The sequence below is a fragment of the Inhella sp. genome (assembly GCF_041912635.1).
Taxonomy (GTDB): domain Bacteria; phylum Pseudomonadota; class Gammaproteobacteria; order Burkholderiales; family Burkholderiaceae_C; genus Inhella.
Genome location: NZ_JAYRMO010000007.1, coordinates 54981 through 111060, shown reverse-complemented (window position 1 = coordinate 111060; position 56080 = coordinate 54981). Strand labels below are relative to the sequence as shown.

The 56080-nt window shown below is 69.1% G+C and carries 47 protein-coding genes and 1 pseudogene (2 of these 48 only partly in view); 36 read left to right on the top strand and 12 right to left on the bottom strand.

Annotated features, from left to right (window positions below; all coding sequences use genetic code 11):
• The 6 genes in view from ACE3QP_RS06000 to acpS are tightly spaced (at most 10 nt apart) and all read left to right on the top strand, a layout consistent with a single transcriptional unit that may run on beyond the window.
• On the top strand, window positions 1–188 hold the 3' portion of the coding sequence (locus ACE3QP_RS06000; protein ID WP_374434396.1) for a DUF4845 domain-containing protein. 169 nt of this gene lie to the left of the window's left edge; the window shows 188 of its 357 coding nt (coding positions 170–357); its start codon lies beyond the left edge, outside the window; the stop codon is at window positions 186–188.
• A gap of 10 nt (window positions 189–198) precedes the next feature.
• Complete coding sequence (gene rnc / locus ACE3QP_RS05995) at window positions 199–873, top strand: ribonuclease III (protein ID WP_374434394.1); 675 nt, start codon at window positions 199–201, stop codon at window positions 871–873.
• Complete coding sequence (era, locus tag ACE3QP_RS05990; protein WP_374434392.1) at window positions 870–1829, top strand: GTPase Era; 960 nt, start codon at window positions 870–872, stop codon at window positions 1827–1829. The genes rnc and era overlap by 4 nt, the downstream gene beginning before the upstream one ends.
• A gap of 7 nt (window positions 1830–1836) precedes the next feature.
• Window positions 1837–2631 (top strand): DNA repair protein RecO, encoded by a 795-nt coding sequence (recO, locus tag ACE3QP_RS05985; RefSeq protein WP_374434390.1) that lies wholly within the window; start codon window positions 1837–1839, stop codon window positions 2629–2631.
• Between the two features lie 8 nt (window positions 2632–2639).
• A complete protein-coding gene (locus tag ACE3QP_RS05980) occupies window positions 2640–3410 on the top strand; it encodes a pyridoxine 5'-phosphate synthase (protein ID WP_374434388.1) in 771 nt (256 codons plus the stop codon).
• Window positions 3407–3802 carry a holo-ACP synthase gene (acpS, locus tag ACE3QP_RS05975; RefSeq protein WP_374434387.1) on the top strand — a complete coding sequence of 132 codons (396 nt, stop codon included), beginning with the start codon at window positions 3407–3409 and terminating at the stop codon, window positions 3800–3802. Before ACE3QP_RS05980 ends, acpS begins: the two co-directional genes overlap by 4 nt.
• A gap of 53 nt (window positions 3803–3855) precedes the next feature.
• On the opposite strand, the gene ACE3QP_RS05970 is transcribed toward acpS, so the two are convergent.
• The gene (locus ACE3QP_RS05970; protein ID WP_374434385.1) at window positions 3856–6831 is read right to left on the bottom strand and encodes an Rne/Rng family ribonuclease; all 2976 of its coding nucleotides are present in this window, start codon (window positions 6829–6831) and stop codon (window positions 3856–3858) included.
• Between the two features lie 615 nt (window positions 6832–7446).
• Between ACE3QP_RS05970 and ACE3QP_RS05965 the strand changes: the two genes are divergently transcribed.
• The 6 genes from ACE3QP_RS05965 (at window position 7447) to ACE3QP_RS05940 (ending at window position 13578) form a co-directional block, all read left to right on the top strand.
• Window positions 7447–8403: an RluA family pseudouridine synthase gene (locus tag ACE3QP_RS05965; RefSeq protein WP_374434383.1), complete on the top strand. Its 957-nt coding sequence runs from the start codon at window positions 7447–7449 to the stop codon at window positions 8401–8403.
• The gene (locus ACE3QP_RS05960; protein WP_374434381.1) at window positions 8400–9056 is read left to right on the top strand and encodes an HAD-IA family hydrolase; all 657 of its coding nucleotides are present in this window, start codon (window positions 8400–8402) and stop codon (window positions 9054–9056) included. Before ACE3QP_RS05965 ends, ACE3QP_RS05960 begins: the two co-directional genes overlap by 4 nt.
• Entirely contained in the window at window positions 9049–9459 is a 411-nt protein-coding gene (locus tag ACE3QP_RS05955) for a Rieske (2Fe-2S) protein (RefSeq protein WP_374434379.1), read from the top strand. Before ACE3QP_RS05960 ends, ACE3QP_RS05955 begins: the two co-directional genes overlap by 8 nt.
• Window positions 9456–10472, top strand: coding sequence for a S49 family peptidase (locus tag ACE3QP_RS05950; protein WP_374434377.1), 1017 nt, complete (start codon window positions 9456–9458; stop codon window positions 10470–10472). Before ACE3QP_RS05955 ends, ACE3QP_RS05950 begins: the two co-directional genes overlap by 4 nt.
• Window positions 10469–12097: a gamma-glutamyltransferase family protein gene (locus ACE3QP_RS05945; protein ID WP_374434375.1), complete on the top strand. Its 1629-nt coding sequence runs from the start codon at window positions 10469–10471 to the stop codon at window positions 12095–12097. Before ACE3QP_RS05950 ends, ACE3QP_RS05945 begins: the two co-directional genes overlap by 4 nt.
• Window positions 12098–12276: 179 nt before the next feature.
• Window positions 12277–13578, top strand: a complete 1302-nt coding sequence (locus ACE3QP_RS05940; protein WP_374434374.1) for an MFS transporter — start codon at window positions 12277–12279, stop codon at window positions 13576–13578.
• A 111-nt stretch (window positions 13579–13689) separates the two neighbouring features.
• Here the strand turns inward: ACE3QP_RS05940 and ACE3QP_RS05935 are convergent.
• Both ACE3QP_RS05935 and ugpQ read right to left on the bottom strand, forming a co-directional pair.
• Window positions 13690–14310, bottom strand: a pseudogene (locus tag ACE3QP_RS05935) (OmpW family protein); the annotation flags it as partial.
• A gap of 160 nt (window positions 14311–14470) precedes the next feature.
• Complete coding sequence (gene ugpQ / locus ACE3QP_RS05930; protein ID WP_374434372.1) at window positions 14471–15196, bottom strand: glycerophosphodiester phosphodiesterase; 726 nt, start codon at window positions 15194–15196, stop codon at window positions 14471–14473.
• 139 nt (window positions 15197–15335) lie between these two features.
• Here ugpQ and ACE3QP_RS05925 point away from each other — a divergent pair, with 139 nt between their 5' ends.
• Window positions 15336–19220, top strand: a complete 3885-nt coding sequence (locus ACE3QP_RS05925) for a DUF3683 domain-containing protein (RefSeq protein WP_374434370.1) — start codon at window positions 15336–15338, stop codon at window positions 19218–19220.
• On the opposite strand, the gene ACE3QP_RS05920 is transcribed toward ACE3QP_RS05925, so the two are convergent.
• A complete protein-coding gene (locus ACE3QP_RS05920) occupies window positions 19217–19996 on the bottom strand; it encodes a substrate-binding periplasmic protein (RefSeq protein WP_374434368.1) in 780 nt (259 codons plus the stop codon). The genes ACE3QP_RS05925 and ACE3QP_RS05920 overlap by 4 nt on opposite strands.
• A gap of 57 nt (window positions 19997–20053) precedes the next feature.
• Here ACE3QP_RS05920 and ACE3QP_RS05915 point away from each other — a divergent pair, with 57 nt between their 5' ends.
• The gene (locus tag ACE3QP_RS05915; RefSeq protein WP_374434366.1) at window positions 20054–20485 is read left to right on the top strand and encodes an HIT family protein; all 432 of its coding nucleotides are present in this window, start codon (window positions 20054–20056) and stop codon (window positions 20483–20485) included.
• On the opposite strand, the gene ACE3QP_RS05910 is transcribed toward ACE3QP_RS05915, so the two are convergent.
• On the bottom strand, window positions 20474–21301 hold the full coding sequence (locus tag ACE3QP_RS05910; RefSeq protein ID WP_374434365.1) for a substrate-binding periplasmic protein: 828 nt from the start codon (window positions 21299–21301) through the stop codon (window positions 20474–20476). The genes ACE3QP_RS05915 and ACE3QP_RS05910 overlap by 12 nt on opposite strands.
• Window positions 21302–21524: 223 nt before the next feature.
• On the opposite strand from ACE3QP_RS05910, the gene ACE3QP_RS05905 reads away from it, so the two are divergent.
• The 9 genes from ACE3QP_RS05905 to ACE3QP_RS05865 all read left to right on the top strand — a co-directional run bounded on the left by ACE3QP_RS05905 (window position 21525) and on the right by ACE3QP_RS05865 (window position 30723).
• The gene (locus tag ACE3QP_RS05905) at window positions 21525–22961 is read left to right on the top strand and encodes a circularly permuted type 2 ATP-grasp protein (protein ID WP_374434363.1); all 1437 of its coding nucleotides are present in this window, start codon (window positions 21525–21527) and stop codon (window positions 22959–22961) included.
• Window positions 22955–23923: an alpha-E domain-containing protein gene (locus ACE3QP_RS05900; RefSeq protein WP_198111735.1), complete on the top strand. Its 969-nt coding sequence runs from the start codon at window positions 22955–22957 to the stop codon at window positions 23921–23923. The genes ACE3QP_RS05905 and ACE3QP_RS05900 overlap by 7 nt, the downstream gene beginning before the upstream one ends.
• A gap of 2 nt (window positions 23924–23925) precedes the next feature.
• Window positions 23926–24723 (top strand): transglutaminase domain-containing protein, encoded by a 798-nt coding sequence (locus tag ACE3QP_RS05895; protein WP_374434361.1) that lies wholly within the window; start codon window positions 23926–23928, stop codon window positions 24721–24723.
• Complete coding sequence (locus ACE3QP_RS05890; RefSeq protein WP_374434359.1) at window positions 24720–25463, top strand: peptidase; 744 nt, start codon at window positions 24720–24722, stop codon at window positions 25461–25463. The genes ACE3QP_RS05895 and ACE3QP_RS05890 overlap by 4 nt, the downstream gene beginning before the upstream one ends.
• The gene (locus ACE3QP_RS05885) at window positions 25463–26455 is read left to right on the top strand and encodes a 2-hydroxyacid dehydrogenase (RefSeq protein ID WP_374434357.1); all 993 of its coding nucleotides are present in this window, start codon (window positions 25463–25465) and stop codon (window positions 26453–26455) included. The genes ACE3QP_RS05890 and ACE3QP_RS05885 overlap by 1 nt, the downstream gene beginning before the upstream one ends.
• A 376-nt stretch (window positions 26456–26831) precedes the next feature.
• Window positions 26832–28616: a S8 family peptidase gene (locus tag ACE3QP_RS05880; protein WP_374434355.1), complete on the top strand. Its 1785-nt coding sequence runs from the start codon at window positions 26832–26834 to the stop codon at window positions 28614–28616.
• A 93-nt stretch (window positions 28617–28709) separates the two neighbouring features.
• Window positions 28710–29087, top strand: coding sequence for a gamma-butyrobetaine hydroxylase-like domain-containing protein (locus ACE3QP_RS05875; protein ID WP_198111729.1), 378 nt, complete (start codon window positions 28710–28712; stop codon window positions 29085–29087).
• On the top strand, window positions 29084–29821 hold the full coding sequence (ubiE, locus tag ACE3QP_RS05870) for a bifunctional demethylmenaquinone methyltransferase/2-methoxy-6-polyprenyl-1,4-benzoquinol methylase UbiE (RefSeq protein ID WP_374434353.1): 738 nt from the start codon (window positions 29084–29086) through the stop codon (window positions 29819–29821). Before ACE3QP_RS05875 ends, ubiE begins: the two co-directional genes overlap by 4 nt.
• Window positions 29815–30723, top strand: coding sequence for an EpsD family peptidyl-prolyl cis-trans isomerase (locus ACE3QP_RS05865; protein ID WP_374434351.1), 909 nt, complete (start codon window positions 29815–29817; stop codon window positions 30721–30723). Before ubiE ends, ACE3QP_RS05865 begins: the two co-directional genes overlap by 7 nt.
• A 12-nt stretch (window positions 30724–30735) precedes the next feature.
• Here the strand turns inward: ACE3QP_RS05865 and wecB are convergent, their stop codons facing one another.
• Window positions 30736–31842 (bottom strand): non-hydrolyzing UDP-N-acetylglucosamine 2-epimerase, encoded by a 1107-nt coding sequence (wecB, locus tag ACE3QP_RS05860; protein WP_374434349.1) that lies wholly within the window; start codon window positions 31840–31842, stop codon window positions 30736–30738.
• Window positions 31843–31931: 89 nt separating this feature from the next.
• Here wecB and ACE3QP_RS05855 point away from each other — a divergent pair, with 89 nt between their 5' ends.
• On the top strand, window positions 31932–32939 hold the full coding sequence (locus ACE3QP_RS05855) for an NAD-dependent epimerase (protein ID WP_374434346.1): 1008 nt from the start codon (window positions 31932–31934) through the stop codon (window positions 32937–32939).
• Here ACE3QP_RS05855 and rfbC read toward each other — a convergent pair whose 3' ends face one another.
• From rfbC to ACE3QP_RS05830, 5 genes are read right to left on the bottom strand one after another with little or no spacing between them, the layout of a single operon-like run.
• Window positions 32940–33488, bottom strand: coding sequence for a dTDP-4-dehydrorhamnose 3,5-epimerase (rfbC, locus tag ACE3QP_RS05850; protein WP_374434345.1), 549 nt, complete (start codon window positions 33486–33488; stop codon window positions 32940–32942). It lies immediately after the preceding gene.
• Complete coding sequence (gene rfbA / locus ACE3QP_RS05845; protein ID WP_374434343.1) at window positions 33475–34359, bottom strand: glucose-1-phosphate thymidylyltransferase RfbA; 885 nt, start codon at window positions 34357–34359, stop codon at window positions 33475–33477. The genes rfbC and rfbA overlap by 14 nt, the downstream gene beginning before the upstream one ends.
• Complete coding sequence (gene rfbD, locus ACE3QP_RS05840; RefSeq protein WP_374434342.1) at window positions 34356–35231, bottom strand: dTDP-4-dehydrorhamnose reductase; 876 nt, start codon at window positions 35229–35231, stop codon at window positions 34356–34358. The genes rfbA and rfbD overlap by 4 nt, the downstream gene beginning before the upstream one ends.
• The gene (gene rfbB, locus ACE3QP_RS05835) at window positions 35228–36283 is read right to left on the bottom strand and encodes a dTDP-glucose 4,6-dehydratase (protein ID WP_374434339.1); all 1056 of its coding nucleotides are present in this window, start codon (window positions 36281–36283) and stop codon (window positions 35228–35230) included. Before rfbB ends, rfbD begins: the two co-directional genes overlap by 4 nt.
• A gap of 4 nt (window positions 36284–36287) precedes the next feature.
• Window positions 36288–37718: a mannose-1-phosphate guanylyltransferase/mannose-6-phosphate isomerase gene (locus ACE3QP_RS05830; protein ID WP_374434338.1), complete on the bottom strand. Its 1431-nt coding sequence runs from the start codon at window positions 37716–37718 to the stop codon at window positions 36288–36290.
• 114 nt (window positions 37719–37832) lie between these two features.
• Between ACE3QP_RS05830 and ACE3QP_RS05825 the strand changes: the two genes are divergently transcribed.
• The 8 genes from ACE3QP_RS05825 (at window position 37833) to ACE3QP_RS05790 (ending at window position 49128) form a co-directional block, all read left to right on the top strand.
• On the top strand, window positions 37833–38315 hold the full coding sequence (locus ACE3QP_RS05825; RefSeq protein ID WP_198111720.1) for a hypothetical protein: 483 nt from the start codon (window positions 37833–37835) through the stop codon (window positions 38313–38315).
• Entirely contained in the window at window positions 38315–39877 is a 1563-nt protein-coding gene (gene ubiB / locus ACE3QP_RS05820; RefSeq protein WP_374434335.1) for a ubiquinone biosynthesis regulatory protein kinase UbiB, read from the top strand. Before ACE3QP_RS05825 ends, ubiB begins: the two co-directional genes overlap by 1 nt.
• A gap of 27 nt (window positions 39878–39904) precedes the next feature.
• On the top strand, window positions 39905–43723 hold the full coding sequence (locus ACE3QP_RS05815) for a two-component regulator propeller domain-containing protein (protein WP_374434333.1): 3819 nt from the start codon (window positions 39905–39907) through the stop codon (window positions 43721–43723).
• Window positions 43724–43858: 135 nt separating this feature from the next.
• Complete coding sequence (locus ACE3QP_RS05810; protein WP_374434331.1) at window positions 43859–45322, top strand: sodium:solute symporter family protein; 1464 nt, start codon at window positions 43859–43861, stop codon at window positions 45320–45322.
• Between the two features lie 92 nt (window positions 45323–45414).
• Entirely contained in the window at window positions 45415–45690 is a 276-nt protein-coding gene (locus ACE3QP_RS05805; RefSeq protein WP_374434329.1) for an FmdB family zinc ribbon protein, read from the top strand.
• A gap of 16 nt (window positions 45691–45706) precedes the next feature.
• Window positions 45707–46390 (top strand): DUF502 domain-containing protein, encoded by a 684-nt coding sequence (locus tag ACE3QP_RS05800; protein WP_374434473.1) that lies wholly within the window; start codon window positions 45707–45709, stop codon window positions 46388–46390.
• 89 nt (window positions 46391–46479) lie between these two features.
• A complete protein-coding gene (gene aspS / locus ACE3QP_RS05795; protein ID WP_374434327.1) occupies window positions 46480–48273 on the top strand; it encodes an aspartate--tRNA ligase in 1794 nt (597 codons plus the stop codon).
• A 63-nt stretch (window positions 48274–48336) separates the two neighbouring features.
• On the top strand, window positions 48337–49128 hold the full coding sequence (locus ACE3QP_RS05790) for a CsgG/HfaB family protein (RefSeq protein ID WP_374434325.1): 792 nt from the start codon (window positions 48337–48339) through the stop codon (window positions 49126–49128).
• On the opposite strand, the gene ACE3QP_RS05785 is transcribed toward ACE3QP_RS05790, so the two are convergent.
• A complete protein-coding gene (locus ACE3QP_RS05785) occupies window positions 49129–49581 on the bottom strand; it encodes an Lrp/AsnC family transcriptional regulator (RefSeq protein WP_198111714.1) in 453 nt (150 codons plus the stop codon).
• Window positions 49582–49715: 134 nt separating this feature from the next.
• On the opposite strand from ACE3QP_RS05785, the gene ACE3QP_RS05780 reads away from it, so the two are divergent.
• The 4 genes in view from ACE3QP_RS05780 to ACE3QP_RS05765 are tightly spaced (at most 36 nt apart) and all read left to right on the top strand, a layout consistent with a single transcriptional unit that may run on beyond the window.
• Entirely contained in the window at window positions 49716–50624 is a 909-nt protein-coding gene (locus tag ACE3QP_RS05780; RefSeq protein ID WP_374434323.1) for an EamA family transporter, read from the top strand.
• A 6-nt stretch (window positions 50625–50630) separates the two neighbouring features.
• Window positions 50631–51068: a dihydroneopterin triphosphate diphosphatase gene (gene nudB, locus ACE3QP_RS05775; RefSeq protein ID WP_374434321.1), complete on the top strand. Its 438-nt coding sequence runs from the start codon at window positions 50631–50633 to the stop codon at window positions 51066–51068.
• A gap of 36 nt (window positions 51069–51104) precedes the next feature.
• Window positions 51105–55190, top strand: coding sequence for an ATP-binding protein (locus ACE3QP_RS05770; protein ID WP_374434320.1), 4086 nt, complete (start codon window positions 51105–51107; stop codon window positions 55188–55190).
• Window positions 55187–56080, top strand: the 5' portion of a protein-coding gene (locus ACE3QP_RS05765) for a diguanylate cyclase (protein WP_374434318.1). 42 nt of this gene lie beyond the right edge of the window; only the first 894 of its 936 coding nucleotides appear in the window; the start codon lies at window positions 55187–55189; its stop codon lies beyond the right edge, outside the window. The genes ACE3QP_RS05770 and ACE3QP_RS05765 overlap by 4 nt, the downstream gene beginning before the upstream one ends.

Here is a 56080-nt window from a genome sequence, read left to right as displayed (position 1 = left end):
CCGTCGGTGCCGCACGGGCGGCGTTCGGGCGCATCAAGGAAGTCGAGTACTCCATCAAGCTCGACCCGCAAGACCTTGAGATCACCAAAGAAAACGACAAGGTGCGCATCAAGTTCGCCTACGACCGCGAAATCGAGCTGGGCGGGCCGGTGTACCTGGTGATCAAGTACCAGGGGCAGTCGGAGTGAGGATTCCGTGATGGATCTGCAGGAGGCGCTGGGTTACCGCTTCCGTGACCCGCGCCTGCTGCAACGTGCGCTGACGCACCGCAGCCACAGCGCCCACCACAACGAGCGCCTGGAGTTCCTGGGCGATGCGGTCTTGAATCTCGTCGTCAGCCAGTTGCTCTACGCCCGCGAAGCCGCGGCGGCCGAGGGCGCGCTGTCGCGCATGCGGGCGCATCTGGTGCGCGAGGAGAGCCTGCATGCACTCGCCCTGCAATTGGGCCTGGGCGCTTGCATGCGACTGAGCGAGGGCGAGGCCAAGGCGGGTGGTGCGCGCCGGCCTTCCATCCTGGCCGATGCGCTGGAGGCGGTGATCGGCGCGGTGCATCTCGATGGGGGCTTCGACGCCGCAGAGCAGTTGGTGACGCGCCTGTTCGCCCCCTTGTTGCTGGAAGACGCCAGCGCAGCACGCTGGGCCAAGGATGCCAAGACGGCGCTGCAGGAATGGCTGCAAGGGCGCCGCCACCCCGTTCCCAATTACCGCATCGTGGCCGCGCGCGGCCAAGCCCATGCCCAGACCTTTGAGGTCGAATGCGCCGTCGCTTCGCTGGCGGTGAGCGCAGTGGGCTTGGGCAGTTCGCGCCGCGCCGCCGAACAACAGGCCGCAGCGGCCTTGTTGGCGCGCCTGCAGGAGGGCGCAAGCTCATGACCGAAACCACCACTACGCCGGGCGCTCAGCGCTGCGGACTCATCGCCATCGTCGGTCGACCCAATGTTGGCAAGTCCACCCTGCTCAATGCACTGGTGGGCCAGAAAGTCTCGATCACCTCGAAGAAGGCCCAGACCACGCGCCATCGCATCACCGGCGTACGCACAGTGGCCGAGAACCAGTTCGTGTTCGTCGACACGCCGGGCTTTCAGACCCGGCATGGCAATGCGCTGAACCGCAACCTCAACCGCACCGTCACCGGCGCGCTGGCCGATGTGGATTTGGTGCTATTGGTCGTCGAGGCCGGGCGCTTCGGGCTGGACGACGCCAAGGTGCTGGCCCTGTGCCCCAAAGACAAACCGGTGGTGCTGGTGGCGAACAAGCTGGATGCCGTGCACCGCCGCCAGGAACTGCTGCCCTGGCTGAAGGACATGCAGGAACGCCATCCCTTTACCGAATACGTGCCGCTGAGCGCCAAGAAGGCAGCCGATGTCGAGCGCCTGTTCAGCATCTTGGCGCCGCACCTGCCGCAGCAGGACTGGTTCTTCGAGGAGGACGCGCTGACCGACCGCAGCGAGCGCTTCCTGGCCTCGGAGCTGATCCGCGAAAAGCTGTTCCGCCTGACCGGCGACGAACTGCCCTACAGCTGCACCGTAGTGATCGACAAGTGGGAGGAAGAAGATGCCCCCCCGTCCAGTGCGGCGCCGGCCAAGGGCAAGCCTGTGGTACCCAAGCCACCGCTGCGGCGCATCGCCGCCAGCATCGTCGTGGAGCGCGAGGCCCACAAGGGCATGGTGATCGGCGAGGGCGGTGAGCGGCTCAAGCGCATCGGCAGCGAAGCGCGCCAGGAGCTGGAGCGTCTGACCGAGGCGCGCGTGTTCCTGGAGCTGTTCGTCAAGGTCCGCTCCGGCTGGGCCGACAGCGAAGAGCATCTGCGCTCCTACGGCTACGAATGAGGGTCCGGTGGCCGCCTCGCTGGGGGCGGGCGTGGCCGTGAGCCGGACGGGCGCCTTCAGCGCCTATGTGCTGCACAGCTACGACTGGAGCGACTCCAGCCTGGTGCTGGACCTGTTCACGCGTGAGCAGGGCCGCTTGGCCGTCGTGGCCAAGGGGGCCAAGCGCCCGACCTCGCAATTGCGCGCCGTGCTCTTGCCTCTGCAGCGCCTGCAGGTGCAGTTCACGCGCGGCAAGGGCCAGGAGCCCGTGGAGGTGCAGACCCTGCGCAGCGCCGAGTGGCTGGGTGGTCACCCGCTGCCGCAGGGCCCGGCCCTGCTGGCCGGCTACTACCTGAATGAACTGCTGATGCGTCTGCTGCCGCGATCGCAGCCGCATCCGGGACTGTTCGAACCCTATGCCGCCGCGGTGGCCGGTCTGGCCCTGAACCCCGAATCCACCGATACCTGGTTGCGCGCCTTCGAGCTGATGCTGCTGCAGGAGCTGGGCTGGCTGCCCGATCTGGCGCAGGACAGCCTGCAGCAAGGCGCGCTGCGCGCCGGTCGCGCCTACGGCTTGTCGCCGGAGCTCGGCCTGGTGAGCGCTGCCGACGGGCTCGGGGCGGCTGCCTGGCAGGCTTTGGCTGCGGCCCTGCCGGAGGGCGTGCCGGGACTGGTGCGTTGCCTGGCCGGCCTGGCGGAACGTGCGGCGCTGAAGCCGGTGCTGCGTGGGGTGCTGCAATACCATCTCGGCCACCAGCCCTTGCGCAGCCGTCAGGTGCTGCACCAGGCACACGATCTCCTGCCCCCCAGCTCACGTCGATGAACCCTTTGATGGCCCCGTTCGCGGCCGATGCGCGTTGCGCCTTGTCGGTCAATGTCAACAAGGTGGCGCTGCTGCGCAATACCCGGCACCTGGGCATCCCCAGCGTGCTGCGCGCGGCCGAGCTCTGCCTGCTGGCGGGCGCCCAAGGCATCACTGTGCATCCGCGCCCGGACGAGCGGCATATCCGCGCCAGCGACGTGCATGAACTGGCCCAGCTGATGAAGCAATGGCCGCAGGCCGAGTTCAACATCGAAGGCAACCCGACCCACAACCTGATGGAGCTGGTGCGCACGCTGCGGCCGCATCAGGCCACCTTCGTGCCCGACAGCGTCGAGCAGTTCACCTCTGACCATGGCTGGAACCTGCCGCAAGACGGCGCGCGCCTGGCGCCGCTGATTGCCGAGTGCCGCCAGCTCGGCGTCCGGGTCAGCCTGTTCATGGATCCACTGCCCGAGGCCATGGCCCATGCGGCTGCCCTGGGCGCCGATCGGGTCGAGCTCTACACCGAACCCTATGCGGCAGCGCATGGCGGCGCCACGCAGGCCGAGCAATTGGCGCGCTACGCGGCTGCGGCCCAGGCCGCGCTTGCGGCCGGGTTGGGCGTGAATGCCGGGCATGACCTGAACCGCGCCAATCTGACCGATTTCCTGCGGGCCGTGCCCGGCGTGCAGGAGGTGTCGATCGGCCACGCCTTGATTGCCGACGCGCTGGAGCTGGGCTACGCCGAGACGGTGCGCGACTACTTGCGCTGCATCCAGAACGCCTACCGCCCGCAGTGATCGTCGGCATCGGCACCGATCTGTGCGACATCACCCGCATCGCCGGGGTGCTGGCGCGGCAGGGGGAGCGCTTTGCTGAACGGGTGTTGGGGCCGGAGGAGCTGATCCTCTTCCGAGCGCGCCGGGCACGCTCCGAGGCACGCGGTGTGGCCTTTCTGGCCACGCGCTTTGCCGTCAAGGAAGCCTTCTCGAAGGCGATCGGCCTGGGCATGCATCAGCCCATGAGCTGGCGCGCCTGCCAAACCCTGCCCGGGTCGGGTGGCGCCCCGCAGATCGTGCTCAGCGGCGCGCTGAAAACCTGGTTCGAGGCGCGCGGCTGGCAGGCCCTGGTCAGCCTGAGCGACGAGCGCGAGATGGCCAGCGCCACGGTGCTGGTGCAGCGCCTGCCCTGAGCCCCAAAGAAAAACCGCCCCGGAGGGCGGTTCTTCGCAGGCGCTGATCTGAATCAGGCGTCGAAGGGCAGACGCACCTGGTTCAGATCCTTGCGGGTCTCGACCAGCACCAGCGGCCCCTGATCCAGCATGGGAACCGGCGGGCGTTCGCGTGGCACTTGCACCGGCTTGGGCTCGGCCGCCATGGCGGCCTGCACGGCGGCCACCTTGCCGGCGTCCGAGTGCACCCACTTCAGGCCGGCGGCGTCGGCCAGTTGCTGCAGTTCACCCAGCGGCAACTCGAAGCGTGCGGCGGGGGCCACAGGGGTCGGTGCGGCGGCAGGTGCGACGGCGGGGGCTTCGGCCGGCTGTTCGATCGGTGCGGCGATTGCGGGCGCCGTCACGCGGACGGGTTCAGCGACTTCGAGCGCTGCCGGGGCGGATTCAACCGGCGCGGCGGTCTCTGCGCCGAGTTCGAGCTGCTGCGGGCTGCCGGATTCCGCGCCAGCGTCGGCTGCAGAGGCGTCGCGATCACGGCGCGGGCCGCGACGGCGGCGACGGCGACCTTCCTCCGGCTCGTGCCCTTCGGCCAGGTCATCGTTCGGAGTCTCGGCATCGGCTTCGACGGTGCCGAGCGCGGCATCCGGTGCCAGTGGCACGGTCTCGGCAAAGCCGTCGCCGGTGGCCTCTGTCGTTTGGCCTTCCTCGCCCTCGGCACGGCGGCGGCGGCGGCGACGGCCTTGGCGTTCCTCGTTCAGGGAATTGGAGGTGGGTTCGCCGTGCAGGGGCTCGATGCGTTCATCGGCGTCCGGCGCCTTGCTGTCGACGAAGGCCGGCGGCGCTTCGTGCAGTTCCTGCGGCGTGGGCGGCAGCGGTGCGCTGGCGGCCAGTTGCTGGGCGGCTTCAGCGTTCTGGGCTTCGCTGTGCTCGCGGCGCTCGCCACGGTCACGGCGGCGGCGCTTGCCGTCCTCGTTGCGGGGGCTGCCGTCGCGGTTTTCGCGCGGAGCCTGGGCCTCGCGGTTTTCGCGCGGCTCGCGGGCCTCACGCGGCTCCCGGTGGTCGCGGCCCTCACGGGCGATCGCGTCGGACTTGGGCGGACGGTTGTCGTTGCGGGTTTCGTCCGCGCTGCGCTCCACGCGCTTGCGCTCGCCGCCACGCTCGGAGCGCTCGCCGCGCTCCGCCTTGTCACCCCGCTCGCCGCGATCACCACGGCGATTGCGGTCGCGGCCGCCACGGTCGCCACGCTCACCGCGCTCGGCCTTGGGTTTATCAGCGGCAGGAGCGGCCGGCGCCGGGGCGCTGACCGGTGGCACCAGGTCGGGGGCGCCGCCAAAGATTTTCTTGATCCAACCGAAGAAGCCGCCGCCCGCCGGGGCCGGCGCTGCAACCACCGGGGCCGGGGCGGGAGCCATCACCGGGGCCGGCGCTGGCACGGGTGCGGCGGGGGCCGGTTGATCCGGCAGCACGCCCTTGATCAGCGGCTGCTGGCGCGGCTTGGCCGTTTCGCGGCGCGTGATGCTCACGTCCTCGCTCGGCTCCTCGATCATGGTGTAGCTGGCCTTGAACGCATCCAGACGAGGGTCGTCGTGGCGCAGGCGCTCCAGCTTGTAGTTCGGTGTGTCGAGGTGCGGGTTGGGGATCAGCAGCACGTTCACGCGCTGCTTCAGTTCGATTTTGGTGATCTCGGCGCGCTTCTCGTTCAGCAGGAAGCTGGTCACCTCCACCGGCACCTGCACATGCACGGCGGCGGTGTTGTCCTTCATGGACTCTTCCTGGACCATGCGCAGGATCTGCAGCGCCGAGCTCTCGGTGTCGCGGATGTGACCGGTGCCGTTGCAGCGCGGGCAGGTGATGTGGCTGCCTTCGCTCAGCGCCGGACGCAGGCGCTGACGGCTCAGTTCCAGCAGGCCGAACTTGCTGATCGAGCTGAACTGCACGCGCGCGCGGTCATGGCGCAGGGCATCGCGCAGGCGGGTCTCCACCTCGCGGCGGTTCTTGCCCTCTTCCATGTCGATGAAGTCGACCACGATCAGGCCGCCCAGGTCACGCAGGCGGCACTGGCGGGCGATTTCGTCGGCGGCTTCGAGGTTGGTGCGGGTGGCCGTCTCTTCGATGTCCGAACCGCGCGTGGCACGCGCCGAGTTCACGTCCACCGACACCAGGGCCTCGGTGTGGTCGATCACGATGGCGCCGCCCGAGGGCAGGTTCACCGTGCGGCTGAAGGCCGTCTCGATCTGGTGCTCGATCTGGAAGCGGCTGAACAGCGGCGCGTCATCGCGGTAGCGCTTCACACGATTGGCCGTGTCCGGCATCACGTGGGCCATGAACTGCTTGGCCTGTTCGTAGATGTCGTCGGTGTCGATCAGGATCTCGCCCACGTCCGCGTGGAAGTAGTCGCGGATGGCGCGGATCACCAGGCTGCTCTCCTGGTAGATCAGGTAGGCGCCCTTGCCGCCCTTGGCCGCGTCGTCGATCGCGGTCCAGAGCTTGAGCAGGTAGTTCAGGTCCCACTGGAGCTCGGCGGCCGAGCGGCCGATGCCGGCCGTGCGGGCGATCAGGCTCATGCCCTTGGGGTAGTCCAGGCTCTCGAGGTTCTCCTTGAGCTCCTCGCGGTCCTCGCCCTCGATGCGGCGGCTGACGCCACCGCCGCGCGGGTTGTTGGGCATCAGCACCACGTAACGACCCGCCAGGCTGATGAAGGTGGTCAGCGCCGCGCCCTTGTTGCCGCGCTCTTCCTTTTCCACCTGGACCAGCAGTTCCTGGCCTTCCTTGATGACGTCGTTGATGCGCGCATCGCGCACCGCCACGCCTTCCTTGAAGTAGCTGCGGGCGATTTCTTTGAAGGGCAGGAAGCCGTGGCGGTCCTCGCCGTAATCGACGAAGCAGGCTTCGAGCGAGGGCTCGACGCGCGTGACGACGGCCTTGTAGATGTTGCCCTTGCGCTGTTCGCGACCTTCAATTTCGGTTTCGAAGTCGATCAGCTTCTGGCCGTCGACGACGGCCAGGCGACGCTCTTCGGGCTGCGTCGCATTGATGAGCATGCGTTTCATCGGTTGTTCACTCTCCACGGGTCAGGCGCTGCCGGTTCGGGCAGCAACGACGCGCGTGCGGTGGAAAGAACCGAGAGGAAGGAATCGCCCTGGGCGACGCGATCAGCTGCTTGGGAAAAAGAAGCTTCGCGAGGCGTTGGCACGGGCACGGCCTCCGCCCCCGGCGAGCGCTGCGTGCCCAGCCCCTGCGGACCAGCGGCAACGCCCGGCCCGCGCGCGCTGAAGCGGGGCGCGGCGGTCGGGGCGGCGGCTGAAGGCCGGGGAGGGGGAGGCGGGGAGCATTCGCGGTGGAGTTGGAGAAACGCGCGAGGCGCGCCTGCCATGGGGGCGGCAGGCACACCGGAAACCTTGTTCGGGTGTCGACGGGTGCCAAATCGGGTTCGGCACGGCGGCAACGGGTTCAATCACACTGCACTGCCAGACAGGTCTTCTGCCGCCGGCGCCACCTTGGGGCGCGGGCCTGCCACAAAACCGGGCCTGGTGCATCACGGGTGTCATCAGCGCGGCGCATAAAATCTTGCGAATCAACGACTTACGACGCAAATGACGGGCCGCATTATAGAAGCCAAAGCCAGACGGTCAGTTGCGCAAAGCCCGAAACCCGCGCAAACCCCAATGCCCGCCGCCAAAGTGCGCTTGCAAACGGTGGATGAGGGCTCGGTCGGGCAGCGCCTGGACAACTACCTGCTGCGCGAGCTCAAGGGCGTGCCCAAGACGCACATTTACCGCGTGATCCGGGCCGGCGAGGTGCGCGTCAACAAGGGCCGCGCGCAGGCCGACACCCGGCTGGAGCTGGGCGATGTGGTGCGCATCCCGCCGGTGCGGGTGGCGGAGCGGCCGGCAGAGGCCCTGGCCGAGCTGGCCCCGCCGCGCGAATTTCCGCTGGTGTTCGAGGACGAGCACCTGCTCGTCATCGACAAACCCGCCGGCGTGGCCGTGCACGGCGGCTCGGGCGTGAGCTTCGGCGTCATCGAGCAGCTGCGCCGCGCCCGCCCGCAGGCCAAGTTTCTGGAGCTGGTACATCGCCTGGACAAGGAAACCAGCGGCGTGCTGGTGCTGGCCAAGAAGCGCTCGGCTCTGACCCATCTGCAGGACCAGTTCCGCGGCCGCGAAACCGGCAAGACCTATGCCGCCCTGGTCTGGGGCGATTGGCCCGAGAAGCTCAAGGTCATCGACGTCGCCCTACACAAGTACCTGGATGCCGACGGCGAGCGTCGTGTGCGCCAGGTCACCAGCAGCCACGATCCGGCCGCCGAGCAGGCCAAGCGCTCCATCACGCTGGTGAAGGTGGTGAAGCGTCTGGGCTGGGCGACCCTGCTGGACGTGACCATCAAGACCGGCCGTACGCACCAGATCCGCGTCCACTTGGCCGAGGCCGGCCATGCCATCGTGGGCGACCCGAAGTACGGCGATTTCGCGAAGAACAGGGACATGGCCCGCGGACCGCAGCGCTTTGAGCGCATGTTCCTGCACGCCCGTCGCCTGCAGTTTGCCCACCCCCAAACCGCCGCGCAGCTGGTGTGCGAGGCGCCCCTGCCGACCGAGTGCCGGCATTTGATCGAGACCGCATGAACCCCCGTTTTGAGCTGCTGGCCTTTGACTGGGACGGCACCCTGTTCGACTCCACCGCCTGCATCGTCAAGAGCATCCAGGCCGCAGCGCGCGAGTTCGGCCTGCCCGAGGTGCCGACTGAGCGCGCGCGCCATGTCATTGGCTTGGGCCTTGAGCCGGCGCTGCAGATCGCCGTGCCCGAGCTGCCGCGCGAACAGTACCGCGAGCTGGCGAACGCCTACCGCCGCCACTACTTCGCCAGCGTGCATGAAGTGACCCTGTTCGAGGGCGTGCCCGAGCTGCTGCACGAACTGGCCGGTCGGGGCCACCGCCTCGCCGTGGCCACGGGCAAGAGCCGTCGCGGCCTGGACGAGGCCCTGCGCCAGGTGGGTCTGCAAGATTTGTTCGAGGCCACGCGCACGGCGGACGAGACCGCCAGCAAGCCCAACCCGCAGATGCTGCACGAGCTGATGGACGAGCTGGGAGTGCCAGCCCACGCCACCTTGATGATTGGCGACACCACGCACGACCTGCAACTGGCCGCCAATGCCGGCACGGCGGCGCTGGCCGTGGGTTTTGGCGCCCACGGGCACGAGGAACTGCAGAGCCTGCGCCCGCTTGGCCTGGTGCATGACGTGCCGGCGCTGGCGCATTGGCTGCGCACCCATGGTTGAGCCGCTGCGCGTCTGCCCGAGCGACGCGCTGGAAGAGCGCGGCCTGGGCGTGCAGTGGGAGCTGCGCTACTGCGGCATGGACGAACGCGCATTCGCGCTGCGCATCGACGGCGAGGTGGTGGCCTACCTAAACCGCTGTGCCCATGTGCCCACCGAGTTGGACTGGCAACCCAACGAATTCCTGGATGCCGAAAAGCGCTACATCCTCTGCGCCGTGCATGGTGCCGTCTACTCGCCCAAGACCGGCGCCTGCCTGATGGGCCGCTGCGGCCGCGCCGGCCTGATCCCGGTGAGCGTGGCCGAGTTCGATGGATTCGTGCATTGGTATCCTTCCGACACCCTTCAGCCGCCCCTTGAGCCGGCGGCCCCAGCCCCCGGAGAGCCCACGGCTCCTGCCCCATGAATCCGAACGATCCGCCGGTCCTGCCGGACCCCACCCCGGAGCCGGCCGAGATGCTGCGCCCCAGCGCCGCGCCCGCGCCCGCCGCGGCCGCACCCAGCCACGAAGCGCTGGCCCTGCAGCTGGCGCGCGACTACCTGGACGAGAAGCGGCGCGAGCGCCGCTGGCGCGTTGGCCTGCGTCTGGCTTGGCTGCTGCTGGGAACCCTGCTGCTGTGGCAGCTGTGGGCGCAGCAGAACCCGGCGGCCGTGTCCGGCACGCCGCACACCGCGCTGGTGGAAGTGCACGGCGAGATCGCGCCTGGGACCGAGGCCAGTGCCGAGGTGCTGGTGTCGGCCCTGAAGAACGCCTTCGCCGACCAGGGCGCGCGCGCCGTGGTGCTGCGCATCAACTCGCCCGGTGGCAGCCCGGTGCAGGCCGGCATCGTCTACGACGAGATCCGTCGCCTCAAGGCCCTGCATGGCAAGCCGGTCTATGCGGTGGTGGAAGATATCTGTGCGTCCGGCGCCTACTACATCGCCGCCGCGGCCGATCAGATCTTTGTCGACAAGGCTTCGATGGTCGGCTCGATCGGCGTGCTGATCGATGACTTCGGCTTCAGCGGCCTGATGGGCAAGCTGGGCATCGAGCGCCGCCTGATCACCGCGGGCGCGCACAAGGGCCTGCTCGACCCCTTCTCGCCCCTGCCCGAGAAGGAGCGCGCGCTGGCCCAGGCCATGATCGACGAGGTGCACGAGCAGTTCATCGCCGTGGTGCGCGAGGGCCGTGGCAAGCGTCTCAAGGAAGACGGTGAGACCTTCTCCGGCCTGGTCTGGAATGGCAGCCGGGCGGTCGAGATGGGTCTGGCCGATGCCTTCGGCAATCTCGATCATGTGGCGCGCGAGGTGGTCGGTGCTGAAGAGGTGATCGACTACACCCCGCATGACAACGTGGCCGAACGCCTGGCCAAGCGCTTTGGGGCGGCGATGGGCGAGGGCGCCGTGAAGGCCCTGCGCCACAGCCCAAAGCTGCAATGAACTTCGACTGGGCCGCCGGCTACCCGAGCCAGCGCAGCCCGGTGTTCGGGCATCGCGTGGTGGCCACCAGCCACCCACTGGCCGCCCAGGCTGGCTTGCAGATGATGCTGCGCGGCGGCAATGCGGTGGATGCCGCGATCGCCACCGCGGCCTGCATGACCCTGGTGGAGCCCTGCAGCAATGGGCTGGGTTCCGATGCCTTCGCGCTGATCTGGGCCGGTGGCCAGTTGCATGGCCTGAATGCCAGTGGCCCGGCGCCGGCGGGCTGGACGCCCGAGCACTTCCGCGTCCACGCGAACATGCCGCAGCGCGGCTGGGACGCGGTGACGGTGCCCGGCGCCGTGGCCGGCTGGGCCGCGCTGCACCAGCGCTTTGGCTCACTGCCCTTTGCTGATCTGCTGCAGCCGGCCATCGAGATCGCCGAGCAGGGCTACGCCGTGCCCGTGGGCGTGGCCGACAAATGGGCGCGCGCGGCCCAGGTGCCGGAGCTGGCCGGTGGCGGCGGTTTCGCTGAAGCCTTCCTGCCCCACGGCCGTGCGCCGCGGGTGGGGGAGCGCTTTGCTTTCCCCGCCGCCGCACGCAGCCTGCGGCTGATTGCCGAGACCCGCGGCGAGGCCTTCTACCGCGGCGAGATTGCCGCGGCGCTGGAGCGCTTTGCGCGCGCCGGCGGTGGGCAGTTGCGCGCGGCGGATCTGGCGGCCTACCAGCCCGAGTGGGTGGCGCCGATCGCTACCGACTTCCAGGGCCACCGCGTGCATGAGATCCCGCCCAACGGCCAGGGTATCGCCGCGCTGATGGCCCTGGGCATGGCGCGCCATCTGGACCTGGGCCGCTACCCGGTGGACGACTGGCGCACGCAGCACCTGCTGATCGAGGCGATGAAGTTGGCCTTTGCCGACGTCTACCGCTACGTGGCCGAACCCGCCGCCATGCCCTTCGGCAGCGCTGCGCTGCTGGATGCTGACTACCTGCGCCACCGTGCGGCGCTGATCGACCCGGCACGCGCGCAGAACTTTGGCGCCGGCAACCCGGTCAGGGGCGGCACCATCTACCTGACGACGGCCGATGCCCAGGGCATGCAGGTCAGCTTCATCCAGAGCAATTACATGGGCTTCGGCTCCGGCCTGGTGCTGCCGGGCTATGGCGTGAGCCTGCAGAACCGCGGTGCCTGCTTCACGCTGGAGCGTGGGCATGCCAACGAAGTGGGGCCGGGGAAGCGGCCCTTCCACACCATCATTCCGGGCTTCCTGACAAAGGACGGTGCGGCGCAGATGGGCTTCGGCGTGATGGGCGGCAATATGCAGCCGCAAGGCCATCTGCAGACCTTGGTGCGGATACTGGTGTATGGCCAGAACCCGCAGGCTGCCTGCGATGCGCCGCGCTGGCGCTTCAACCAGGGCCTGCACCTGAATGCCGAGCCGCATTGGCCGGCCGCCACGCTGCAAGGCCTGCAGGACGCCGGCCATCAGATCGGCGACATTCACGACAGCTACCAGGACTTCGGCGCCGGTCAATTCATCTGGCGAATGGATGGGCCGGAGGGTGGCCCGTCGGGTGATCCGGCCGTGACGGGCTATGTGGCCGCCAGTGATCCGCGCCGGGACGGCGCGGCCGTGGCGTTCTGATTCGGCCTTCCAAATGACGATGGTCACGCTGGGGGCGAATCGCTACCATCTGGGCCTTCCACTCGCCACCCTTCCAGCCCATGACCAAGCTGCTTGACGCCACCTGAGGGTCTGCTCCCTCATTCCCCGGCTGCATCCTTGCGGCTGTTGCGTCTTGCCTGCTTTGCTGGAGTTTCCCGATGTTGAACGCATGCCTCGCCTGGCTGCGCCAGCGCTTTGCGCTTCCTCCTGAGGACCTGCTGCGCGACCGTGTCTATCGGCGCCTCTGGACCTCGATCCTGATTTCCTCCATCGGTGGCCAGATCACTTTGCTGGCCCTGCCGCTGACGGCAGCGGTGCTGCTGCACGCCAGCCCCACACAGATGGGCTTGCTGACGGCGATGGAGATCGCGCCCTTCGTGCTGTTCTCGCTGCCGAGCGGCGTGTGGCTGGACCGCGTGCGCAAGCTGCCTGTGTACGTGGTGGGCGAGCTCAGCATGGGCTTGGCGCTGCTGACGGTGCCGATCGCCCACTGGATGGGCTGGCTGGGCATGGGCTGGCTGTATGGCGTGGCCTTTCTGCTCGGCTGCTGCTACACGATCGCCGGCAGCGCCGCGCAGATCGTGCTGACCCAGGTGGTGCCGCGCGAGCGCTTAGTGGAGGCCCATGCCAAGAACGCGCTGGCCAGCAGCGGCCCGGAAGTCGTCGGCCCCGCGGTGGCGGGCCTGTTGATCAAGCTGGTGGGCGCGCCACTGGCGCTGGCGGTGGATGCCTTGATGCTGGCGCTCTCGGCCGCCATCCTGAAGGGCATCCATGTGGTCGAGCACCTGAGCGAGCGCAGCGGGGCCGGTTTTCGGGAGGAGCTCGCCGTGGGTCTGCGCTTCGTGCGCAGCCAGCCGCTGCTGCCGGTGCTGGCCGCCACGGTGGGCGGCTGGCAGCTCTGCCACAACGCCGCGCTGGTGGTGCAGATCCTGTTTGCCACGCGCGAACTGGGCATGAGCAGCTCGGCCGTCGGCCTGAGCTATGTGGGCCTGGGCGTGGGCACGGTGCTGGCTTCGGTGTTCGGGCATCGCATCAGCGAGCGCCTGGGACCCGGCCCTTGCCTGGTCACAGGCATCGCCATCTCGGCCCTGGGTTGGGGCGTGCTGGCGCTGGCGCCGCTGGGGCCCTGGGGTGTGGCGGCTTTTGCCGCCATGCTGAGCCTGTTCGGCGTCGGGGCGGTGCTGATCTTCATCAACTTCCTGTCCCTGCGTCAGGCCGTGACGCCGCAGCCCCTGCTGGGCCGCATGACGAGCACGATGCGCTGGCTGATCCTGCTGCCCGCCGGCCCCGGCGCTTTGCTGGGTGGCTGGCTGGGCGAGCACTTCGGCCTGCGCTCGGCCTTGGGCTTTGCCTGCGGCGCCGGCCTGCTGCTGGCGGCGGTGGCCTGGCGCAGCGCCACCATCAGCGGCGTGCGCGCCCTGCCCAAGATCGACCACGACGCCGCCGCTGCAGCTGCTTAAGGCTCGGTCAGGGAGGGAAGAGATCAAGTGCCGCCGTGGAACCGGCTTTGCCGGGCCACTGGCGGCGCCCCCTGGGGGGAGGCGGCCTCTTGGGCCGCTTCGGGGGGGGTAAAACTTCTTGCCGATGCCGATGCTGAAGAGAACCGGGTCGACCTTGAACTCGCCGACCTTGGTGCCCTTGGACTTCACGTCGGTGCCGATCTGCACCTTCTTCGCGTCGACGTTGAAGACCCAGCCCTCGCCCATCGGCACGTCAAAGCCGGCGCCGTAGGCGAAGCCCACGCTGGTCTTCTTGATCGAGGGATCCAGGGCCGCAGCCACGGCGGGGTTGAACTTGACCGACGAGAAGTGCGTCAGGTTCAGGCCGGCGCCCACATAGGGGCGGAAGCCCATGCCAGTGAAGTGGTACTGCAGCGAGAAGGTGGGCGGCAGGTGCTTGAGTGTGCCGATCTGGGTGCTGCCCGAGCGGATGTCGTGCTTCTGCGGATAGGTCAGCACCAGCTCGGCCGCCAGGTTGGGCGTGAAGAAGTAGCTGATGTCGACCTCGGGGAAGGTCTTGTTGTTGACCGACAGGGCCAGCGGGGTGCTGTCCTTGTTGGCCGAATCCAGATGCAGGGCGCGGACGCGCACCAGCCAATCGCCTTGCGCCTGAGCCTGCGCCGGCACGGCAACGAGCAGGGTGGTGGCGGCCACGGTGGCCAGGGCAAAGAGGGCGACGTGCTTGCGGGACATGGTCAGTGACTCCGGGTGGGTTGGGAATGGAGCCATTGCACCGGTCGCGCCGCGGTCGTCGTTTGATCAGGGTCAACCCTGAGGGCGCGTTTTGTGCGGCGCAGCACGCGCTTTGCGTTGGATCAGATCGCGCGAGCCGCCTGTTGCCAAGCGGCCACGCTCAGGGGGCAAGCAAGTCCAATTGGTCGGTGATCAGCCCATCGATGCCGGCGGCCCGCAGGCGCTGCACCTCGGCCGCCTCGTTCACCGTGTAGCTGAGCGCCTTCAGGCCCTGGGCATGCAGGGCGGCGATGGCGGCGGCATCCAGGCTGGCGTGGTGGCACACCACCGCGCAGGCGTGCAGGGCCAGGGCCTGCCGCGGGGCATCGTCCTGCCAGTGCTCCAGCAGCAGGGCCAGCGGCCAGCCGGCATCCGCCGCGTGGGCGGCGCGCAAGGCTTCGGGCTCAAAGGAGCTCAGCAGGGGCTGGCAGGGCGCTTGCCAATGGGCGCGCAGCCAGCGCGCCACACCCGCGCCCACGCGCTCGGCCTGGCCGGGGCTGGGTTTGAGCTCCAGGTTCAGGGCCAGATCCCCGGCCGCAGCCTGTTCGGCCAGGACGGCCAGGCTGGCGGGTGGCTCGCCGGCGAAGGCGGGGGCGAGCCAGCTGCCCGCATCCAAGCGCTGCAGGGCGGCCCACTCCAGCGCGCAGGCCAGGCCCGCGCCATTCGTGGTGCGCTCCAGCGTGTCGTCGTGCAGCAGGAAGGGCACGCCATCGGCGCTGAGTTGCACATCGCATTCGAAACCGCGAAAGCCGGCCGCCCGACCCACGCGGAAGGCGGCTAGCGTGTTCTCGGGGGCTTGTTTGCCGGCGCCGCGGTGTGCGATCCAAAAGGGGTAAGGCCAGGCCATGGTTTTCTCCGTTCAGCTTTCGTCAGGGAAGCAGGCTGGGCGGCTACGCCTAGGCTCAATGCCTGTAGGGCGAAGGCAGCTGAGCTAGTATCCCCAACCCCCTGACGCTGCCTCCCGCAGCGCCCCGAGGTCCCCGCCCATGAATGCAGCGTTGCCGCTGACCGCCCCGGTCGCCGCCCCCGAGATCGACGAGCAGGCCCCCGCACGCCTGCGCGAGATTCCCTACAACTACACCTCGTTCTCCGACCGCGAGATCGTGCTGCGCCTGCTGGGCCCGCGCGCCTGGGCCCTGGCCGAACAGTTGCGCGGCCAGCGCAACACCGGCCGATCCGCGCGCATGCTCTACGAGGTGCTGGGCGACATCTGGGTGGTGCAGCGCAACCCCTACCTGGAAGACGACCTGCTGGCCAATCCGCGCCGGCGCGACGCCCTGGTGGAGGCCCTGTACCACCGCCTGCGCGAGGTGGATCGCCGCCGCGACCCCAGCAAGGACCCCGAGCGTGACGCCCTGGTGGGCGAGCTGCTCGACCTCGCCGGCCAGGCGGTGCAGCGCTTTGCCGCACGCTTCCGCGAGGTCTGGGACCTGCGCAAGCGCGCCGCCAAGGCCCTGGGAAAGCACACCGCCAAGGACAACATCAAGTTCGACGGCCTCTCGCGCGTCAGCCACGTGACCGACGCGACCGACTGGCGCGTCGAATACCCCTTCGTGGTGCTGACGCCCGATACCGAGGCCGAGATGGCCGGCCTGGTGGCCGGCTGCATCGAGCTGGGTCTGACCATCATTCCGCGCGGCGGCGGCACCGGCTACACCGGCGGCGCCGTGCCCCTGGTGTGGAAGAGCGCGGTCATCAACACCGAGAAGCTCGAAGCGCTGCGTGGCGTGGAGATGCTGCAGTTGCCGGGCCTGGACCGCGAGGTGGCCACCATCTACAGCGAGGCCGGCGTGGTGACGCAGCGCGTGGCCGACTTGGCCGAGCAGCATGGCTTCGTGTTTGCGGTGGACCCCACCAGCGCCGAGGCCAGTTGCATCGGCGGCAACATCGCCATGAATGCCGGAGGCAAGAAGGCGGTGCTGTGGGGCACGGCGCTGGACAACCTGGCCTCCTGGAAGATGGTGACGCCCGACGCCAAGTGGCTGGAGGTGGTGCGCCTGAATCACAACCTGGGCAAGATCCATGACGTCGAGACGGCCAGCTTCGAGCTGCGCTACTTCGATGCCAGCGGCAAGACGCTGGAGAAGACCGAGCGCCTGGACATTCCGGGTCGCGTGTTCCGCAAGGAAGGCCTGGGCAAGGACGTCACCGACAAATTCCTCGCCGGCCTGCCCGGCATCCAGAAGGAAGGCTGCGACGGCCTGATCACCAGCGCGCGCTGGGTGGTGCACCGCATGCCCAAGGCGGTGCGCACGGTCTGCCTGGAGTTCTTCGGCAATCCCAAGGATGCCGTGCCCTCGATTGTCGAGATCAAGGACTATCTGTTCGCCTCCACCAAGGAAGGCAAGGCCATCCTGGCCGGCCTGGAGCACCTGGATGACCGCTACCTGAAGGCGGTGGGCTATGCCACCAAGAGCAAGCGCGGCGGCTTCCCGAAGATGGTGCTGATCGGCGACATCGTGGGTGACGACGAAGCGGAAGTCGCGCGCGCCACCTCCGAGGTGGTGCGCATTGCCAACGCCCGCAGCGGCGAAGGCTTCGTGGCCGTGAGCGCCGACGCGCGCAAGAAGTTCTGGCTGGATCGCAAGCGCACCGCGGCGATTGCCAAGCACACCAACGCCTTCAAGATCAACGAGGACGTGGTGATTCCGCTCGAGCGCATGGGCGAGTACACGCTTGGCATCGAGCGCATCAACATCGAGCTCAGCCTGCGCAACAAGCTGGAGCTGGTGGACCGTCTGCAGGCCTTCTTCCAGCAACCGCGTCTGCCGCTGGGCCGCAGCGACGACGCCAGCGAGATCGGCAGCAGCGAGCTGCTGGAAGACCGCGTGGTGCAGGCCCTGGCGCTCATCAACCAGGTGGGCGAGCAGTGGCAGCGCTGGCACGATGAACTCGATCTGCCGCGCGCTGGCGAAGGTTCATTCTTTGAGCAGCTCCAGTCGGCGCAGTTGCGCGCCAGCTGGAAGCGCGAACTGCTGAAGCCTCTGCAGGCCCTGTTCAGCGGCGCGGCCTACGCGCCCATCATCGAAGGCATTCGCGCCATTCACCAGGAGGTACTGCGCGGCCGCGTCTGGGTGGCGCTGCACATGCACGCCGGCGACGGCAATGTGCACACCAACATCCCGGTCAACTCCGACAACTACGCGATGCTGCAGACCGCCCATGAGGCGGTGGGCCGCATCATGAAGCTGGCACGCTCGCTCGGTGGCGTCATCAGCGGCGAGCATGGCATCGGCATCACCAAGCTGGAGTTTCTGACCGACGCCGAGCTGGCCGGCTTTGCCGACTACAAGCGCCGCATCGACCCCGAAGGCCGCTTCAACCGCGGCAAGCTGCTGCGTCTGGGGCAGGACAAGGAAATCCCCTTCGCTGACCTGACCAATGCCTACACGCCGTCCTTCGGCCTGATGGGGCATGAGTCGCTGATCATGCAGCGCTCCGACATCGGCGCCATCAGCGACTCGATCAAGGACTGCCTGCGCTGCGGCAAGTGCAAGCCGGTCTGCGCTACGCATGTGCCGCGCGCCAACCTGCTCTACAGCCCGCGCAACAAGATCCTCGCCACCTCGCTGCTGATCGAGGCCTTCCTGTACGAGGAGCAGACCCGGCGCGGCATCAGCGTGCAGCACTGGGAAGAGTTCGAGGACGTGGCCGACCACTGCACGGTCTGCCACAAATGCGCCAGCCCCTGCCCGGTCAAGATCGACTTCGGCGATGTGTCCATGAACATGCGCAATCTGCTGCGCAAGATGGGTCAGAAGAGCTTCCGCCCCGGCAATGCCGCGGCGATGTTCATGCTCAACGCCACCAACCCCGAAACCATCAAGCTGGCGCGCAGCGCCATGGTGGGCGTGGGCTTCAAGGCGCAGCGCCTGGCGCACGATGTGCTGAAGAAGTTCGCGAAGAAGCAGACCTCGGCACCGCCCAGCACCGTGGGCCCCGCACCGGTGCGCGAGCAGGTCATCCACTTCATCAACAAGAAGCTGCCCGGCGGCCTGCCCAAGAAAACCGCGCGGGCGCTCTTGGACATCGAGGACAAGGACTACGTCCCCATCATCCGCAATCCCGCCACCACGACGTCGGACACCGAGGCGGTGTTCTATTTCCCCGGTTGCGGCTCGGAGCGCCTGTTCAGCCAGGTGGGCCTGGCCACCCAGGCCATGCTTTGGCATGCTGGTGTGCAGACCGTGCTGCCGCCCGGCTACTTGTGCTGCGGCTACCCGCAGCGCGGCTCGGGCCAGTTCGAGAAGGCCGAGCAGATGATCACCGACAACCGGGTGCTGTTCCACCGCGTGGCCAACACCCTGAACTACCTGGACATCAAGACCGTGGTGGTGAGCTGCGGCACCTGCTTTGATCAGCTGCAGGGCTACCGCTTCGAGGACATCTTCCCCGGCTGCCGCATCGTCGACATCCACGAGTACCTGCTGGAGAAGGGCATCAAGCTCGAAGCCGGCGGCGCCTATCTGTACCACGACCCCTGCCACAGCCCGATGAAGCAGCAGGAGCCGATGAAGACCGTCAAGGCCTTGGTGGGCGAGCAGGTGCTGCAGAGCGCACGCTGCTGCGGCGAATCGGGCACGCTGGGTGTGACGCGCCCCGACATCAGCACGCAGATCCGCTTCCGCAAGGAAGAGGAACTGCGCAAGAACGCTGCGCAAATTGCGCCGCAGGGCGGTGACGTCAAGATCCTGACCAGCTGCCCGAGCTGCCTGCAGGGCCTCAGCCGCTATGGCAATGACCTGCAGAACGGCCTGCTGGAGGCCGACTACATCGTCGTCGAGATGGCCAACAAGATCCTCGGTGCGAGCTGGATGCCGGAGTACGTGGCCAAGGCGAATGCGGGCGGGATCGAGCGGGTGCTGGTCTAAGGTGGCCGATTGCCGTGGCGCGTCAGGATGCGCGCCAGGCTGCCATCGCGCGCCATCGCGGCCAGTGCCTCGTTGTAGCGCGCCACGAACTCTGGCGGCGTGCTGCGCTTGCTGAAGGCGGTGTAGGAGGGCTCGCTCTCCACCACCAAGGGTGCGGGCGCCAGGCGCTGATCCAGGGCCAGGCGGCGCAGTTCGTAGCCGGCGGTCAGCTCGTCCACCAGCATGCCGTCGATGCGCTCGCGGTCCAGCATCAGCCACAGGCTGCGCCGATTCACCACCGTGTGGATATGCGGCTGCAGGGCCGGATCCCGCTGCAGCTCGCTGAATTCGGGCCCGTAGACGACGCCGGGCAGCACCCCGAGCGTGACGCCACCCTGCAGCCACTCGCGCAGGTTGCGCGCCCTGAAGCCGGGCAGGTCGGCGCGGCGTACGAACAGGCGCTTGCGGGCCTGCAGCACCGGGGCGGAAAACCAGGCAAAGCGCTCGCGCTCGGGGCGGCGGAAGGCGCTGCCCATCATGTCCAGGCTGCCGGCTTCTAGCTCACGCAGGCCGCGGCCGAACGGCATCTCCTTGAATTCCAGCCGGCAGCCCAGACGGCGCATCAGCTCCTGATTGATTTCGATGTCGATGCCCTGGAGTTCGCCATCGGCGCCGCGCGCGCTGTAGGGCGCGTCGTCGCTCCAGCGCAGGCTCTTCACGCAGGCCGGCGCAGGCAGGCACAGGCCCAGGGCCGGCAGGAGCAGGAGCAGGCGCAGCAGCGGAGGCTTGCGGAACATGGCGGGTGGTGGAATGCGGGCTTGTTCGATGCTAGCCGCGGGCTGCCGCGCTCCACCATGAATTCCTGCCCGCTCTGCGCCACCGAGGGTGGCCTGCCCCTGTACCGCGACGAGCTGCTGCGCGTGGTGCGGGTGACCGACACCCCCGAGCACCCGGCCTTCTACCGAGTCATCCTGAACGCCCATGTGGCGGAGTTCAGCGCCCTACCGCGCGCCGAGCGGGTGCGGCTGATGGAGACCGTCGTGGCGGTGGAACGGATCCTGCTCGACACCCTGCGCCCGGCCAAGATCAACCTCGCCAGCCTGGGCAATGTGGTGCCGCATCTGCACTGGCATGTGATTGCCCGCTTCGCGGACGACGCCCAGTTCCCGGCGCCCATCTGGGCCGCTGCACAGCGCGAACGGCCCGCCGCGGCGCTGCAGGCCCTGCAGGCGCAATGGCCTGCGCTGGATGCGCAGGTGGCGCAGCTTGTGGCTTCAGTGCGCTGAGCCGACCGGGCGCTGCAGCGCGCCCCGTGCATCCAGCCCGTACGGGGCCAGCAGGGTGGCGTAGCGGCCACTGGCCTTCAGCGTTTGCAGCGCGCCGTTGAAGCGTTCGACAAACTCGGCCTCGGTGCTGTGCCGGCTCCAGGCGCTGCCGCCGCGCTCGACGGCCAGCGCCAGCTCGCTGGGCACGATCAGGTCCTGCAGACCGAGGGCACGCAGCTCGTGCACGCCGGTCAGTTCGTTGGCCAGCACGCCGTCAAGCCGGTGGCGCGCCAGCATCTGCCACAGGCTTTGCCGATAGGGCACTTGGATGATCTGGGCGCGATGCCTGCGGTCTTCCAGCAGGGCTACGAACTCGCTGCCATAGGCCACTCCGGTCTGGCCGCCAAGGCGCCAGCCGGCGGCCACCAGGCCGGCCAGGCGCAGGTGCTGGGTGGGGCCGGTGTCCGGGCGGCGCACGAACAGCACATTGCGCAGCTGCAGCAGCGGGCGCGAGAAGCGCGCATAGGCCTCGCGCTCGGGCCGTGCCAGCGTGGCGGGGATCACGTCCACCTCGCCCGCGCGCAGGGCGGCCAGGGCGCGGGCGAAGGGCAGCTCCTGCAAGCGCAGCTCGCAACCCAACAGGGCCAGGAGTTCGCGGTGCAGCTCGATTTCAATGCCCCCCACGCTGCCGTCGGGCAGACGCATGGTGTGAGGCGGGTCCTCACTCCAAGCCAGCGTCTTGACGCAGGCCGCCTCGGCGGGCACCGCCATGCCGAGCAAGCCGAGCAAGCCGAGCAGCAGGCTGGCAAGAGCCTGGGCAAGGGCGCGGCGGGACACGGCAGGCGGCATGGGCGATTTGAGTGTGGAGGGCCTGGCTGACGCCAAGCTGGCGCGCCGGGGGCGGGCTGGCACCCGCATGGTGCGGGCTGTGCGCAGGGTGGTGCAAGATGGGTTTCACCTTGCTCCGAAGTGGGGCGCAGGCCCAAGCACAAGCCCGACAGACTGGTAGTCTCGCTCGGCACGACCCTTGCACCGCCCTTGTGCATCCACCGGGAGTCCCATGCACGCACTCCAGCTACCGCCGCCCCAGCATTTCGACGAGATGCTGCTCGCCAGCGGCGCCATCCGTCCGCAGTACCAGGGCTTTGCCGACTGGCTGCAGGCGCAGACGCCGCAGCATCTGGCCGCCAAGCGCGCCGAGGCCGATCTGCTGTTCCATAAGGTCGGCATCACCTTCGCCGTGTACGGAGACGAGGCCGGCGCCGAGCGTCTGATCCCCTTTGACACCGTGCCCCGCATCGTCCCTGCCGACGAGTGGGTGACGCTGCAGCGTGGCCTGGCCCAGCGCGTCACGGCGCTGAACCGCTTCCTGCACGACATCTACCACGGCCACGACATCGTCAAGGCCGGGCTGGTGCCGGCCGATCAGGTGTTTGCCAATGCCCAGTACCAACCCGCCATGCAGGGCCTGGACCTGCCGCACGGCATCTACGCGCACATCACCGGCGTGGACCTGATCCGCCATGCCGACGGGCATTACTACGTGCTGGAAGACAACCTGCGCGTGCCCAGCGGCGTCAGCTACATGCTGGAGAACCGCAAGATGATGATGCGGCTCTTCCCCGAACTGTTCGATCGCTACGCGGTGGCGCCCGTGGCCCACTACCCGACGCTGCTGCTCGACACGCTGCGCCAGTCCGCCACCGCCGACGACCCGACCGTGGTGGTGCTGACGCCGGGCCCGGCCAACAGCGCCTACTTCGAGCACGCCTTCCTGGCCCAGCAGATGGGCGTGGAGCTGGTGGAGGGGCAGGACCTGTTCGTCAAGGGCGGCTATCTGTACATGCGCACCACGGTGGGGCCGAAGCGGGTGGATGTGATCTACCGCCGCATCGATGACGCCTTCCTCGACCCGCTCGCCTTCCGTGCCGATTCGATGCTGGGCGTGCCGGGGCTCCTGAGCGTCTACAAGCTCGGCCACCTGGTGCTGGCCAATGCCATCGGCACCGGCGTGGCGGACGACAAGTCCATCTACCCCTATGTGCCGGACATGGTGCGCTTCTACCTGGGCGAGGAGCCCATCCTGCGCAATGTGCCGACCTGGCAATGCCGCAAGCCCGACGACTGCGCCCATGTGCTGGCGAACCTGAAGGACCTCGTCGTCAAGGAGGTGCATGGCGCTGGTGGCTACGGCATGCTGGTGGGGCCGGCCGCCACGGCGCAGGAGATTGCCGACTTCGCCGAACGCGTCAAGGCCGACCCCGGCAATTACATCGCCCAGCCCACGCTGGCGCTCTCCAGCTGCCCGACCTTTGTGGAGAGCGGCATCGCACCGCGCCACATCGACCTGCGGCCCTTCGTGCTGAGCGGCCGCGAGGTGCGCATGGTGGCGGGCGGGCTGACACGGGTGGCGCTGAAGGCCGGCAGCCTGGTGGTGAACTCCTCACAGGGCGGCGGCACCAAGGACACCTGGATTCTGGAGAGCCCCTCATGCTGAGCCGCACCGCTTCCCAGCTCTACTGGATGAGCCGCTACATGGAACGGGCCGAGAACCTGGTGCGCATGCTTGACGTCACCCAGAGCCTGAGCCTGATGCCGCAGAGCCGCGGCGCCGCCACCGAGCTGGCCGCACCGCTGGCAGTGACGGGCGCCCTGCAGGCCTACCAGGCGCGCCACCCGCGCTTTGACGCCCGCAGCCTGTTCGAGTTCATGGCGCTGGACCTGGACAACCCGGCCTCGGTGCGTTCCTGCCTGCGCAGCAGCCGCGAGAACGCCCACGCGGTGCGCGGCCAGATCACTGCCGAGATGTGGGAGGCTGTCAACGCCACCTGGCTGGAAGCCAAGAGCCTGCCAGCACGGCTGCGCGACAACCCATCCAGCTTCTTCGACTGGGTCAAGGAGCGCTCGCACCTGATGCGCGGGGCCACGGTGGGCACCTTGCAGCGCAACGACGCCTACTGCTTCATCCGCCTGGGCACGTTCATCGAACGCGCCGACAACACCGCACGCCTGCTGGACGTGAAAAGCCAGCTGATCGAACCGGCCGAGGACAGCCTGCAGCCGGTCGCCGCGCGCCAGGACAGCAGCGCCGAGTTCTACGCCTGGAGCGCGCTGCTGCGCTCACTCTCGGCCTTCGAGGCCTATCACGCGGTGTACCGCGACAGCCTGGACGCGCGCCGCGTGGCTGAGCTCCTGATCCTGCGCGACGACGTGCCCCGCTCGCTGCGCAGCTGCGCCGCCCAGGTGGCCGATGTGCTGCCGCAGATCGAGTGCCAGAGCGGCAGCCTGGACGCCGGCCGCACCCCGAAGCTGCTGGCCGGGCAGATGGCGCTGCAACTGCAGCATGCGGACATCGATGCCATCTTGGACACCGGCCTGCATGCCTGGATCACGCGCTTCCTGGAGGAGTCCGCGCAGCTCTCCGGCGCCATCAGCCGTGCCTACTTCGAGGCGCATTGACCATGTTGCTGCACATCGCCCACGACACCACCTACCGCTACGACGCCCCGCTGCGCCTTTCCACCCAGTACATTCGTCTGAGCCCGCGGCCCACGCCCGGTCTGCAGGTGCTGCGCTGGGCCCTGGAACTGCCGGGCCCGGCCGTGCAGGCGCTCGATGCCTGGGGCAACACCCTGCATGTGCTGACGCTGGAAGGCGACCGCCGCGAGATCCATCTGCGCGCCCTGGGGGAGGTGCTGACGCCGGACGGCCCGCAGCCGCCCGAGCCCGAGGACGCCTTGCCGGCCCCGGTGTTCCTGCGCCCCACGCTGCTGACCACCCCTGACGCGGCCCTGCAGGCCTTCGCCCTGCAGCACGCCGCCTCCGTGCAGGCGGCGCCCGAGGCCGGCCTGATGCAGCTCATCGAAGCCCTGCTGCAGCGCATGCCCTACATCCCTGGCGGCACTGACGCGGCCACCCCGGCCGGCCAGGCTTTCGCCACCGGCCATGGCGTGTGCCAGGACCATGCGCAGGTCTTCATCACCTGCTGCCGTCTTCTGGGCCTGCCGGCCCGCTATGTGTCCGGCTACCTGGCCACCGACGCCGAGCATGTGGCCAGCCACGCCTGGGCCGAGGTGCGGCTGCCGGCCGGCTGGGTGGGTTTCGACATTTCGAACCGCTGCCGCGCCGACGGCCATCACGTGCGGCTGGCTTTCGGGGCGGATTACGCGGATGCCTGCCCGGTGCGTGGCATGCGCAGCGGTGGCGGCCTGGAACAATTGGCGACTTTCGTCCGAGTCACCGCTGCCCCCGACCAATGACCTACTGTGTCGCCATGCGCCTGCGCGCCGGCCTACTGTTTGCGTCCGACACCCGCACCAATGCCGGTGTCGACCACATCGCGCAGTTCCGCAAGATGACGCTGTTCCACATCCCGCACCAGCGCGAGATCGTGCTGCTCAATGCCGGCAACCTGGCCACCACGCAATCGGTGGTCTCGCTGCTGCAGCAGCGCCTGCTGCACGAGGTGCCGAACATGCTCAACGTGCCCAGCCTGTACGACGCCGCCGTGCTGGTGGGCCAGACCTTGCGCGAGGTGGTGGCGCGCGACAGCGATGCCGGCCACGGCCCCAGCCAGGGCGTCGACTTCGGTGCCAACTTCCTGCTCGGCGGCCAGATCATGGGTGAGGGCCCGCGGCTCTTCCATATCTACCCGCAGGGCAATTTCATCGAGGCGACGGAAGACACGCCGTACTTCCAGATCGGCGAGAGCAAGTACGGCAAGCCCATCATCGACCGCGTCATCCGCTACGACAGTACCGAGCTGCCCGAGGCGGCCAAGTGCACGCTGGTCAGCTTTGATTCCACCATCCGCTCCAACCTCAGCGTCGGCCTGCCCATCGACATGGTGCTGCTGCGCGCCAACCGCTTCGAGGAGCCGATGAAGGCGCACCGCGTGACCGCCGAGTCGGCCTACTTCCAGCAGCTGCGCAAGGGCTGGAGCGAGGGCCTGCGCAAGGTCTTCGAATCGCTGCCCGACGAGCCCTGGTTCGAAACCTGATGCGCATCGCGCTGTTCAGCGCCAAGCGCTACGACCGCCAGAGCTTTCTGGCGGCCGGCGCACGCGACATCGAATTCATCGAAGCCCGGCTGGACCTGCACAGCGTGGGCGCGGCGCAGGGCTGCGAGGCCGTGTGCGCCTTTGTCAACGACCAGCTGGATGCGGACGTGCTGACGCAGCTGCGTCGGCTCGGGGTGCGCCTGTTGCTGCTGCGCTGTGCCGGCTACAACCATGTGGACCTGGCGGCCGCGCAGCGCCTTGGGCTGGCGGTGGCACGGGTGCCCGAATACTCGCCGCATGCGGTGGCCGAGCACACCCTGGCCCTGCTGCTGACCCTGATTCGCAAGACGCACCGCGCCCATGCCCGGGTGCGCGAAGGCAATTTCGAACTCGACGGGCTGCTCGGCTTCGACCTGCACGGCAAGACGGTGGGCGTGATCGGCACCGGGCGCATCGGCCGCTGTGTGGTGCGCATCTTCCAAGGCCTGGGCTGCGAGGTGCTGGCGCATGATCCCCAGCCGGACGCCACGCTCGGCGCGGCCTATGTGGGCCTGCATGAATTGCTGCAGCGCTCCCGCTTGGTGCTGCTGCAATGCCCGCTGAATGGGCACACACACCACCTGATCAACGCCGAGCGCCTGAGCTGGATGCAGCCCGGTGCGGTGCTGGTCAACACCAGCCGCGGCGCGGTGATCGACACGCTGGCGGTGATCCAGGCGCTCAAGAGTGGGCAACTGGGTGGGCTGGCCATCGATGTCTACGAAGAGGAGGCCGAGCTCTTCTTTGCGGACCACTCGGACGAGATCCTGACCGACGACGTGTTCGCGCGCCTGCTGACCTTTCCGAACGTGCTGGTGACGGCGCACCAGGCCTTCTTCACCGAGGAGGCCCTTGCTGCGATCGCGCGCACGACGCTCGCCAACGCTGCCGCCTTCGTGGCCCACGGACAGGTCTTGCACCCCGTGGGCGAGGCCTCCATCACCCGCTCCTGAGGGCTGGTGTCCGCTCCGATCGGCGCTTTGTCATTGCGGCCGCCCGAGGGTGAAGTTTGCGGCTGGGGAACTTCCCGGGTGGGTTGGCCCGAGCCGGGAAAGTCCCTGCGTTGCAGGTACGCACAGTTACGCCGTATGAAGGATTGAAGTTCCTAGACTTGCACCCCATGCCAAGCGGGCCACCCCCGTGCGGCGAACGGGGCGATCGCGCGCCCCACCTGCTCAGGCAGTCCGAGGGTCTTGCAGTCGAAGCCCCCGTGTAGGCAAAGAAAGCGGCGCCCGCCGCTCGCGTCCCAGCAGTAGCCGGATGACCTCCGGACCGCAGTTCGCATGGCCCCCACCGGGGCCCCTTTGTTTCCCCTTTTGGAGCGTTGGAATGTCGATCTCGAAGAAGGCCCCGCAGCGGGCCCTGTTGTCTCTTTGCCTGAGCGCTGGCCTGGTGGGCCTGGCCCAGGCAGGTGGTGCGGCCGATACCGTGAACACCGTCCGCGGCGCGTTCACCGACCGCATGATCATCAAGTACCGCGATGACGCACCGGCTGCCCGCATGGCGGCCGACGGTGCGTTCGTGCCTCCGGGCCTGGCCCGCATGGCCCAGGAAGCCGGCCTGAGCATGGCCGAGCTCAAGACCAATGGCCTCGGCGCCAAGGTCTACAAGCTGAACAAGTGGGCCAGCGTGAGCGAGCTGCAGGCCATGGCCGCGCGCATGGCGGCAGCCGACAGCAGCATCGAGTACGCCGAGCCGGACCGCCGCATGTACGCGCTGATGACGCCCAACGACACCGACTTCAGCAAGCTCTGGGGCATGGGCACGGGCGCTGGCGGCATCCGTGCCACCACCGCCTGGGACACGCACAACGGCGCCGGCGTCGTCGTGGCCGTGCTGGACACCGGCATCCGCGCTTCCCACCCGGACCTGAGCGGCCAGACCGTGGCCGGCTACGACATGATTGCCGACACCTTCGTGTCGAATGATGGCAATGCGCGTGACACCGACCCGTCTGATCCGGGTGACTGGTCCACCGCTGGTCAGTGCGGCACCGGTGAGCCGGCCTCGAACTCCAGCTGGCACGGCACCCACGTGGCCGGCACCATCGCGGCCAAGGGCAACAACAGCCTGGGCGTGATCGGCGTGGCCTACGGCGCCAAGATCCAGGCCGTGCGTGTGCTCGGTCGTTGCGGCGGCTACACCTCGGACATCGCCGACGCCATGATCTGGGCCTCGGGCGGCACCGTCTCCGGTGTGCCGGCCAATGCCACGCCGGCCAAGGTCATCAACATGAGCCTGGGCGGCGGCGGCGCTTGCGACACGACCAGCCAGAACGCCATCAACAGCGCCCGCTCGCGCGGCACGACGGTGGTGGTGGCTGCGGGCAATGAGAACCAGAACGCCAGCAATAGCAACCCCGCGAATTGCGCCGGCGTCATCGCCGTGGCGGCCGTGGGCCCGACCGGTGGCCGTGCTTCCTACTCCAACTACGGCACCGTGGTCGATGTGGCGGCTCCTGGCGGCAACATGAGCACGGGCACGGCCAACGGCATCTACTCGACGCTGAACGCTGGCACGCAAGGCCCGGGCGCTGACAACTACGCCTACTACCAGGGCACCTCGATGGCCACGCCGCACGTGGCGGGCGTTGCGGCGCTGCTGTACCAGGCCAAGCCGACGGCGACGCCGGACCAGATCGAGGCTGCCATCAAGAACAGTGCCCGTGCCTTCCCGGCCACTTGCAGCCAGTGCGGCACCGGCATCGTCGACGCCCCGGCGGCCATCGCGGCCATCACGGGCGGCGCCACCCAGCCCCCGGGCGGCACGGCCAATGAAGTCGAGTCCAACAACACCACTGGCACCGCCAATCTGGTGGGCACCAGCAACACCACGGTGAATGGCAGTCTGTCCAGCACGACCGACACGGACTACTTCCGCGTCGACCTGCCGGCCGGCAAGACCCTGACCGCCACACTCAACGGTGGCAGCAAGGACTACGACCTGTACATCGTCAACAGCTCGGGCACGACCCTGGCATACAGCGACAAGGGCGCTGGCCAGATCGATACCGCCAGCAGCGCCAATACCGGGACGACCACCTCGACCCGCTATGTCCGCGTCAAGTACTACAGCGGCGGTGCAGGCACCTACACCTTGAACCTGAAGTGGTAAGCCCCTTCTAGGAACTTGGCAGCCAGGCCCCGGGCGACCCCCGGGGCCTTTTTCATGGGCTTCTTACACTCCAACCTTTCCGCCTCTCCCACCATGGCCGGCCTGCGTCCCGAATCTCCCCGCCCCACCGCCATCACCTTGCACCAGGCCAGTCAGCGCCTGGAGCTGAGCTTTGACGACGGTGCCGCGTTCAGCCTGCCCTTCGAACTGCTGCGCGTGTGCAGCCCCTCGGCCGAGGTGCAGGGGCATGGCCCCGGGCAGGAAGTGCTGCAGGTGGGCAAGCGGGGCGTGCAGATCACGGCGCTGGAGCCCGTCGGGCATTACGCCTTGCGCCCGGTGTTCAGCGATGGCCACGACAGCGGCCTGTACTCCTGGGATTACCTCTACCAGCTCGGGCGCGACCAGGATCGCCTCTGGGCCGACTACGAAAGCCGGTTGCGCGCCGCAGGCGCCAGCCGCGATCCGGCATGACTGACGACAAGACCCATTTCGGCTTCCAGCAGGTCGACGAGCGCGAGAAGGCGCGCAAGGTGCGCGGGGTGTTCGATTCCGTGGCCTCGCGCTACGACCTGATGAACGACCTGATGTCGGCTGGAGCACACCGCGCCTGGAAGGCCTACACGGTGGCCGTCGCCGGCCTCGCGGGCGGCGAAACAGTGCTGGACATTGCGGCCGGCACCGGCGATCTGACGCAAGCCTTCGCCAAGCGGGTCGGTCCGCGTGGCCTGGTGCTGCATTCCGACATCAACGAAGCCATGCTGCGGCAAGGCCGCGACCGCCTGCTGGATGCCGGCACGCTGACGCCCAGCCTGCTGGCCGATGCCGAGGCGCTGCCTTTTGCCAGCGAGCGCTTTGATCTCGTCAGCGTGGCCTTCGGCCTGCGCAACATGACGCACAAGGACAAAGCCCTGGCCGAGATGAACCGCGTGCTCAAGCCCGGCGGCCGCCTGCTGGTGCTGGAGTTCAGCAAGGTCGCCGCACCCCTGCAGAAGGCCTACGACTGGTACAGCTTCTCCGTGCTGCCGCGCCTGGGCCAGTGGATTGCCGGTGATGCCGAGAGCTACCGCTATCTGGCCGAGTCGATCCGCATGCATCCCGATGCCGCCACCCTCAAGCAGATGATGAAGAGCGCCGGTTTCGGCCATGTGGATGTGCACAAGCTCAGTGCTGGCGTGGTGGCCCTGCATGTGGGCATCAAATGCTGAAGCGCGGCCTGGGAGTGCTGGCGACCGCCTTGACCCTGGCGGCCTGTTCACCGAGTGACCCGGACCACCCGGTGGCGGCGCGGGTGAACCGCGAGGAGATCAGCGAGCGCCAGGTGGATGCCTTCATCAAGCAGCAGCCCCAGGCCCGGCCGGAGCAGGGTGAGGCCCTGAGCCGCAAGGCCCTGGACCAGCTGATCGACCAGGAGCTCGCGGTGCAGAAGGCCGAGGAGCTGCGTCTGCACAAGGACCCCAAGGTGCTGCAGCAGATGGAGGCGGCGCGCCGGCAGATCCTGGCAGCTGCCTATGCCGATCAGGTGCGTGCCGCGGCGGGCAAGCCCACGCAGGAAGAGGTGCAGCGCTACTACGACGCCAACCCCGCGCTGTTTGCCGAGCGCCGCATTTACAACCTGCAGCGCCTTGACATCGAAGCGCCACCCGAGCAACTGGACACCCTGCGCGCACGCCTGGCCGCCAGCAAGAACCTGACCGAGTTCACCGCCTACCTGAAGGCGCAGAACCTGCGCTTTGCCGCGCAGCAGACGGTGGCCGCGGCCAATGAATTGCCGCTCGCCAGCCTCGGCACCCTGGCCCAGATGAAGGACGGGCAATCGCTGCTCAACCGCACGCCCAATGGCTTGCAGGTTGTCATCCTGCTCAGCTCGCGCCCCCAGCCGGTGGATCTGGAACGCGCCCGGCCGATGATCGAAAACTTCCTCGGCAACCAGCGCCGCAACGAGCACTGGCAACAGGAACTCAAGACCCTGCGCGCGGCGGCCAAGATCGAATACCAAGGGCGCTTCGCGACAGCCCCTGCCGCGCCGGCGGCATCGGCGCCTGCGGCGGCTGGGGCCTCCGCCGTGCTGGCCCCCAACCCCTCAACCACGCCCCAGTACACGCACTGAGGCGGCGCGGGCTCAGGCGCCCAGGCGCCCGGCCAGGATCTGCACGATGCGCTCGGCCGCCTTGCCGTCCCACAGGGTGGGGCGGCGGCCGCGCTTGCCACCGCCGGCCAGCACGGCCTCGCAGGCGGCGATGACGGCGGCGGGCTCGGTGCCGGCCAGGATGTTGCTGCCCTCATCCACGGTGATCGGGCGCTCGGTGTTGTCGCGCATGGTCACGCAGGGCACGCCCAGCGCCGTGGTCTCTTCCTGCAGGCCGCCGCTGTCGCTCAGCACCAGCGCGGCGTCCTTCCAAAGATGCAGGAAGGCCATGTAGGGCTGCGGGCCCAGCAGGGTGACGTTGGGGCCCAGGTCGATGCCAGCGGCTTCCAGGTTCTTGCGCGTGCGCGGGTGCACCGGGAAGCAGACCGGCACCTGCTCACCGATGCGGCGCAGCACGCCGGCCACGCGGCGCAGATTGTCATCGCCGTCCACATTGCTGGGGCGGTGCAGGGTCACCACCGCGTAGCGCGGGTGCGCAGCCTTGAAAGCCTGGGTCTCGAAGCCCGAGGTGTCGGCCGTTGCCAGCTTGGCAGCCTGGTAGAGCACGTTGTCCACCATCACATGGCCGACGTCGAATACCGCGTCCATCGACTTGCCCTCGCGCCGTAGGTGCTCCAGGCCGCTGGGCTCGGTCACGAAGAACCAGTCGGTGATGGCGTCAGTGACGAGACGGTTGATTTCCTCCGGCATGGCCATGTCCCCGCTGCGCAGGCCCGCTTCCACATGGGCCACCGGGATCTGCGCCTTCTTGGCCACGATGGAGCAGGCCAGTGTCGAGTTCACGTCGCCCACCACCAGGCAGCAATCGGGGCGCTGTTCGCTGCAGAGCTGTTCGTAGGCCAGCATGATCTTGCCGGTCTGTTCGGCGTGGCTGCCGCCGCCGCAGCCCAGACGCACATCGGGCTGGGGGATGCCGAGCTCCTCGAAGAAGATCTCGTTCATCTCGCGGTCGTAATGCTGACCGGTGTGCACGATCTTGAAGTCCAGCCGGCCGTCGGCCTGCAGGGCCCGCACCAGCGGGGCGATCTTCATGAAGTTGGGACGCGCACCGGCGACCAGGTGGATCAGGGGCTTGGCCATTGGATTCAGGGGGAGGGAAGGCTGCGCGGATTCTCGGCGCAGGGCGAGAATGCCGCGCCCTCAAGACCCCCTTGTTCGCGGAGTTCCCCATGAAGATCCTCGTCACCGGCGCAGCCGGTTTCATTGGCATGCACGTCAGCCAGATCCTGCTGGCTCGAGGCGACGAGGTCGTGGGCCTGGACAACCTGAACGACTACTACGACCCGCAACTCAAGCACGACCGCCTGGCGCGCCTGACGCCGCAGCCGGGCTTCCGCTTCGTGAAGCTGAGCGTGGAGGACCGCGCCGGCATGGAGGCCTTGTTCGCGGCGGAGAAGTTCGACCGCGTCGTGCATCTGGCCGCGCAGGCCGGCGTGCGCTACTCGCTCACCAACCCGCACGCCTATATCGACGCCAACATCCAGGGCTTCATGAACATCCTGGAAGGCTGCCGGCACCACCAGATCCAGCACCTGGTCTACGCCTCCAGCTCCAGCGTCTACGGCGGCAACACCCTGATGCCCTTCAGCGAGCACCACAGCGTGGACCACCCGGTCAGCCTGTATGCCGCCACCAAGAAGGCCAACGAGCTGATGGCGCACACCTACAGCCACCTCTACCGCCTGCCCACCACCGGCCTGCGCTTCTTCACGGTGTACGGCCCCTGGGGCCGGCCGGACATGGCGCTGTTCCTGTTCACCAAGGCCATCCTGGAAGGTCGCGCCATCGACGTCTTCAACCACGGCCAGATGGTGCGCGACTTCACGTACATCGACGACATCGCCGAAGGCGTTGTGCGGGTGCTGGACCGCCCGGCCGAGCCAGAGGTCGGTTACAACCCGATCAAGGCCGACCCGGCGCGCTCGAACGCGCCCTATCGCGTGTTCAACATCGGCAACCACGACCCGGTGACGCTGATGCAGTTCATCGAAGCCATCGAGGCCGCCATCGGCGTGGAGGCCAAGAAGAACTTCATGGATCTTCAGCCGGGCGACGTGCCGGCCACGCATGCCGATGTGTCGGAGCTGGAGGCCTACACCGGCTTCAAGCCGGCGATGCCGGTGCCGCAGGGCATCAAGAACTTTGTTGCTTGGTACAGGCAGTACTTCAAAGCTTGATCAAAGCGGGGCCAGGTCCTTCAGGGCCTGGCCCTTCAAGTCCTTGTCGGCCAGCATCGGCGCCACGCCCACGTCCGGCCACTGGATGCCGATATCCGCATCGTCCCAGCGCACGCAGCCCTCGGCCTGCGGGGCGTAGTAGTCGGTGGTCTTGTAGAGGAAATCGGCCGAGTCGCTGAGGGTCAGGAAGCCATGGCCGAAGCCGGCCGGGATCCAGAGCTGGCGGTGGTTGTCGGCGTTCAATTCCACGCCGACCCAGCGGCCGAAGGTGGCGCTGCCTTGGCGCAGATCGACGGCCACATCGAAGACGCTACCCGCCACACAGCGCACCAGCTTGCCCTGGGCATGCGGGGCGCGCTGGAAGTGCAGGCCGCGCAGCACGCCACGGCTTGAGCGGCTGTGGTTGTCCTGCACGAAGCGGACCTCGCTGCCGACGGCTGCGTTAAAGCGTGCCTCGTTCCAGCTCTCGGTGAAGAAGCCGCGCGCATCGCCAAACACCCGGGGTTCCAGGATCAGCACGCCGGGCAGGGCGGTTTCAATGACGTTCATGGGTCAGCTTTTGCAGGTACTGGCCGTACTGGGTCTTGGCCAGCGGCGCGGCCAGGCGCAGCAGTTGTTCGGTGTCGATCCAGCGTTTGGCGTAGGCAATCTCTTCGGGGCAGGCCACCTTGAGGCCTTGGCGTTTTTCCAGCGTGGCGATGAACTGGCCGGCTTCAAGCAGGCTGTCGTGCGTGCCGGTGTCCAGCCAGGCGTAGCCGCGGCCCATGATGGAGACATGCAGCTGCTGCATCGCCAGGTAGCGCGCATTCAGGTCGGTGATCTCCAGCTCGCCGCGCGGGCTGGGCTTGAGTTCACGGGCCAGGTCGCAGACCTGTGGGTCGTAGAAGTACAGGCCGGTGACCGCGTAATGGCTCTTCGGCTCCTTGGGCTTTTCCTCGATCGAGACGGCACGCTGATGGGCGTCGAACTCGACCACGCCATAACGCTCGGGGTCGGTGACGTGATACGCAAATACCGAGGCGCCCTGCTGGCGTGCATCGGCCTCCTGCAGCAGCACCGGCAGGTGGTGGCCGTAGAAGATGTTGTCGCCCAGCACCAGGCTGGAGGGCGCATTGCCGATGAACTCGCGGCCGATCAGAAAGGCCTGCGCCAAGCCATCGGGGCTGGGCTGCACGGCGTACTGGATGTTCATGCCCCACTGCGAGCCGTCACCCAGCAGCTGCGCAAAGCGCGGCGTGTCCTGCGGGGTGGAGATCAGCAGCACCTCGCGGATGCCCGCCAGCATCAGGGTGCTGAGCGGGTAATAGACCATCGGCTTGTCGTACACCGGCAGCAGCTGCTTGCTGACGGCCAGCGTGGCCGGGTGCAGGCGGGTGCCGGCACCGCCGGCCAGGATGATGCCCTTGCGATTGCTCGTCATCCGATCACCTCATCAAGCATGCGGCGCACGCCTTGCTCCCAATGGGGCAAGCGCAGGCCGAACGTGGTTTCAAAGCGGCGGCAATCCAGGCGCGAATTGAGCGGCCGGCGCGCGGGGGTGGGGTAGTCGGCGCTGGGGATGCCTTGCACTTCCTGGCAGCGCAGGACCTGGCCCTTGGCCCGGGCCTGATCGATGACGAAGCGGGCGTAGTCCGCCCAGTTCGTTTCGCCGCTGGCGCACAGGTGGTAGGTGCCGGAGAGGTCGGGCTGCGCCAGCAGGCTGCGCAGCGCATGGGCCGCGCCATCGGCCAGCAGCTCGGCGCCGGTGGGCGCACCGATCTGGTCGTTCACCACGCGCAGCTGCTCGCGCTCCGCGGCCAGGCGCAGCATGGTCTTGGCGAAATTGCCGCCACGAGCCGCATAGACCCAGGAGGTGCGCAGGATCAGGTGCGCGCAGCCGCTGGCGCGGATGCCTTCCTCGCCTGCCAACTTGGTGGCGCCGTAGACCGACAGCGGGCCGGTGGCGGCGCTTTCGTCACGCGCCTGGTTGCCGCTGCCGTCAAAGACGTAGTCGGTGCTGTAGTGCAGCAGCGGAATGCCCAGCTCGGCCGCCAGCACCGCCAGGCGCGTGGGCGCCTCGGCGTTGACGCGCTGCGCCAGCTCGGGCTCGCTCTCGGCCTTGTCCACGGCGGTGTAGGCGGCGGCATTGACGAGGGCCTGCGGGGCCACGGCGCGCAGCTGCGCCACCAGGGCTTCAGGGTTCGACAGATCGGCGCGCTCGCGGTCCCAGGCCAGCAGTTCGCCCAGCGGCGCCAGCGCGCGCTGCAACTCCCAGCCGACCTGGCCCTTGGCACCCAGCAGAACGATCCTCATGCGTATTGCTTTTCCATCCAATCGCGGTAGGCGCCGCTCTGCACCCGCGCCACCCAGTCCGGGTGGTCGAGGTACCACTGCACCGTCTTGCGGATGCCGGTCTCGAAGGTCTCGGCTGGGCGCCAACCCAGTTCGCGCTCGATCTTGCGGGCGTCGATGGCGTAGCGGCGGTCGTGGCCGGGGCGGTCCTTGACGTAGGTGATCAGGCGCGCGTACGGCCCTTCGCTGCTCGGGCGCAGCTCGTCCAGCAGCGCGCAGACGGTCTTGACGATGTCGATGTTGGCCTTCTCGTTCCAGCCGCCGACGTTGTAGGTCTCGCCCAGGCGGCCCTGGGCCAGCACGGTGCGGATGGCGCTGCAGTGGTCCTTCACATACAGCCAGTCACGGATCTGCTGGCCATCGCCGTACACCGGCAGCGGCTTGCCGGCCAGCGCGTTGACGATCATCAGCGGGATCAGCTTCTCGGGGAAATGGAAGGGCCCGTAGTTGTTGCTGCAGTTGGTGGTGAGCACCGGCAGCCCATAGGTGTGGTGCCAGGCCCGCACCAGGTGGTCGCTGGCGGCCTTGCTGGCGCTGTAGGGGCTGTTGGGTTCGTAGGGGTGGGTTTCGGTGAAGGCCGGGGCGTCGGGGGCCAGGCTGCCGTAGACCTCGTCGGTGCTGACATGCAGGAAGCGGAAATCGCCCTTGATGTCCTCGTTCAGGCCCGACCAATAGGCGCGTGCCGCATCGAGCAGCGTAAAGGTGCCTTCGACGTTCGTCTTGATGAAGGCGCCTGGGCCATGGATGGAGCGGTCCACATGGCTCTCGGCGGCGAAATGCAGGATGGCGCGCGGCTGGTGGGTGGCGAGCAGCTGGTCGAGCAGGGCGCGATCGCCGATGTCGCCATGCACGAAGTGGTGGCGCTCGTCGCCCTTCAGGATGGCGAGGTTTTCGCGGTTGCCGGCATAGGTGAGGGCGTCGAGCGTGACGACCTTTTCCTGGCTCTGCGCCAGCCAGTCGAGCACGAAGTTGCTGCCGATGAAGCCGGCGCCGCCGGTCACAAGAATCGTCATAGCCTCAGGCCCTTCCGTAGGTGTCTGAGTAGCGGACGATGTCGTCTTCGCCTAAATAGCTGCCGCTCTGCACCTCGATGATCTCCAGCGGCACCTTGCCCGGGTTGGCCAGGCGGTGCACCTCACCCAGCGGGATGTAGGTGCTCTGGTTCTCGCTCAGCAGCGTGGTCTTGTCGCCCACCGTCACCTCGGCCGTGCCGCTGACGACGATCCAATGCTCGGCGCGGTGGTGGTGCATCTGCAGGCTGAGTGATGCGCCCGGCTTGACCTGGATCCGCTTGACCTGGAAGCGCTCGCCGTGGTCGATGCCGTCGTACCAGCCCCAGGGGCGGTGCACCTTGCGGTGCAGCAGTTGTTCGCCGCGGCCTTCCTTCTGCAGGCGCTCGACGATGGCCTTGACCTCCTGGCTGCGCGCGCGGTCGATCACCAGCACGGCGTCCGGCGTTTCCACCACCATCACGTTCTCCACGCCCACCGCGGCCACCAGGCGCGAGCCGGCGTGCACCAGGGTGTTGCGGCAGTTGGAGAGCAGGGCGTCGCCGCGCGTCACGTTGCCGCTGGCGTCCTTTTCGCCCACCTGCCAGACGGCTTCCCAGGCGCCCAGGTCGTTCCAGCCGGCGCTCAAGGGCACCATGGCCAGCGGGTGCGCGCTGCCGGGGCAGCGCTCCATCACCGCGTAGTCCACCGATTCGCTGGGCACGGCGGCGAACAGGGCCTTGTCCGGGCGCACGAACACGCTGTCCTGCTGGCGCTGGGCAAACGCCGCCTCGGTGGCGGCCAGGATGTCGGGGCGGAACTCGGCCAGCGCCCGCAGCCAGCTGCTGGCGCGCATCACGAACATGCCGGCGTTCCAGCTGTAGCCGCCTTCGCTCAGATAACGCTGGGCAGTCGGCAGGTCGGGCTTTTCCACAAAGGCCTGCACCACTTCACCGGCGCTGCGGATGTAGCCGTAGCCGGTCTCAGGTCGGTCGGGCGTCACGCCCAGCACCACCAGGCTGCCGTCGGCGGCGCGGCGCGCGGCCTGGCGCATGGCGGCGGCAAAGGCGGCGGCGTCGGTCACGGTCTGGTCGGCCGGCGTCACCACCAGGATCGGATCGCGCCCTTCCAGGGAAGCCTGCAGTGCCGCCAAGGTCACGGCCGGGGCGGTGTTGCGGCCGCAGGGTTCCAGCAGCACGGCGCCGGGCGCCAGACGCACCTCGCGCAGCTGCTCCAACACCAGAAAGCGGTGTTCTTCATTGCCCACCACCAGCGGGGCGGCCACGGCCAGGCCGGGCTCGGCCAGCGCGGCCAAGCGCTCGGCGGCCTGCTGGAACAGGCTGCTGTTGCCGGACAGCACCAGGAACTGCTTGGGGTAACCGGCGCGCGACAGCGGCCACAGCCGCGTGCCGCTGCCGCCGGCCATGATGACCGGCTGGATGTCGAGGGGGGTGCTCATGGCGGAATGCTGATGAAAGCTGCCGCAGGGCGGCACAGGGCCGCGATCGTAGTGGAGGGGTCATTGCGCGCCTGCCGGCCGCCCCTGGGGCAGGGGGCTTCCTAGAATGCCCGGATGCTGATCGAACCCTTCGCCCCCGCCCTTCAGGAACAGCTGGTGCTGTGGCTGAACCATGTGATGAGCCGCGAACCCGCGGCCATGGCCAAGCTGAAAGATTTCGTGGGGCGCCGCCTGAGTGTGGCGGTGCGCGGTGCACCCGCCTGGGCGCCGCAGCTGCCCGATCTGCATCTGGCCATCACCCCGGCCGGCCTGTTTGAGCGCCTTGCGCCCGAGGAAGCGGGTGAGGCCGCCCTGGCCATCGAGCTGGACGCCAGCAACCCCCTGCAATCGGCGCTGGCTGCGCTGAAGGGCCAGCGCGAGGGCGTCAGCGTGCGCGGCGACGCCGCCCTGGCCGGCGCCGTGAACTGGCTGTTCGACAACCTGCGCTGGGATCCGGCCGACGACATTGCCCGCTTCGTAGGCCCTGCGCCGGCGCAGATGCTGGCCCAGGCGGCAGCGGGTCTGAAGGCCGCGCTCAGCCAGTTGCTGAAGCGCTGATGCGGCGCTTCCTGCGCCTGGCGCTGATCTTCTGGACCGTCGTCCGCTACGGTCTGGACGACCTGGCCCTGTCGGGCTTTTCCGACCAGCGGGTGCGCTGGCTGCGCCGGCTCACGAGCGTGGGGCGCAGCTGGGAGCAGCCGCGCGGCGTGCGCCTGCGCCTGGCTCTGGAGCGCCTGGGGCCGATCTTCGTCAAGTTCGGCCAGGTGCTCTCCACCCGGCGCGACCTGGTGCCCCCCGACATCGCCGAGGAACTGGCCAAACTGCAGGACCGCGTGCCGCCCTTCCCGGCGAGCTTGAGCCGCCGCCTGGTGGAGCGCGCGTTCGCCAAGCCCATCGAGGCCCTGTTTGCGCGCTTCGACGCCGAACCGGTGGCCAGCGCCTCGATCGCCCAGGTGCACTTCGCCCAGCTGCACGATGGCCGCGAGGTCGCCGTCAAGGTGCTGCGCCCGGGCATGCTGGACATCATCGAAGACGACCTCGGCCTGCTGCGCACGCTGGCGGCCTGGGTCGAGCGCCTCAGTGCCGATGGCCGGCGCCTGAAGCCGCGCGAGGTCGTGGCCGAGTTCGACATGTACCTGCATGACGAGCTCGACCTGGTGCGCGAGGCCGCCAATGCCGCGCAACTGCGCCGCAACATGGACGGGCTGAATCTGGTGATGGTGCCCGAAATGATCTGGGACCTGTGCACCGCTGAGGTCATCGTCATGCAGCGCATGCACGGCCTGCCCATCAGCCAGGTGGACGGCCTGCGCGAGGCCGGGGTGGACATCAAGAAGCTGGCGCGCGACGGCGTCACCATCTTTTTCACCCAGGTGTTCCGTGACGGCTTCTTCCACGCCGACATGCACCCTGGCAACATCCTGGTCAGCGTGGCGCCCGAGACCTTCCAGCGCTATGTGGCGCTCGATTTCGGCATCGTCGGCACGCTGTCGGAGTTCGACAAGGATTACCTGGCGCAGAACTTCGTCGCCTTCTTCCGGCGCGACTACAAGCGCGTGGCCGAGCTGCATGTGGAGTCGGGCTGGGTACCGCCTGAGACCCGCATCGATGCGCTGGAGGCCGCCATCCGCACCGTCTGCGAGCCGCAGTTCGACCGCCCGCTCAAGGACATCTCGCTCGGCCAGGTGCTGCTGCGCCTGTTCCAGACATCGCGTCGCTTCAATGTCGAGATCCAGCCCCAGCTGGTGCTGCTGCAGAAGACCCTGCTGAACGTCGAAGGCCTGGGCCGTCAGCTCGATCCCGATTTGGACCTCTGGGCCACCGCCAAGCCTTTCCTGGAGCGCTGGATGGACGAGCAAGTCGGCGCGCGGGCGCTGACGCGGGTGCTGAAGAAAGAGGCGCCGCGCCTGGCGCAGTTCCTGCCCGAGCTGCCGCGCCTGCTGCACGACGCCCTGAAGCAGCAGGCCGCTGGCCGCTCGACCGAGGCCACGCAGCAGTTGGTGAATGAGCTGCGCCGCACCAACCGCATGCTGCAGTCCCTGCTGTGGGCGCTGCTGGGCTTCACCGGTGGTGCGGTGGCGGCGGTGTTGCTGCTGCGCTGGTTCCAGCTGCCCCTGTAAGCCCGGCAGCCTCCTAGACTCGCGGCCATGCCTGCCGCGCGCCTCTTGCTGCTGCTGCTCCTCCTCTTGAGCCTGTGGCTGGGCCAGACATGGGCAGCGGGCGTGCAAACCCTGCAGTTCGAGCGCCTGGGCCGCGAGCGCCTGAGCCTGCAGGGCAGCCTGCAATGCGGGCTGCAGGACGACCTGGGGCGCATCTGGCTGGGCACAAGCGAGGGCCTGGTGCTGTGGGATGGCCGGCAGGCCCGCCGCATCGAATCCGACCCGCGCCGTGCCGATGGCCTGAGTCACCCCTTCATCCAGGCCCTGCTGTGGCAGGACGACGGTCGCCTGCTGGTGGCCACGGCCGGAGGGTTGGACCGGCTGGATCCGCGCAGCGGCCGCATCGAACGCATTGCCCTGCCGGAAGCGCGCACGCCGGCGCAGCGCGCCGTCATGGGCCTGGTGCCGGCCACGGCCGGGCGCATCTGGCTGCAACTGCACTACCGCCTGCTGTGGTTCGAGCCGGCCAGCGGGCGCCTGACCCCGGTGCCGCTGCCGGATGACCTGACGCCCGTGACGCCGAACCGCCCGCCGATCCTGCGTTCGGCCCAGTCCGATGGCGCGGGCGGCCTGTGGTTGACGGCCGGCCAGGAGCTGCTGCATGTGGATGCGCAGGGCCAGACCCGCGCGCGCTGGCGCTTCCCCAAGCCGCCACCGGGCCAGACCATCGTGCGCAGCATGGTCGTGGATGCCCAGGGACTGGCCTGGATCGGGGGCGAAGGCTGGTTGCATGTGCTGGACACGCGTGACGGCCGTCTGCTCGATCTGCCGCAGCGCCTGGGCCTGCCGGCCGATGTCGTCTACATGCTGCTGCGCGACAGCCAGGACGCCATCTGGCTGGGCATGGGCCGCACCGGCCTGTGGCGCTGGCGGCCGGGCGCGGAGCGGGCCGAGTCCTTCGCCCACCAACCGGCCGATGTGCACAGCCCGGCCAGCAACTCCATCGCCGCCCTGTTCGAGGACCGCAACCGCACGCTCTGGGTGGGCGGGCGCGAGGGCACGGTGACGCTGGCGGATGTGCGTGACGCCGGCCTGCGCCAGTACCGTCAGCAGCAGGGCGATCCCGGCAGCCTGGGCAGTGACGCCGTGCAGGCCCTGGCCCCCGACGGCCGCACCGGCCTGTGGGTGGGCACGCAGGACCGTGGCCTGTTCAGGCTCGATCTGGCCAGTGGCCAGGCCCAGGCCGTGGACACCGGCGGCCTACCTATCCACCTGGTGCGGGCGCTGCGGCAGCAGCCCGGCGTGGGCCTGTGGATCGGCGCCCAGACCGGGCTCTACCTGTTGCCCGAAGGCGCGCCCCAGCCGCAGGCCATCGACCTGCAGACCGACGACCCCTCGGCGCACATGATTTCCTCCCTGGCCCTGCAGGCCGACGGCACGCTCTGGGCGGGCAGCCAGACCGGCCTGTTCCGTCGCAGCCCCCAGGGGCAATTGCAGCGCCTGCGCCAATTCGGGCCGCAGCCCGCGTTGCCGAACGAGGAGATCCTGAGCCTGAACACCGACCGTCAGGACCGGCTCTGGGTCGGCACCGCTGGGGGGCTGTTCCTGCAGGTGGCCGATCGCTTCGTGCCCGCGCTGACCGGTGCGCCCGAGCTGGCGCTGGACCGGCTCAAGGTGCATGCGCTGCGCGAGGACGGCGCCGGCCGCCTGTGGATGGCCTCGCCCCTGGGCCTGTTCGAGCTCGAGCCCCTGGGGCCGCAGCAATGGCGGCCCCGCTTGCGCAGCGATGGGGTGGCGGGGCCGATCTGGAACCTGGAGCTGGATGAGGCCGAGGGCCTGTGGCTGGCCGGCTCCCAGGGCCTGAGCCGGCTCGCACCGGACCGGCGCCAACTGCAGTACCGCGCCGGCCTGGGCGGGCGCCTGCAGGTGGGTGCGGCCCTGGGCGCCAGCGCGCGCGGGCCGGATGGCGCCCTGTACTTCGGCTCGCCAGGCGTGCTGCGCGTGGAGCCGGCCGCGCTGCCGCCGGCGCCTGCCGCCGCGCCGGTGCTGCTGGCCGATGTGCGCGTGTTCAACCGTTCGCTCAGGGCCGCCAATGCCCAGCCCAGCCTGGCCGAACTGGGCGTGGACGGGCCGCTGGAGCGGGCGCGCAGCCTGCAGCTCAGCCACCGCGAGGCCATGGTCAGCTTCGAGCTGCGCGCCCAGCAGTTCCTGGGCGCCGAGCGCGTGCGCTATGCATGGAAGCTGAACGGCTTTGACCGCGACTGGATCGAGGGCGAGCCCGGCCAGGGCCTGGCCACTTACACCAATCTGGACCCCGGCCGCTACCAGCTCTGGGTGCGCAGCGCCCATCCAGACGGCGACTGGGGCGAGCCGCAGCGCCTGCTGGACGTGGCGGTGGCGCCGCCCTGGTGGCGCTCGCTGCCCTTCCGCGCTCTGCTGCTGGCCCTGCTGGTGGCCAGCGTGGTGCTAGCCTGGCAGCTGCGCGTGCGCCATCTGCGTGCCACCCAGCGGCGGCTGGAAAGCGAGGTGGCGCGGCGCACCGCCGAGGTGCAGGCGCAGCGCCAGCACCTCGGCGTGCTGAGCGAGATCGGTCGCGAGCTGACCGCCAATCTGGACCCGCAGGCGGTGCGCCAGGCGCTGATCGACCACCTGTCCGCGCTGCTGCCGGCCAGCTGCTTCGGCCTGGGCCTGGTGAACCGCGAGGAAGCGGTGGTGGAGTTCGGTCTGGTGATGGACCAGGGGCGCGCCTTCCGGCCCTACCGCCGCCGCCTGGACGCGCAGGAGCAGCCGGCCGCGCGCTGCGTGGCCACCGGCGAGCCGCAGTGGCTGCGCGAACTGACCCACGACAACCGCCAGGTGGACAGCGCCCAGCGCCAGCAGGACAACGAATGGCTGCAGATGGAAGACGGCAGCCCGCCCAGCCGCTCGCGTTCGGCGCTCTACGTACCGCTGAAGATCAAGGGCGAGGTGCTGGGCGTGCTGGCGGCCCTCAGCCCCGAGCCCGATGCCTTCAACCAGACCCATCTGGACATGCTGCAGACCCTGGGCGCCTACGCCGCTGTGGCGCTGGACAACGCCGCCGCCTACAAGCAGCTGGAGCAGGCCCAGGCCCAGCTGGTGGAACAGCGCAAGCTGGCGGCGCTGGGGCACTTGGTGGCCGGGGTGGCGCATGAACTCAACACGCCGCTGGGCAACGGCCTGCTGGCCGCCTCGACCCTGTGCGAGGAAGGCCGGCGCCTGGGCCAGACCGTCAGCCAGGGCCAGCTGCGCAAGAGCGATCTGAACCACTACCTGCAGACTCTGGATGGCTGCGGCGAGGTCCTGCTGCAAAGCCTGGAGACCGCCAGCCGCCTGGTGGCCAGCTTCAAGCAATTGGCGGTGGACCGCAGTGGCGAGCAGCGTCAGCACTTCAGTCTGCAGGCCCTGGTGGAGGAGCTGCGCACCACCAGGGCGCAGGCCATCCAGCAAGCCGGCCATCGCTTTGAAGCGGAGCTGGCGCCCGCGCTCGCGCTGGACAGCTACCCCGGCGCCCTGCGCCAGGTGCTGGAGCAGCTGGTGGACAACGCCTTGGAGCATGGCCTGGCCGGCCGCCCGGGCGGCTGCCTGCGCCTGCGCGCCGAGGCCCTGGGTGCGCGCCGGCTGCGCCTGCGCTTCAGCGACGACGGCCAGGGCATTGCGCCCGAGCACCTGGGGCGGGTGTTCGATCCCTTCTACACCACGCGTTTTGGCCGTGGCAGCAATGGCCTGGGCCTGCACCTCGTCTACACCCTGGTCAGCTCCCTGTTGGGCGGGCAGATCCGCGTGCGCAGCGAGCCCGGCCAGGGTTCTGAATTCGAGATCGAACTGCCGCTGGAGGCGCCGCGCTGAGCCCAGCGGCCACCCCACCGGGTTTGGGGTAAAGGTCTAGAAGTCAGCGCCACCCCCGCCACCATAATCCCGCCCGCGCCGCCGCCCCCTGCCCGGGAGCCGTGGCGCCTTTTCATCCGTCCCGGTGCCGTGCCCATGAACACCACGCTGATCGTCTTCGTCGTCCTGTACCTGCTCGGCACCCTGGCCATCGGGGTCTGGGCCGGCTCCCGCATCAAGAACACCTCGGACTTCGCGATTGCCGGGCGTAGCCTGCCGCTGGTGATGGTGATCACCACCACCTTCGCCACCTGGTTTGGTGCCGAGACGGTGATGGGCATCCCCGCCAAGTTCGTGCAGGGCGGCCTGGGTGCCATCGTCGAGGACCCCTTCGGCGCCGGCACCTGCCTGATCCTGGTGGGTCTGTTCTTCGCCGCCAAGCTTTACCAGCGCAACCTGCTGACCATCGGCGACTTCTACCGCCAGCGCTACGGCAAGGGCGTGGAAGTGTTCTGCTCGGCGGCCATCATCCTCAGCTACCTGGGCTGGGTGGCGGCGCAGATCACGGCGCTGGGTCTGGTCTTCAATGTGCTGACCAATGGCGCCATGAGCCCGGCCACCGGCATGATCATCGGCACCCTGGCGGTGCTGATCTATGTGGTGATCGGCGGCTTCCTGGCCGTGGCCTGGACGGACTTCATCCAGATGATCGTGCTGGTGGTCGGCCTGTCCGTGATCGCCGTCTTCGCGGCCGACCTGGCTGGCGGCGCCGGCAAGGTGCTCGACCTGGCGAGCCAGAAGGACTTGTGGAAGTTCTTCCCAGAGCCCAGCTTCGCCGACATGGCGATGTTCATCGGTGCGGCCCTGACCATGATGCTGGGCTCGATCCCCCAGCAGGACGTGTTCCAGCGCGTGATGTCCGCCAAGGATGCCAAGACCGCCCAGCGCGGTGCGGTGATCGGCGGCACCGCCTACATCCTGTTCGCCTTCGTGCCGATGTTCATCGTCAGCGCCGCCGTGGTGGTGATGGGCAACGAGGTGATGGAACTGGCCGCCAACGACTACCAGCGCGTGCTGCCCGCCTTCATCATGGGCAAGATGCCGCTGATCATGCAGATCCTGTTCTTCGGGGCGCTGCTGTCGGCCATCAAGAGCACGTCCTCGGCCACCCTGCTGGCGCCTTCCACCAGCTTTGTGGAGAACATCCTCAAGCAGCTGCGCCCGGGCATGACGGACAAGCAGCAGCTGCTGGCGATGCGCTGGACCATCGTCATCTTTGCCGCTCTGGTGCTGGCCTACGCCATCGCCATGCAAGGCACCTCGATCTACGAGCTGGTCTCGGCCGCTTACCAGGTGACGCTGGTGGGGGCTTTCATTCCGCTGGTGTTCGGCCTGTACTGGTCGCGCGCCAGCACCCAGGGCGCGATCTTTTCGCTGGTGGCCGGCGTGGGCACCTGGATCGCCTTTTTCCCGCAGGTCACTACCTGGGGCGAGGTCTTCCCCGGCCAGCTGGCCGGCCTGATCGCCGCGTTCTTCGGCATGGTGCTGGGCTCGCTGGCGCCGCAGTGGCTGGCGAACCGCCACGAGCATGTCGATCACCACTTGAAGCCGCATCCCTGAGCCCCATCTGTTCCGGGCCTGCGCCCATTCCGCATGGCGGGATGGGTGTTTCTTAGAATCGCGGGCTTTTTGCCCGCTCCCGGAGTTGTCCCATGCCCATCTACGCCTACCGCTGCAGCGCCTGTGGCCATGCCAAGGATGTGCTGCAAAAGCTATCTGACGCCCCGCTGAGCACCTGCCCGGCTTGCGGCGCCGACACCTTCGCCAAGCAGCTGACGGCTGCCGGCTTCCAGCTCAAGGGCTCGGGCTGGTACGCCACCGATTTCAAGGGTGGCGCCAGCGCGCCGGCGCCGGCCGCCGCGGAGGCCGCGCCGGCACCGGCCGCCGCCGGCTGCGGCACGGCTTGCAGCGGCTCCGGCTGCCATTAAGGAATCCGTGTCCACGCTGCGCAAATACCTGATCGCCGGCCTGCTGGTCTGGCTGCCCCTGGCCATCACGGTCTGGGTGCTGCATGCCGTCCTGGGCCTGCTGGACGGCATCTTTGCCGCAGTGCTGGGCGCGGCCGCCAAGGTGGCCCCACCCGGCTTGGCCGGTTTCCTGGGCGAGCTGCACAAGATCCCCGGCCTGGGTGTGCTGGTGCTGGCCCTGCTGCTGCTGGCCACTGGCGTGTTCGTGGCCAATTTCGTCGGCCAGTGGTGGCTGCGCCAATGGGATGGGTTGATGCACCGCATCCCCATCGTCAAGAGCATCTACAGCTCGGTCAAGCAGGTCAGCGACACCCTGTTTTCCAGCAAGGGCAACGCGTTTCGCGAGGCCGTGCTGGTCGAGTACCCGCGCGCCGGCAGCTGGACGATTGCCTTCGTCACCGGCAAGCCTGCGCTTGAGGTGGCGCCGCTGCTGGGCGATGGCAGCGAGCATGTCTCGCTCTACGTGCCCACCACGCCCAACCCCACCTCGGGCTTTTTCCTGATGGTGCCCAGAAGCCAGCTGCGCCCGCTCGCCATGAGCGTGGACGCGGCCCTCAAGCACATCATCTCCATGGGGGTTGTGGCCCCCAGCGCCCCCCATCCGCCGGCGGCAGCCGAAGTGCCCCAAAAACCGCCGAGCGACCCCAATCCGATCGGCTGAGCCCGCCGGCGTCGGGCTCAGCCAGGGCATCGCCAATCCCCTCTCTTTTTCAGTTTGTGTGGCCGCGTTGAAGCGGCCAGGAGTCAGAAATGCGTACGAGTTACTGTGGTGATGTGAGCGAGGCCCTGCTGGGTCAAGACGTGACGCTGATGGGCTGGGCCCATCGCCGGCGTGACCATGGCGGCGTGATCTTCATCGACCTGCGCGACCGCCAGGGCCTGGTGCAGGTGGTCTGCGACCCCGACCGCGCCGAGATGTTCAAGACCGCCGAGGGCGTGCGGGGCGAGTTCTGCCTGCAGGTCAAGGGCAAGGTGCGCGCGCGCCCGTCCGGCACCGAGAACGCCAACCTGGTGAGCGGCAAGATCGAGGTGCTCTGCCACGAGCTGACGGTGCTGAACCCCAGCGTCACGCCCCCGTTCCAGCTGGACGACGACAACCTCAGCGAGACCACGCGCCTGACGCACCGCGTGCTGGACCTGCGCCGCCCGGCCATGCAGAAGAACCTGATGCTGCGCTACCGCGTGGCCATGGAGTGCCGCAAGTTCCTGGACGAGAACGGCTTCATCGACGTCGAGACGCCGATGCTGACCAAGAGCACGCCCGAAGGCGCGCGTGACTACCTGGTGCCCAGCCGCGTGCACGACGGCATGTTCTTCGCGCTGCCGCAGAGCCCCCAGCTCTTCAAGCAGCTGCTGATGGTGGCCGGCTTCGACCGCTACTACCAGATCACCAAGTGCTTCCGCGACGAGGACCTGCGCGCCGACCGCCAGCCCGAGTTCACCCAGATCGATATCGAGACCAGCTTCCTGACCGAGGAAGAGATCCGCTCGATGTTCGAAGGGATGATCCGCCACGTCTTCCGCAAGGCCATGAACGTGGAGCTGGGCGACTACCCGGTGATGAAGTACGCCGAGGCCATGCACCGCTTCGGTTCCGACAAGCCCGACCTGCGCGTCAAGCTCGAGTTCACCGAGCTGACCGACTGCATGGGCGATGTCGACTTCAAGGTCTTCAGCGGCCCGGCCACCACCCCGGGTGGCCGCGTGGTGGCGCTGCGCGTGCCGGGCGGCGCCGAGATGAGCCGTGGCGAGATCGACGCCTACACCGAGTTCGTCAAGATCTACGGCGCCAAGGGCCTGGCCTGGGTCAAGGTCAATGAAGTGGCCAAGGGCCGCGAAGGCCTGCAGTCGCCCATCGTCAAGAACCTGCACGATGCCGCGATTGCCGAAATCCTGAAGCGCTCGGGCGCCCAGGATGGCGACATCCTTTTCTTCGGTGCCGACAAGGCCAAGGTCGTCAACGACGCCATCGGCGCGCTGCGCATCAAGATCGGCCACAGCGAGTTCGCCAAGGCCAAGGGCCTGTTCGAGGACCGCTGGGCGCCGCTGTGGGTGGTCGACTTCCCGATGTTCGAGCACGACGAGGAAAACGGCCGCTGGGCCGCCGTGCACCACCCCTTCACTGCACCGAAGGACGGGCACGAGGACTACATGGCGACCGACCCGGGGCGTTGCATCGCCAAGGCCTACGACATGGTGCTGAACGGCTGGGAACTGGGCGGCGGCTCGGTGCGGATCCACCGCGCCGAGGTGCAGGCCAAGGTCTTCGAGGCCCTGAACATCAGCGAGGAAGACCAGCGCATCAAGTTCGGCTTCCTGCTCGACGCCCTGCAGTACGGCGCGCCCCCGCACGGCGGCCTGGCCTTCGGCCTGGACCGTCTGGTGACGCTGATGACCAAGGCCGAGTCGATCCGCGACGTGATCGCCTTCCCCAAGACCCAGCGTGCCCAGTGCCTGCTGACCGGCGCCCCCAGCAATGTGGACGAGAAGCAGCTGCGCGAGTTGCACATCCGCCTTCGCAATGCGGCGGCGACCGCGGCTTGATGGTGGCGTGATCGAATCCCAGGGCAGCTTCGGCTGCCCTTTTTTCTGTCTGTGAGAAAACGTATGAAGCGATGGATCGGACTGGGTTTGGTGTGCGCGTTGGCGGCCTGCGGCAAGCAGGGCACCGAACTGGGCGAGGGCGGTTCGGTGGTCACGGGTTCGGGCGGGCCGGCCGGGGCCAAGAACGCCGCCAAGCAACTGGTGAAGTGCGACGCCCCGGTGGCCACGCTGGCCCTGGTGGAGAACCCGAATGGCTACCAGTACGGCGGCGCGCGCGGCCTGCCCGAGACGCCGCTGCCGCTGGTGCGCCTGCTCGCGCAGCAGAGCGGCTGCTTCCGCGTGGTGGATCGCAACATGGGTCTCAAGCAGATCGTGCAGGAGCATGAGCTGAAGGAGTCCGGCCTGCTGCGCCAGAAGGACAGCACGGTCCACAAGGGCAAGGGCTACGAGGCGCAGTACATGCTGACGCCCTCGCTGACCTTCAGCGAGATGGACGCGGGCCGCCAGGTCGGCGGCATCCTGGGTCAGATCCCGGTGCTGCGCAATTTCGTCGGGGCGGCCGAGCAGGTCAAGCTCAAGGAAGCCCAGGTGACCCTGCTGCTGGTGGACAGCGAGACCACCGAACAGGTGGCCGCGGCCACGGGCTCGGTGCGCGTCACCGACCTGGGCGTGGGCGGCTTCATGATGGGCAAGCTGGGCGGCGCGGCCGGGGCTGGCTGGGCCAACAGCAACGAAGGCAAGGTGATTGCCGCCGCCTTCCTGGATGCGCACAACCAACTGGTGCAGCAGGCGCGCGAGCTCGCCGCCAAGGACCTGCCGCCGCCGGTGGCGACCAAGAAGAACCAGCCGAGCTGATCAGCGCAGGGGCAAGGGCGCCCCCGTCTTCACGCTGCGGATGGAGAAGCTGCTGGTGATGTCCTGCACCATCGGCAGCGCCTGCAGCCGGCGCACGCAGTGTTCGTAGTCGGCCAGCTCGCGCACCACCACCTCCAGCAGGTAATCGTGCGCGCCTGACACCACATGGCAGGCCAACACCTCGGCCATGGCCTGGGCGGCACCCTCGAACTCGCGCACCGCGTCCTCGCGGTGGTGCTGCAGGCGCACGTTGACGAACACCGTCACCCCGAGGTTCAAGGCCTTGCGGTTCAGCACAGCGCGGTAGCCGTCGATCAGCCCCGCCTCTTCTAGGCGCTTGAGCCGGCGTGCGCAGGGGGATTGCGACAGGGCGACGCGCTCGGACAGCTCGGCGATGCTGAGGCGGCCGTCACGCTGCAGCAGGTCGAGGATTTGAAGGTCCAGGGCGTCCATGGGTTGAAATCGCTTCTTGCTGCTTTGATTTTGGCGATTTTCGCCAATCACGATCCGCTCCTGCATCGAAATCGCTGAAATCCGCCCCGGCCGCCTGGTCAGAATTCCTAGGGTTAACACGGAGTTCGACGACCATGCAGTTCCGCGCCGCAAGCCCCTGGGCCCTGATTCGCCTGCCGGCCCTGAGCGCCAGCCAACTGGGTTGGGCGGCCATGGGCCTGACCCTGCTCATCTGGGCGGGCTTCTTCCTGTCGCTGCGTGCCGGGGCCAAGGCGGCGCTGGCGCCCACCGACCTGGCGCTGCTGCGCTTCCTGCCAGCGGCGCTGCTGCTGGCCCCGCTGGCCTGGGCGCGGCGCCGCCGCCTTCTGCAGGTGCCGCCGCGGCTGCTGCTGGCGATCCTGTTCGGTGCGGGCCTGCCCTACTTCCTGCTGGCTGGCTGGGCCATGCGCCACGCGCCGGTGGCCGATGGCGCCACCCTGATTCCGGGCACGCTGCCGCTCTCCGCCGCGCTGCTGGCCGCGTTTGCCAGCGGCCGCGCAGCCCTGGCGCGCTGGCCGGCGCTGCTGGCCATTGCGGTGGGCGTGCTGGTGCTGCTGGTGCTGGGCTCGGGCGCCAGTGGGGCCGCCTGGGTCTACGGGCTGTTCCTGCTGTGCAGCCTGCTGTGGTCGAACTACACCCTGGCGCTGCGCCGCGCCGGGCTGCAGCCGCTGGAGGCGGTGGCCCTGCTGGCGCTGCTGTCCAGCCTGCTGCTGCTACCCCTGCTGGTCTGGCAACCGCCCACCGCCCTGCTGGCCCTGCCCACCTACACCCTGCTGCTGCAGTTCCTGGTGCAGGGCCTGGGCGTGGGCCTGGTGTCCACCTTCAGCTTCAGCCTGGCGGTGGCGCGCCTGGGTGCGCAGCGCTGTGCCGCCGCTGGCGCGCTCACGCCGGTGCTGGCCGGCCTGCTGGCCTGGGCACTGCTGGGCGAGGCACCGGGCCTGGCCACGCTGGTGGGCATGGGCTTGATCGTGGGCGGCGTGCTGTGGAGTCAGCGCCGCGTATAACGCGGCATGCCTTTCAAGATCCCCGAATCGGTGCTGGTGGTGATCCACACCCCGGCGCTGGACGTGCTGCTGATTGAACGTGTGGAGCCGCCCGGCTTCTGGCAGTCCGTCACCGGCGCCAAGGACCATGCGGACGAGCCCTGGACCGTGACGGCCTGGCGCGAGGTGGCCGAGGAAACCGGCATCCGCGCCGGCAGCCTGAGCGACTGGGAGCTCGAGAACGTCTACGAGATCTACCCGCGCTGGGCGCACCGCTACGCCCCGGGCGTGACGCACAACCGCGAGCGTGTGTTTGGCCTCACCGTGCCGGCCGGCACGCCGGTGCAGCTGAACCCGCGCGAACACCGCGCCTGGCGCTGGCTGCCCTGGCAGCAGGCGGCCGATGCCTGCTTCTCGCCCTCCAATGCCGAGGCGATCCTGCAACTTCCCCGGCGCCAACCCTGATGGCCGGCCGGCGCTGCCCGCGCGCATGATGGGGCGGTGAGCAGCGCCAGTCCCCCCGCCACGACCATCGCCACCTCGGCCGCCCTGCGCCAGCGCCTGCGTCTGGCGCTGGCCGTGGCGCTGTGCGGCAGCCTGCTGTCGCTCGCCGCCGGCTATGGCCTGGCGCGCAGCACGCAGCGCCAGGCCGAGGCCGAGCTGCAGCGCCTGAGCCAGCGCGTCGCCCTGGTGCTGCAGCAGCGCATCGAAGCGCCCACCGAAGGCCTGCGCGGCCTGCGCGGCATGCTGGAGGCCACCCAGCGCCTGGAGCAGCCGGCGCTGGAGCGCTATGTGCAATCGCGCGAGCTGCTGGGGCGCTTTCCGGGCGTGCAGGGCTTTGGCTGGGTGCAGGCCACCGAGCAGGGCTATGCCTGGCAGGCCTTTGCCGCCGCCCCCGGCACCCACGCGCCGCCGCTGGATGGCGACCCGGCCTGGCGCGCCACGCTGGATGCCGCGGTGGCCCAGGCTCAGCCGCAGCTTTCCGCCCCCACCGGCCAGGGCTGGGTGCTGGCGCTGCCGCTCTACCAGGCAGGCAAGGCGCAGCAGACGGCGCAGCAGCGCATTGATGCCCTGCGGGCCCTGCTGCTGGCGCCGCTGCAACCCGCCGGCCTGCTGCAGGACCTGGAGGCCCTGGGCGCCGGTGACCTGGCCCTGCGCCTGAGCGACCGCGCCCAGCCCGCCACGCCGCTGCACGTCAGCCCCGGCTGGCGGCCCGGTGTGGCCGGCCAAACCCAGCTGCTGCAGGTGCTGGGCCGCGGCCTGCTGCTGGAAAGCCAGCCCAGCCCGGCACTGAGCGCCAAGTACCCGCTGTGGCCGGCGGCCGGCCTGGCGGCGGCCGGTGTGTTGCTCAGCTACCTGTTCGGCCTGCTGCTGGTGCAGCAGCTGCGCGCCCGCGAGCGGGTGGAGCTGGAGAACCAGGCGCTCACGCGCGAGCTCGAGCAGCTCTCGCGCGTGGCGCGGCGCAGCTCCAACGCCGTGCTGATGGCCGACCCGGAGGGGCGCATCAACTGGGTCAACGAGGCCTTCAGCCAGCTGCATGGCTGGCGCGCCGAGGAGGCCCTGGGCCACAAGGTGGAGGAGCTGCTGCAGATCGAGCTGGGCGACGGCGAGCGTGCCGCGCGCGGCCGCGACGGCAGCCTGCACTGGGTGCTGCAGGAATACCTGCAGAGCCCGCAGGGGCCGATCCTGATCCAGACCGACATCCACGAGCGCAAGCGCATGGAGGCCGAGCTGGCCGCCGGCCGCGAGCTGCTGGACCGCAGTGGCCGCATTGGTGGCGTGGGCGGCTGGTCGCTCGACCTACAGACCCAGACGATGCGCTGGACCGAGCAGGCCTGCCGCCTGCATGAGCTGCCGCTCGACCACCAGCCCAGCCTGGAAGAGGCGCTGGGCTACTTCGCCCCCGAGGCGCAACTGAGCCTGCACGAGGCCCTGGACGCAGCGCGCGAGCAGGGCCGCGGCTTCGAGCTGGAGCTGCCGCTGGTGACGGCGCGCGACCGCAAGATCTGGGTGCGCGTGGTGGGCGAGGTCGAGTTCCAGGGCGGCCGGCCGGCCCATCTGCACGGCACCTTGCAGGACGTGAGCGCGCGCCGCGAGGCCCAGGAGCAGGTGCGCCGCAGCGCCGAACAGCTGCGTGCCGCCATCGATGCCGTCGACCAGGCCTTTGCGCTCTACGACCCGCAGGACCGTTTGGTGTTCTGCAATGAGCGCTACCGCCAGCTGCTGCCCCAGGGGCCCGAGCTGTTCGAGCCCGGCACGCCCTACCGCAGCCTGCTCACCGAACTGGCCGAGCGCGGCCTGGTGCCGGCGGCCAGCGGGCAGGAAGAGGCCTGGGTGGAACGCCGCCTGGCCGAGCGCCGTGCCGGCGCCGTCAACGAGCTGCTGCATCTCAGTGACGGCCGCGTGCTGCGCGTCATCGACCGCCGCATGAGCGATGGCCATGTGGTGGGCTTTCGCCTCGACATCACCGAGCTGGTGCAGGCCAGCGAGCGCGCGCAGGCGGCGGCCACCGCCAAGAGCCAGTTCTTGGCGAACATGAGCCATGAGATCCGCACGCCGCTGCATGCCGTGCTGGGCATGCTGGCCCTGCTGGGCCGCAGCGGCCTGAACGCGCGCCAGAGCGACTACCTGGGCCAGGCCGACAGCGCGGCCCGCGCCCTGCTGGCCTTGCTGAACGACACGCTGGACTTCGCCAAGATCGAGGCCGGCAAGATGGGCCTGGACCCGCAGCCCATCGTGTTCGAGGACTTCTGGCGCGAGCTGGCGCCGCTGTGGGCCGCTGGCCTGCGTGACAAGCCGGTGGAGCTGATCTTCGACCTCGACCCCGCGCTGCCCGCCGCCGTGCTGGGCGACGCGCTGCGCCTGCAGCAGGTGCTGCTGAACCTAGGCTCCAACGCCGTCAAGTTCACCGAACGCGGCGAGGTGCGCCTCCAGGTGCGCCTGCTGGCTCGCGAGGCCGGCCGCTGCCAGCTGGCCTTCCGCGTGCGCGACACCGGCATCGGCATTGCCCCCGAGCATCAGCAGCGCATCTTTGCCGGCTTCACCCAGGCCGAGGCCAGCACCACGCGGCGTTTTGGTGGCACCGGCCTGGGCCTGGCCATCAGCCAGCACCTGGTGGCGCTGATGGGCGGCCATCTGCAAGTGCGCAGCGCGCCGGGGCAGGGCAGTGAGTTCTTCTTCGAGCTGCGCCTGCCGGTGGTGGAGCTGCCGGCGGCCGCCGCGCCGCCCGCGCAGGCGCTGCGCGCCTGGCTGCCGCAGCCGGCGGGCCGCGCCGCGCTGCAGGCCCTGGTGCAGCAGTTGGGCTGGCAGCTGGAGCTGCTGGAGGCGCCTCAGCAGCTCGACACCCTGGCTGCGGGCGCGCCGCTGCTGCTGGACCCGGGCGCCAGCGACGAGCCGCTGCGCCGCCTGCGCAGCCGCCGGCCCGAGCAAGCCTGCCTGGTGCTGGGCAGCCTGCAGCAGCAGGAGCGCTGGCAGGCCGAGGGCCTGCTGGAGGGCCCGGCGCTGGCCCTGCTCAAGCCTCTCACGCCCGGTGCGCTGCGGCGCGCGCTGGCGCGCTTGCTGCAGCCGGTGGAGCACGCCGGTGCGCCGCAGCCGCGCCTGTCGGGCCTGCGTCTGCTGGTGTGTGAGGACAACCCCACCAACCAGCGCGTGGTGGGCGAGCTGCTGCGCCTGGAGGGCGCCCAGCTGCAGCTGGCGGACGATGGCGCGCAGGGCCTGGCGGCGCTGCAGGCCGCTCCCGAAGCCTTCGACGCCGTGCTGATGGACCTGCAGATGCCGCAGCTGGATGGGCTGGAAGCCACGCGCCGCCTGCGCCGCGCCGGCCTGCGCCTGCCGGTGATCGGCATGTCCGCCAACGCCAGCGCGGCCGACCGCCAGGCCTGCTTGAATGCCGGGCTGGATGACCTGATCGGCAAGCCCTTCGAGCTGGAGCAGCTGGTGGCCACGCTGCGGCGCTGGACCGGTCGGGCCGCCCCTTTGCCCGGCCGTGCCGCGCCGGTGACGGACAGCAACCCTGCCGACCCCGTGCACGTGCTGGCGCTGGCCGCCGGCGTCAACCTGGGCACGGCGCTGGCTCGCCTGGGTGGCCAGCGCGCCGTCTATTCGCGCTGTCTGGATAGCTTCCTGAGCGAGCTGCGCGAGCACCGCACGCTGGATGCGCGCCGCCTGCACAGCCTGCAGGGCAATGCCGCCACGCTGGGGGCGCAGGTGCTGGCCGACGAACTGCAGGCCCTGGGCGGCACGGCCGCACGCCCCGGCCCCGAGCAGGAGGCCTGCGTGCGCACCCTGCTGGACGAAGCGCGCCCCGGCCTGGAGGCCCTGGCCGAGGCGCTGCACGGCGAGCTGGGGGCGCAGGCCGCCCCCGAGCCCGCGCCCGCCGCCGGGGCGCCCCCGCCCTTGCGCGCCGAGCTGGAAGCGCTGCTGACCCTGCTGCAGAGCTCCGACCTCGCCGCGCTGGAGCGCCTGCCGCGCCTGCGTGCGCTCGGCCTGGGGCGTAAGCTGAAGGATCTGGAGATCCTGGTGGACCAATTCGATTTCGCCGCCGCCGCAGAGCTGGTGCGGCGCTGGCTGCAAGAACCCGCCCCATGAACGAACCCGATCCGTCCGCCGCGCCGCGCCTGCTGGTCGTCGACGACCAGCCCATCAACATCCAGGCGCTGTACCGCAGCTTCGCGGCCGACCACCAGGTCTTCATGGCCACCACCGGCCAGCAGGCCCTGCAGGTGGCCGAGCAGCAGCGGCCCGACCTGATCCTGCTCGACCTGGAGTTGCCCGACATGGACGGTCTGGCCGTCTGCCGGGCGCTCAAGGCGCAGGAGCTCACGCGCGACATCCCGGTCATCTTCGTCACCGCGCACGGCAATGACGAAGTCGAGACGCGCGGACTCGAAGCCGGCGCGGTGGACTTCATCCACAAGCCCATCAACCCCGCCGTGGTGCGGGCGCGCGTGCGCACCCACCTCACGCTCAAGCAGCAGTCCGACCAGTTGCGCCGCCTGGCCTTTATCGACGGCCTGACCGGCCTGCACAACCGCCGTGCGCTCGACGAGCGCCTGAACTCCGAGCTGCGCCACGCCGCCCGCACCGCCCAGCCGCTGGCGCTGGCCATGATCGACGTGGACTTCTTCAAGGCCTACAACGACCACTACGGCCACCAGGCCGGCGACGACGCGCTGCGTGCCGTGGCCCAGGCCCTGCAGCGCGGCATGCTGCGGCCGGTGGACCTGGCGGCGCGCTACGGCGGCGAGGAGTTCGTTTGCCTGCTGCCCGAAACCGAGGCCCCCGGCGCGCTGGCCGTGGCCGAACGCCTGCGCGCCGCCGTGCAGGCCCTGGCGCTGCCGCATGCCCGCTCCAGCGTGGCCGAGGTGCTGACGGTCAGCATCGGCGTGGCCGCCTGGCCGGCCGGCGCGGGGCGGCCCGCGCTGACGCCCGACACCCTGCTGCAGGCCGCCGACGCGGCCCTCTACGACGCCAAGCAT

What these genes read in the sequence shown, in the direction of transcription:
- rnc (WP_374434394.1), top strand. Translation starts at nt 199, where the DNA reads ATGGATCTGCAGGAGGCGCTGGGTTACCGCTTCCGTGACCCGCGCCTG.
- era (WP_374434392.1), top strand. Translation starts at nt 870, where the DNA reads ATGACCGAAACCACCACTACGCCGGGCGCTCAGCGCTGCGGACTCATC.
- ACE3QP_RS05980 (WP_374434388.1), top strand. Translation starts at nt 2,640, where the DNA reads ATGGCCCCGTTCGCGGCCGATGCGCGTTGCGCCTTGTCGGTCAATGTC.
- ACE3QP_RS05970 (WP_374434385.1), bottom strand. Translation starts at nt 6,831, where the DNA reads ATGAAACGCATGCTCATCAATGCGACGCAGCCCGAAGAGCGTCGCCTG.
- ACE3QP_RS05965 (WP_374434383.1), top strand. Translation starts at nt 7,447, where the DNA reads ATGCCCGCCGCCAAAGTGCGCTTGCAAACGGTGGATGAGGGCTCGGTC.
- ACE3QP_RS05960 (WP_374434381.1), top strand. Translation starts at nt 8,400, where the DNA reads ATGAACCCCCGTTTTGAGCTGCTGGCCTTTGACTGGGACGGCACCCTG.
- ACE3QP_RS05955 (WP_374434379.1), top strand. Translation starts at nt 9,049, where the DNA reads ATGGTTGAGCCGCTGCGCGTCTGCCCGAGCGACGCGCTGGAAGAGCGC.
- ACE3QP_RS05950 (WP_374434377.1), top strand. Translation starts at nt 9,456, where the DNA reads ATGAATCCGAACGATCCGCCGGTCCTGCCGGACCCCACCCCGGAGCCG.
- ACE3QP_RS05945 (WP_374434375.1), top strand. Translation starts at nt 10,469, where the DNA reads ATGAACTTCGACTGGGCCGCCGGCTACCCGAGCCAGCGCAGCCCGGTG.
- ACE3QP_RS05940 (WP_374434374.1), top strand. Translation starts at nt 12,277, where the DNA reads ATGTTGAACGCATGCCTCGCCTGGCTGCGCCAGCGCTTTGCGCTTCCT.
- ugpQ (WP_374434372.1), bottom strand. Translation starts at nt 15,196, where the DNA reads ATGGCCTGGCCTTACCCCTTTTGGATCGCACACCGCGGCGCCGGCAAA.
- ACE3QP_RS05925 (WP_374434370.1), top strand. Translation starts at nt 15,336, where the DNA reads ATGAATGCAGCGTTGCCGCTGACCGCCCCGGTCGCCGCCCCCGAGATC.
- ACE3QP_RS05920 (WP_374434368.1), bottom strand. Translation starts at nt 19,996, where the DNA reads ATGTTCCGCAAGCCTCCGCTGCTGCGCCTGCTCCTGCTCCTGCCGGCC.
- ACE3QP_RS05915 (WP_374434366.1), top strand. Translation starts at nt 20,054, where the DNA reads ATGAATTCCTGCCCGCTCTGCGCCACCGAGGGTGGCCTGCCCCTGTAC.
- ACE3QP_RS05905 (WP_374434363.1), top strand. Translation starts at nt 21,525, where the DNA reads ATGCACGCACTCCAGCTACCGCCGCCCCAGCATTTCGACGAGATGCTG.
- ACE3QP_RS05900 (WP_198111735.1), top strand. Translation starts at nt 22,955, where the DNA reads ATGCTGAGCCGCACCGCTTCCCAGCTCTACTGGATGAGCCGCTACATG.
- ACE3QP_RS05895 (WP_374434361.1), top strand. Translation starts at nt 23,926, where the DNA reads ATGTTGCTGCACATCGCCCACGACACCACCTACCGCTACGACGCCCCG.
- ACE3QP_RS05890 (WP_374434359.1), top strand. Translation starts at nt 24,720, where the DNA reads ATGACCTACTGTGTCGCCATGCGCCTGCGCGCCGGCCTACTGTTTGCG.
- ACE3QP_RS05885 (WP_374434357.1), top strand. Translation starts at nt 25,463, where the DNA reads ATGCGCATCGCGCTGTTCAGCGCCAAGCGCTACGACCGCCAGAGCTTT.
- ACE3QP_RS05880 (WP_374434355.1), top strand. Translation starts at nt 26,832, where the DNA reads ATGTCGATCTCGAAGAAGGCCCCGCAGCGGGCCCTGTTGTCTCTTTGC.
- ACE3QP_RS05875 (WP_198111729.1), top strand. Translation starts at nt 28,710, where the DNA reads ATGGCCGGCCTGCGTCCCGAATCTCCCCGCCCCACCGCCATCACCTTG.
- ubiE (WP_374434353.1), top strand. Translation starts at nt 29,084, where the DNA reads ATGACTGACGACAAGACCCATTTCGGCTTCCAGCAGGTCGACGAGCGC.
- ACE3QP_RS05865 (WP_374434351.1), top strand. Translation starts at nt 29,815, where the DNA reads ATGCTGAAGCGCGGCCTGGGAGTGCTGGCGACCGCCTTGACCCTGGCG.
- wecB (WP_374434349.1), bottom strand. Translation starts at nt 31,842, where the DNA reads ATGGCCAAGCCCCTGATCCACCTGGTCGCCGGTGCGCGTCCCAACTTC.
- ACE3QP_RS05855 (WP_374434346.1), top strand. Translation starts at nt 31,932, where the DNA reads ATGAAGATCCTCGTCACCGGCGCAGCCGGTTTCATTGGCATGCACGTC.
- rfbC (WP_374434345.1), bottom strand. Translation starts at nt 33,488, where the DNA reads ATGAACGTCATTGAAACCGCCCTGCCCGGCGTGCTGATCCTGGAACCC.
- rfbA (WP_374434343.1), bottom strand. Translation starts at nt 34,359, where the DNA reads ATGACGAGCAATCGCAAGGGCATCATCCTGGCCGGCGGTGCCGGCACC.
- rfbD (WP_374434342.1), bottom strand. Translation starts at nt 35,231, where the DNA reads ATGAGGATCGTTCTGCTGGGTGCCAAGGGCCAGGTCGGCTGGGAGTTG.
- rfbB (WP_374434339.1), bottom strand. Translation starts at nt 36,283, where the DNA reads ATGACGATTCTTGTGACCGGCGGCGCCGGCTTCATCGGCAGCAACTTC.
- ACE3QP_RS05830 (WP_374434338.1), bottom strand. Translation starts at nt 37,718, where the DNA reads ATGAGCACCCCCCTCGACATCCAGCCGGTCATCATGGCCGGCGGCAGC.
- ACE3QP_RS05825 (WP_198111720.1), top strand. Translation starts at nt 37,833, where the DNA reads ATGCTGATCGAACCCTTCGCCCCCGCCCTTCAGGAACAGCTGGTGCTG.
- ubiB (WP_374434335.1), top strand. Translation starts at nt 38,315, where the DNA reads ATGCGGCGCTTCCTGCGCCTGGCGCTGATCTTCTGGACCGTCGTCCGC.
- ACE3QP_RS05815 (WP_374434333.1), top strand. Translation starts at nt 39,905, where the DNA reads ATGCCTGCCGCGCGCCTCTTGCTGCTGCTGCTCCTCCTCTTGAGCCTG.
- ACE3QP_RS05810 (WP_374434331.1), top strand. Translation starts at nt 43,859, where the DNA reads ATGAACACCACGCTGATCGTCTTCGTCGTCCTGTACCTGCTCGGCACC.
- ACE3QP_RS05805 (WP_374434329.1), top strand. Translation starts at nt 45,415, where the DNA reads ATGCCCATCTACGCCTACCGCTGCAGCGCCTGTGGCCATGCCAAGGAT.
- aspS (WP_374434327.1), top strand. Translation starts at nt 46,480, where the DNA reads ATGCGTACGAGTTACTGTGGTGATGTGAGCGAGGCCCTGCTGGGTCAA.
- ACE3QP_RS05790 (WP_374434325.1), top strand. Translation starts at nt 48,337, where the DNA reads ATGAAGCGATGGATCGGACTGGGTTTGGTGTGCGCGTTGGCGGCCTGC.
- ACE3QP_RS05785 (WP_198111714.1), bottom strand. Translation starts at nt 49,581, where the DNA reads ATGGACGCCCTGGACCTTCAAATCCTCGACCTGCTGCAGCGTGACGGC.
- ACE3QP_RS05780 (WP_374434323.1), top strand. Translation starts at nt 49,716, where the DNA reads ATGCAGTTCCGCGCCGCAAGCCCCTGGGCCCTGATTCGCCTGCCGGCC.
- nudB (WP_374434321.1), top strand. Translation starts at nt 50,631, where the DNA reads ATGCCTTTCAAGATCCCCGAATCGGTGCTGGTGGTGATCCACACCCCG.